Annotated in this window: 42 protein-coding genes and 1 pseudogene (1 of these 43 running past the window's edge); 37 read left to right on the plus strand and 6 right to left on the minus strand. The window is 43.0% G+C overall.

Going from position 1 to position 57,671, the window contains the following annotated elements; genetic code table 11:
- Window positions 1-346 precede the first annotated feature (346 nt).
- Window positions 347-1,885 (minus strand): FAD synthase, encoded by a 1,539-nt coding sequence (locus tag L3V43_RS21880; RefSeq protein ID WP_237117422.1) that lies wholly within the window; start codon window positions 1,883-1,885, stop codon window positions 347-349.
- Window positions 1,886-2,074: 189 nt separating this feature from the next.
- On the opposite strand from L3V43_RS21880, the gene L3V43_RS21885 reads away from it, so the two are divergent.
- On the plus strand, window positions 2,075-3,094 hold the full coding sequence (locus L3V43_RS21885) for a tetratricopeptide repeat protein (protein ID WP_235367573.1): 1,020 nt from the start codon (window positions 2,075-2,077) through the stop codon (window positions 3,092-3,094).
- Window positions 3,095-3,232: 138 nt separating this feature from the next.
- Here L3V43_RS21885 and L3V43_RS21890 read toward each other — a convergent pair whose 3' ends face one another.
- A complete protein-coding gene (locus L3V43_RS21890) occupies window positions 3,233-4,012 on the minus strand; it encodes a nucleoside-binding protein (RefSeq protein WP_235367572.1) in 780 nt (259 codons plus the stop codon).
- A 73-nt stretch (window positions 4,013-4,085) separates the two neighbouring features.
- Window positions 4,086-5,399, minus strand: a complete 1,314-nt coding sequence (locus L3V43_RS21895; RefSeq protein WP_237117421.1) for a Na+/H+ antiporter NhaC family protein — start codon at window positions 5,397-5,399, stop codon at window positions 4,086-4,088.
- A 434-nt stretch (window positions 5,400-5,833) separates the two neighbouring features.
- On the opposite strand from L3V43_RS21895, the gene dapB reads away from it, so the two are divergent.
- The 8 genes from dapB (at window position 5,834) to L3V43_RS21935 (ending at window position 17,166) form a co-directional block, all read left to right on the plus strand.
- Entirely contained in the window at window positions 5,834-6,637 is an 804-nt protein-coding gene (gene dapB, locus L3V43_RS21900) for a 4-hydroxy-tetrahydrodipicolinate reductase (protein WP_237117420.1), read from the plus strand.
- A 206-nt stretch (window positions 6,638-6,843) separates the two neighbouring features.
- Complete coding sequence (gene carA / locus L3V43_RS21905) at window positions 6,844-7,980, plus strand: glutamine-hydrolyzing carbamoyl-phosphate synthase small subunit (protein WP_010377970.1); 1,137 nt, start codon at window positions 6,844-6,846, stop codon at window positions 7,978-7,980.
- A gap of 16 nt (window positions 7,981-7,996) precedes the next feature.
- Window positions 7,997-11,215, plus strand: coding sequence for a carbamoyl-phosphate synthase large subunit (gene carB, locus L3V43_RS21910; protein ID WP_039495519.1), 3,219 nt, complete (start codon window positions 7,997-7,999; stop codon window positions 11,213-11,215).
- Between the two features lie 46 nt (window positions 11,216-11,261).
- Window positions 11,262-11,738 carry a transcription elongation factor GreA gene (gene greA / locus L3V43_RS21915; RefSeq protein WP_010377973.1) on the plus strand — a complete coding sequence of 159 codons (477 nt, stop codon included), beginning with the start codon at window positions 11,262-11,264 and terminating at the stop codon, window positions 11,736-11,738.
- A 168-nt stretch (window positions 11,739-11,906) separates the two neighbouring features.
- Entirely contained in the window at window positions 11,907-12,503 is a 597-nt protein-coding gene (locus L3V43_RS21920; protein WP_237117419.1) for a hypothetical protein, read from the plus strand.
- A 358-nt stretch (window positions 12,504-12,861) separates the two neighbouring features.
- Window positions 12,862-13,137: a hypothetical protein gene (locus tag L3V43_RS21925; RefSeq protein ID WP_010604031.1), complete on the plus strand. Its 276-nt coding sequence runs from the start codon at window positions 12,862-12,864 to the stop codon at window positions 13,135-13,137.
- A gap of 251 nt (window positions 13,138-13,388) precedes the next feature.
- Window positions 13,389-16,187, plus strand: a complete 2,799-nt coding sequence (locus L3V43_RS21930) for a collagenase (protein ID WP_237117418.1) — start codon at window positions 13,389-13,391, stop codon at window positions 16,185-16,187.
- A 226-nt stretch (window positions 16,188-16,413) separates the two neighbouring features.
- Window positions 16,414-17,166, plus strand: coding sequence for a transporter substrate-binding domain-containing protein (locus L3V43_RS21935; RefSeq protein WP_102056593.1), 753 nt, complete (start codon window positions 16,414-16,416; stop codon window positions 17,164-17,166).
- Window positions 17,167-17,246: 80 nt separating this feature from the next.
- On the opposite strand, the gene L3V43_RS21940 is transcribed toward L3V43_RS21935, so the two are convergent.
- Window positions 17,247-17,687, minus strand: a complete 441-nt coding sequence (locus L3V43_RS21940) for a VOC family protein (protein ID WP_010604034.1) — start codon at window positions 17,685-17,687, stop codon at window positions 17,247-17,249.
- Window positions 17,688-17,869: 182 nt separating this feature from the next.
- Here L3V43_RS21940 and L3V43_RS21945 point away from each other — a divergent pair, with 182 nt between their 5' ends.
- The 7 genes from L3V43_RS21945 to L3V43_RS21975 all read left to right on the plus strand — a co-directional run bounded on the left by L3V43_RS21945 (window position 17,870) and on the right by L3V43_RS21975 (window position 26,418).
- Entirely contained in the window at window positions 17,870-19,039 is a 1,170-nt protein-coding gene (locus L3V43_RS21945; protein ID WP_174169057.1) for a sensor domain-containing diguanylate cyclase, read from the plus strand.
- A 123-nt stretch (window positions 19,040-19,162) separates the two neighbouring features.
- Window positions 19,163-20,224 (plus strand): DUF2066 domain-containing protein, encoded by a 1,062-nt coding sequence (locus tag L3V43_RS21950; protein ID WP_237117417.1) that lies wholly within the window; start codon window positions 19,163-19,165, stop codon window positions 20,222-20,224.
- 1 nt (window position 20,225) lies between these two features.
- Window positions 20,226-20,930, plus strand: a complete 705-nt coding sequence (hda, locus tag L3V43_RS21955; protein WP_010604037.1) for a DnaA inactivator Hda — start codon at window positions 20,226-20,228, stop codon at window positions 20,928-20,930.
- Between the two features lie 83 nt (window positions 20,931-21,013).
- On the plus strand, window positions 21,014-21,994 hold the full coding sequence (gene pheS, locus L3V43_RS21960) for a phenylalanine--tRNA ligase subunit alpha (RefSeq protein ID WP_010604038.1): 981 nt from the start codon (window positions 21,014-21,016) through the stop codon (window positions 21,992-21,994).
- Between the two features lie 13 nt (window positions 21,995-22,007).
- Window positions 22,008-24,395 (plus strand): phenylalanine--tRNA ligase subunit beta, encoded by a 2,388-nt coding sequence (gene pheT, locus L3V43_RS21965; protein WP_237117416.1) that lies wholly within the window; start codon window positions 22,008-22,010, stop codon window positions 24,393-24,395.
- Window positions 24,396-24,397: 2 nt separating this feature from the next.
- A complete protein-coding gene (gene ihfA / locus L3V43_RS21970) occupies window positions 24,398-24,697 on the plus strand; it encodes an integration host factor subunit alpha (RefSeq protein WP_010377997.1) in 300 nt (99 codons plus the stop codon).
- Between the two features lie 110 nt (window positions 24,698-24,807).
- A complete protein-coding gene (locus L3V43_RS21975; protein WP_010604040.1) occupies window positions 24,808-26,418 on the plus strand; it encodes an EAL domain-containing protein in 1,611 nt (536 codons plus the stop codon).
- A gap of 40 nt (window positions 26,419-26,458) precedes the next feature.
- Here the strand turns inward: L3V43_RS21975 and L3V43_RS21980 are convergent, their stop codons facing one another.
- Window positions 26,459-28,078: an alpha-glucosidase family protein gene (locus tag L3V43_RS21980; protein WP_237117415.1), complete on the minus strand. Its 1,620-nt coding sequence runs from the start codon at window positions 28,076-28,078 to the stop codon at window positions 26,459-26,461.
- A 635-nt stretch (window positions 28,079-28,713) separates the two neighbouring features.
- On the opposite strand from L3V43_RS21980, the gene L3V43_RS21985 reads away from it, so the two are divergent.
- From L3V43_RS21985 to L3V43_RS22005, 5 genes are all read left to right on the plus strand, one after another.
- Window positions 28,714-31,572: a TonB-dependent receptor gene (locus tag L3V43_RS21985; protein ID WP_010604042.1), complete on the plus strand. Its 2,859-nt coding sequence runs from the start codon at window positions 28,714-28,716 to the stop codon at window positions 31,570-31,572.
- Between the two features lie 158 nt (window positions 31,573-31,730).
- Complete coding sequence (locus L3V43_RS21990) at window positions 31,731-33,245, plus strand: tryptophan halogenase family protein (RefSeq protein ID WP_102056598.1); 1,515 nt, start codon at window positions 31,731-31,733, stop codon at window positions 33,243-33,245.
- A gap of 119 nt (window positions 33,246-33,364) precedes the next feature.
- Window positions 33,365-35,239, plus strand: coding sequence for an alpha-amylase family glycosyl hydrolase (locus L3V43_RS21995; RefSeq protein WP_102056599.1), 1,875 nt, complete (start codon window positions 33,365-33,367; stop codon window positions 35,237-35,239).
- A 3-nt stretch (window positions 35,240-35,242) separates the two neighbouring features.
- Window positions 35,243-36,742, plus strand: a complete 1,500-nt coding sequence (locus L3V43_RS22000; protein ID WP_237117414.1) for an MFS transporter — start codon at window positions 35,243-35,245, stop codon at window positions 36,740-36,742.
- Between the two features lie 10 nt (window positions 36,743-36,752).
- Entirely contained in the window at window positions 36,753-39,149 is a 2,397-nt protein-coding gene (locus tag L3V43_RS22005) for a glycoside hydrolase family 15 protein (RefSeq protein WP_237117413.1), read from the plus strand.
- A 75-nt stretch (window positions 39,150-39,224) separates the two neighbouring features.
- On the opposite strand, the gene L3V43_RS22010 is transcribed toward L3V43_RS22005, so the two are convergent.
- Window positions 39,225-40,244, minus strand: a complete 1,020-nt coding sequence (locus L3V43_RS22010; RefSeq protein WP_010378014.1) for a LacI family DNA-binding transcriptional regulator — start codon at window positions 40,242-40,244, stop codon at window positions 39,225-39,227.
- Between the two features lie 317 nt (window positions 40,245-40,561).
- On the opposite strand from L3V43_RS22010, the gene glk reads away from it, so the two are divergent.
- From glk to L3V43_RS22090, 16 genes and pseudogenes are all read left to right on the plus strand, one after another.
- Entirely contained in the window at window positions 40,562-41,563 is a 1,002-nt protein-coding gene (gene glk / locus L3V43_RS22015) for a glucokinase (protein ID WP_102056602.1), read from the plus strand.
- Window positions 41,564-41,573: 10 nt separating this feature from the next.
- Complete coding sequence (locus L3V43_RS22020; protein WP_010604049.1) at window positions 41,574-42,593, plus strand: LacI family DNA-binding transcriptional regulator; 1,020 nt, start codon at window positions 41,574-41,576, stop codon at window positions 42,591-42,593.
- Window positions 42,594-43,116: 523 nt separating this feature from the next.
- Window positions 43,117-44,970, plus strand: a complete 1,854-nt coding sequence (edd, locus tag L3V43_RS22025) for a phosphogluconate dehydratase (RefSeq protein WP_010604050.1) — start codon at window positions 43,117-43,119, stop codon at window positions 44,968-44,970.
- Between the two features lie 23 nt (window positions 44,971-44,993).
- Entirely contained in the window at window positions 44,994-45,614 is a 621-nt protein-coding gene (locus L3V43_RS22030) for a bifunctional 4-hydroxy-2-oxoglutarate aldolase/2-dehydro-3-deoxy-phosphogluconate aldolase (protein ID WP_010378022.1), read from the plus strand.
- Between the two features lie 17 nt (window positions 45,615-45,631).
- Complete coding sequence (gene gap / locus L3V43_RS22035; protein WP_237117412.1) at window positions 45,632-46,636, plus strand: type I glyceraldehyde-3-phosphate dehydrogenase; 1,005 nt, start codon at window positions 45,632-45,634, stop codon at window positions 46,634-46,636.
- Window positions 46,637-46,804: 168 nt separating this feature from the next.
- Window positions 46,805-47,449 (plus strand): adenylate kinase, encoded by a 645-nt coding sequence (gene adk / locus L3V43_RS22040; RefSeq protein ID WP_010378026.1) that lies wholly within the window; start codon window positions 46,805-46,807, stop codon window positions 47,447-47,449.
- A 326-nt stretch (window positions 47,450-47,775) separates the two neighbouring features.
- A complete protein-coding gene (locus L3V43_RS22045) occupies window positions 47,776-50,292 on the plus strand; it encodes a hypothetical protein (RefSeq protein WP_237117411.1) in 2,517 nt (838 codons plus the stop codon).
- 53 nt (window positions 50,293-50,345) lie between these two features.
- Complete coding sequence (locus tag L3V43_RS22050; protein ID WP_237117410.1) at window positions 50,346-52,145, plus strand: hypothetical protein; 1,800 nt, start codon at window positions 50,346-50,348, stop codon at window positions 52,143-52,145.
- Entirely contained in the window at window positions 52,117-52,416 is a 300-nt protein-coding gene (locus L3V43_RS22055; protein ID WP_237117409.1) for a hypothetical protein, read from the plus strand. The genes L3V43_RS22050 and L3V43_RS22055 overlap by 29 nt, the downstream gene beginning before the upstream one ends.
- 155 nt (window positions 52,417-52,571) lie before the next feature.
- Entirely contained in the window at window positions 52,572-55,181 is a 2,610-nt protein-coding gene (locus L3V43_RS23855) for an RHS repeat-associated core domain-containing protein (protein ID WP_237123946.1), read from the plus strand.
- Window positions 55,165-55,392 carry a hypothetical protein gene (locus L3V43_RS22065; RefSeq protein WP_237117529.1) on the plus strand — a complete coding sequence of 76 codons (228 nt, stop codon included), beginning with the start codon at window positions 55,165-55,167 and terminating at the stop codon, window positions 55,390-55,392. The genes L3V43_RS23855 and L3V43_RS22065 overlap by 17 nt, the downstream gene beginning before the upstream one ends.
- 223 nt (window positions 55,393-55,615) lie before the next feature.
- On the plus strand, window positions 55,616-55,840 hold the full coding sequence (locus tag L3V43_RS22070) for a tyrosine-type recombinase/integrase (protein WP_237117530.1): 225 nt from the start codon (window positions 55,616-55,618) through the stop codon (window positions 55,838-55,840).
- Window positions 55,841-56,045: 205 nt separating this feature from the next.
- Window positions 56,046-56,633, plus strand: a complete 588-nt coding sequence (locus tag L3V43_RS22075) for a Fic family protein (RefSeq protein WP_237117531.1) — start codon at window positions 56,046-56,048, stop codon at window positions 56,631-56,633.
- 47 nt (window positions 56,634-56,680) lie between these two features.
- Window positions 56,681-56,806 (plus strand): annotated as a pseudogene (locus L3V43_RS23760) (RHS repeat-associated core domain-containing protein); the annotation flags it as partial.
- A gap of 102 nt (window positions 56,807-56,908) precedes the next feature.
- A complete protein-coding gene (locus tag L3V43_RS22085; RefSeq protein ID WP_237117533.1) occupies window positions 56,909-57,364 on the plus strand; it encodes a hypothetical protein in 456 nt (151 codons plus the stop codon).
- A 10-nt stretch (window positions 57,365-57,374) separates the two neighbouring features.
- A protein-coding gene (locus L3V43_RS22090) for a hypothetical protein (protein ID WP_237117532.1) crosses the window boundary here: on the plus strand, window positions 57,375-57,671 show its 5' portion. Its footprint extends 33 nt past the window's final position; only the first 297 of its 330 coding nucleotides appear in the window; the start codon lies at window positions 57,375-57,377; the stop codon falls past the right edge of the window.

The following is a 57,671-nucleotide window of genomic DNA, read 5'->3' on the forward strand; positions in this document are numbered from 1 at the left end:
TTAAAAAATGAGAACATCCTACTTCGTAGCGAGCCAGGGCCAAATAAGAGGTTGATGAAAAGCGTTCATCCATGAACTTCATCGACATTCGAACATCCATGTACATCAAAACCCGTTGCAGAGATGCGACGGGTTTTTTGCTATGTGTGATTTAAAAACCTCACAAGCCAATCAACACATCGCGAGGTGAACTCGCTCCCACCACAGTATTTGCACAGTAAAACATATAAGCACAGTGCAACATGGTGGAAGGCGGTTTACCCGCCGATGGGTTGTAATGAAGTTCCAGTAAAAAACATGTACATTAAAACCCGTTTCAACACTCGCTCCCAGCAGATACACAGCGTTAACTCCCATTGAAGTTTTGTATTCTTTCTTTAATTTTAGAGCTAGAAATTCCTTGGGTATAAGGGATATAAACAACCTGAATATTTTGTGGTGCTAAAGCTGCTTCCAATGCCTGCCAGCGGGGCGTGTGTTGCCATTCATCACCGCAGATCACAAGGTTTACTCTTTGTTGTGCGATCCAGTACGCTGCTCGCTCAGTATCAGCCATTGGTGCACCGACTAAAACCGCTTTATCTACGCATGCCAATGCCTTAATAATACTTAAGCGCTCGTCTTGATCCATTATTGGCGGTCGTCCCTTACTTTTTAACGCAAAAGCATCCGGTGCGACCCCAACAACTAAGTAGTCTCCGTGTGATTTCGCTAACGACAAATACGTTAGGTGACCAGGGTGAAGCAGATCAAAAAAACCAAGTGCTAAAACACGGCACGGTTGTTGTGATTTCATCTGCTTTTGTACGAACTGCATAAGATTTTTTAAAAGACCGTCATGAGGTTTGAACGTTAATAGCACCTTAATCATGGCATGCATTTTTTTGAAGTTGCCTTTTTTCCACTCAGTGTAGAGGTGAGAGTAGGCATAACAGTAATATAAGTAGGAATCTTGCGTAATATTCGGGGCGCAGACGATGGTATCAAAATTTGTGTCAGGTATTTTCCAATCCAGCCCATATAATGCTTGTAAGATTTGCTCTGGATACTGGGGATAACAAATTTCTCCAGCAGGTGAGCTGATGCTCACAACTTGAATAGCAGAGAAACGCGTCACTCTATTCCAAGTAAAAGGTACGTCTTGCATCCATAAACCTGATATTGTGTCTCCAGTGCTTTGCTCTGTGGCATAACCGCAAAGGTCAAGCACTAAGCCTGATTGGTGGCGAAAACATCGAGGGTTTATAAGTCCATAGGATTGCGCTTCTTCCTGCCAGCCAAGATGCTGTAAATGTTCGATTACGCTTTCCATGTGAGACCAGTCGATACCAATATCAACATCTTTATCATTTTCTAAGAGTTGACCTTCACGCTCTAACCCAAGCAAAGTACCAGCCGTAGGAAAAGCATAAAATCCCGCCTTTTTTAAGGATGACAATGTTTGTAGTAATAGGTGTAATGCGTTTTCAGGAGCTAGTTTAGTTGAGCTCGCGCTTTCATGTATTGGTACTTCGGATGATTGAACTGCTGCAATGTTTGTCAGTGCGTCATGCTGCAAGCGCCACCCTAGCGCTTGATAGAAGGTTTGAGCTGCGAGTGGTAGTTGTCTGTTTTGTTGATAACTGCGAGCGAGAATATAATAGCTATCTGGTACATCTGGGTGTTTATGCAGCAGTGCTTCAAGCTGTTCAATCCATTCACTCCCGGCTTGTCTACGCTGTGCCAATTGTGCGAGATATAAAATAACCTGCTGAGTAGGCTGTTGTTGATATAGTTGCTGAAATGCTTGCTCTGCTGCTTGGTCTTGGCCCGAAATAAAATACTCGATAGCCTGTGTCATCTTTTTATTAAGCTGTGACTGTGTAATTACTGTGTCTTTCTGCATCGATTAAATACCTTGTTGTGCTGCTTTTAGTTTTTGTAGTCACAGAGTCCATGTTTTGATAACCCAAATGGATTTGATGTGTTTAATGTGAAGTCGCTAGCAATTTTATACTGCTGCACGCTCAGGCATTTTGCCAACCAGCGGAAGCTTCACTATGATTACTTTAAATCAGGAAATCGGAGAGCGAAAGTGCTACCAATTTTAATTATAGTTTCTTCTCTGACAGTACTCGCCCCTGATGAATTGTTTAAGACATTGCAGGTTATTCAAGATTTAAACATCTCTAACCCAACACAAGCAACTCGAGTATATGAAGCAGCGTTACCCAAACTTCCAGAACAGCCTTCTAAAGGTATCTATGAGTTACATCGCGCCGGTTTAGAAGCTGCAATTAAAACAAACGATACGGTCAGAATTCGTGAAATAGTAGCGCTATTTTCCGACAATACTGAGTGGCTTGCGTATTTGCAGTCAGAAAAGGGGCAAATTGCAAATTACCTCGCGATTTATTATCGCCGGATCGGTAAGCCTGCGCTTGCGCAAAAAAACTATGAATGTGCACTTAAGTACTCAACTCACGAGCAAAGGCCACTTATCGTTAATAATCTTGCCGTTTTATATCGAACAACAGGGCAGTTAGAAGAAGCAATCAATATTTTAGCGCCGACATTGTCTGAGGTGAAGGATGAACAACTGGAAGCGGCACTTAACAATAACTTAGCTAATGTTTATTTTGACATGAGTAAGTATCAGCATGCTGCAAGACTATATAGGCAAGCTTTCCTCTATCATCAAAAAGCAGAGCAAGCATACGAAGCGAGTTATACTGGGTTAAATTTATTAAATGTTTACCTGCTTGCCAATCAGTGGAAAAACTATAGGCGCTATATAAATACAGTGAAAACTCAGCTAAGTGCGGTAGAGGATAAAGAATTATCTATTGTGTTTACTTGGCAGGAGCTAATTTTTCAAAAAAGTAGAAATGGCATACAGCCAAAAGCAGATCAAGTTGAGTTTCTTATTTCGACTTTACCCATATTGCTCCAAAGTGATTACGGCAGCAATATGGAGAAATATGTTTATACATTACAGCTCCCAGAGTTGATTGCATCTTATAATGCGCTGTTATCTGAGCAGCAAAAAGTGGCCGCCAGTGTATCGACGGATACTTCGCTATTGGAAGTTGCGCTATCTTGGTGTGAACACTAATCCATCACAAAAAACTATTACCACAGCACTACTCTTTATACTTTGAATAGTAGATGTATCAGGTGAGGCTGATAAATAATGAGTACCTTTGACTCAACCATCACAGAGTAAAATCAAAGGTCAAAAGCGAGTTCAGAGTTAGAAAGTCCACGCTAGGTGTAGCTGGGGAACAGATTCATTGGTATCTGTGCCAAGTTTGTTACGCCAATATTGCCATTCAACACCTAACATTAATTGATTGTCAGGCATGCCCATTGCATAGCCGAGATCCCATTGTAGAATTGGCTGCGCGAGCAACCAGCCTTTTACGTCATTACCCAACTCGTTTTCTCGCTCGTCAATATATTCTACGTGACCTGTGAGATAGAACTTTTGCTCGCCAATTGTAAAGGGGTAACCCCAAGCGAGATCTATCATCCAACTATCACTTTCTTTAGGCGCACCGCCATGACTAATACCTTGGCTGTCGTCTTGATAAAGTGTGAATGTAGAAGAGAAAAAATTGAACCCGTCAAAATTCCAATTTACTTTGACACCAGGCAAGTATTTCATCACCTTAGCGTCTCCGGCTGCGTTGAAACCCATCGTTAAGCTAACGTCAGCTATGGCGTCGAAAGAAGACTTAAAGCCAGCAACCTTTGACATCGACAAGCTTGAATACCACTCTCCATAAAAGTCACCATCTTGGTAACCATCACGAAGGTTATCTTTGCTGTAATCGATAAAGAAGAAATTATCGCCGTAGCGATATCCAGACGCATGTTGTAATGAGTAAACCGTTGCCGTTGCTTCGTTTCTGCTAAACGGGTTTTTGAAATCACCATGGTTTATATGTAGTTGCGTTGTACTCCAATCAGCAGCATAACTAAATGTGCTAAAAGCGAGTGAGGAGGAAATGATGAGCGTGTTGATTTTCATTTATTAATTCGGATAGCGTTAAAAATGAAAGTATAACAAAAGCGCCCAAAGTTGGGCGCGTAAACCGAATAAATTATGCTTTATTTCTTCTTATGCAGATAACGGTAATGGCGGTGAAAGCCAAAATGAAACAGTAATAAGAAGAGCTAGATACGTCCCAAGGGCTGATTTTAAAAGTGGCCCCGAGTAACAGTGCTTGTGCACCATAGGGTAAAGAGCCTTGCATAACACAAGCAAAAATATCTAATAAGCTTGCCGAACGCTTAGCTGAGATCTTTCCATCTTCAGCCAGTTTTTTAGCAACAGGGCCTGCAACTATGATACTTACCGTGTTATTTGCGATACACAAGTTACTTGTTAGCACGAGTGCAGCAATGCCGAGTTGATCAGCAACTTGACGGTGCCATTTCGCGATAATGCTGGTAATTTTTTGGATCTGTTTGGCTAAAAAATCTAGGCCGCCATTGATACGAATAAATTCAGATAAACCACCAATGAACATCGACAGCAAGAAAATCTCCTGCATATCACTAAAGCCTTTATAGATATCGTTTAAGAACGCAGCGCCTTGATAGTCACCGGCAAAACCCATACAGCCAGCAAAAACGATACCACTAAAGAGCACAACAAAAACATTGATACCAATCACCGCCAAGACCAAAATAAATGCGTATGGTAAAACTAATAACCAATCAAACGGCTTGGTTTCTACAATCTGCGGCTCTGGTGTTAAAAACACCAAGAGTAAAACAGTCAGCAGTGCAGCTGGTAGGGCTATTTTTAGATTCTCTCTAAATTTATCTTTCATTTCACAGCCTTGCGTTCGCGTTGCTGCAATTGTGGTATCAGAAATAATGGATAAGTTATCGCCAAACATTGCGCCCGAAACGATGGTACCAGCCATAAGTGCTGGATCAATTCCGGTTTTCATCGCGACGGCAACAGCAATAGGTCCAATTGCACCAATTGTGCCCATGGAGGTTCCCATTGCGGTAGAGACGACAGCAGAAATAAGGAACAAGCCGGGTAATAAAAATGCCGGAGGAATAAGTGATAAACCGGCGTTAACCACAGCGTCAACACCGCCAGTGGCACTTGCAACCGCAGAAAAAGCACCTGCTAATAAATAGATGAGGCACATGGTGATAATATTGCTGTGTCCTGCGCCTTGAATAAAAGTTTCGACGCTGCGGTTGATAGTATCTTTATTAAGTAAAAAAGCGAGAACGATGGCTGGTAAAATCGCAACAGGAGCCTTTAATTGATAAAACGCATAGTCAACGCCTTGCGATTGCAAATACAATCCTGCGCCAAGAAAAATTCCTACAAAGGTCAACAGCGGCAATAATGATAGTTTTGCCTTTGTTTGATTGTAATTTGGTTGCATAGCACTCCCCAACAATAAAGCACAGCCAATAGCCAGCTGTAAAACCGCACAACACACCTAATACCAATTGTATTAATTCTCCAACCAATTTGAAGGGTGAGTTAGCATATTAGCGTCGTTAAAAATTTCTCATTTAGAACAACTAAATAGCAAAATTTTTGCCTAGCTACTAAAGCTATTTCTCCGCTTCAAAATAGCCCATTTACTTAATGTAATTGGTATAAGATGAAAATCTCTCAACTTCAATAGGTGAGCGAGCGCGGCAGTTTATATGTTTAGACGTCTAAAGTCTAATGTTTTATTATTTTCAACTTAACTGACTATGACACACAGATACGGTAAACTCTACTCCCGCAAAAACACATTTCTATTATCCGGTTAGCCATCGTTGCTGCCTTGTGGATAATCAACATCGCAAATAAAAAGGGTAACGTATGACAAGAATAGGTATTTACGGTGCGAATGGCAGAATGGGGTTAGCATTGATTGAAGCCTGTTATTTGTCGAAACAAGTAGAGCTGGCCAACGCTTTTGTACGAGATAATTCACAATATCTTGATAAAGCAGTTAATCAATTGCAGCCTCAAGCAGACGCAAATATCTGTTTTAGCTCCGAGCAAAGTAAGCTTGAAAATGTTGACGTATTAATAGACTTCACTTTGCCAGAGGGCATGAAGCAGCATTTATCAGCTGCAATTGCCGCTAAAAAACCGATGGTGATCGGTACGACTGGACTGACAGCAAGTGAAATGGCGCTGTTGGTGGAGGCCGCAAAAGATATCCCAATTGTGTTTTCTCGCAACTATAGCGTTGGTATTAACCTGCTACTTAACTTAGTACAAACAGCCGCACAAAAGCTGGCTGACGACATGGATATTGAAATTTTCGAAGCACACCATCGCAACAAAATCGACGCGCCCTCAGGTACTGCGCTCGCTATCGGAGAGGCGATTGCAGAAGCAAAAGGCTGGCAACATGATGAGGTTGCGGTTTACGACCGAAGTCAGAGCCATGAAGCGAAATCTCAACAAGAAATCGGTTATTCGGTCCTTAGAGCGGGAGATATAGTAGGTGAACATACAGCTTACTTCTCGACAATGGGGGAAAGGCTTGAATTAACACATAAAGCAGCGTCGAGATTGACCTTTGCATCAGGTGCTGTAAGGGCTGCGCAGTGGCTAAAAGATAAACCAGCAGGCCTTTATGATATGCAAGATGTGCTAGATTTAAAGAAGTAAGTATAACATTTTGAGGCTTTAAAGCAAAAAAAGAGTTTAATGGCTTATTTTTATAATTTTTGTGATTTGTATTAGACGAAAAGGCATTCATGCTGTAGACTATAACGAATTTGCCAAAATTTTAATAACTGCGTGTTACCAAGCGCTTTGTAGACGGGATGTTGAGCGTTTTGCTTTCGCCCGTTTTTTACTATTAGGAGGTTAACTTGACTAAATCCGCTCTGTTAGTCCTTGAAGACGGCACGGTGTTTCGCGGTACTGCTATCGGTGCTGACGGTATGTCAGTCGGTGAGGTGGTATTCAATACGTCAATGACGGGGTATCAAGAGATCTTAACGGATCCTTCATACGCGGAACAAATCGTTACGCTTACTTACCCACATATCGGCAACACCGGTACTAACAGCGAAGATGAGGAAGCGGACAAGATCTGGGCAAAAGGCCTAGTGATCCGTGACTTACCACTGCTTGCGAGTAATTTCCGTAACGAACAATCATTGAGTGATTACTTGAAAGAACGCAATATCTTAGGGATCGCAGATATTGATACTCGTAAACTAACTCGCATTTTACGTGATAAAGGCGCTCAAAACGGCTGTATCATCGCAGGCGACGAAGTAGACGAGCAAAAAGCGCTAGAAGCGGCGCAAGCATTCCCTGGCTTGAAAGGGATGGATTTAGCAAAAGTAGTAACAACAGAATCTCAGTTTGAATGGCGTGAATCGAGCTGGACTCTAGGCGAGGGCTTTAAAACGCTTTCTGCTGAAGAAGAAAAATTCCATGTTGTTGCATACGATTTTGGTGTGAAAAAGAACATTCTTAGAATGTTAGTTGATAGAGGCTGTAAGTTAACCGTTGTTCCAGCAGAAACCTCCGCTGCTGACGTACTTGCATTAAACCCTGATGGTATCTTCCTATCAAATGGCCCTGGCGACCCTGAGCCATGTACTTATGCCATTGAAGCAATCAAAGCATTTTTAGAAACAGATACACCTATTTTTGGTATTTGTTTAGGCCATCAGTTATTAGCACTCGCTTCTGGTGCGAAAACAGTAAAAATGAAGTTTGGTCACCATGGTGGTAACCACCCGGTTAAAGACTTAGATCGTGATGTCGTGATGATCACTGCACAAAACCACGGTTTTGCTGCTGATGAAGCAACGCTTCCTGATACGCTACGTGCAACGCACAAGTCACTGTTCGATGGCACACTGCAAGGTATTCACCGTACTGATAAGCCAGCGTTTAGCTTCCAAGGTCACCCTGAAGCAAGTCCTGGTCCACATGATGCGGCACCGCTATTCGACCATTTCATTGAATTAATGCAATCTCGCAACGCTTAATTAGACCGGAGTAATAATGCCAAAACGTACCGACATAAAAAGCATTCTGATTTTGGGCGCAGGCCCAATCGTTATCGGCCAAGCATGTGAATTCGATTACTCTGGTGCTCAGGCCTGTAAAGCGCTTAGAGAAGAAGGCTATAGAGTTATTCTTGTAAACTCTAACCCTGCGACTATCATGACTGATCCTGAAATGGCGGATGCAACTTACATCGAGCCTATTCACTGGGAAGTGGTAGAAAAGATCATCGAAAAAGAAAAGCCTGATGCGGTGCTGCCTACTATGGGTGGCCAAACAGCTCTTAACTGTGCGCTAGACCTAGATAAGCACGGTGTGCTTGCTAAACATGGCGTTGAGCTAATTGGTGCGACTGCAGATGCAATCGATAAAGCGGAAAACCGCGAGCGTTTTGACGCGGCGATGAAAAATATTGGCTTAGAATGTCCTCGTGCTGAAATTGCACACTCAATGGATGAAGCGCACGATATCTTAACTCGTATCGGGTTCCCATGTATTATTCGTCCTTCATTCACGATGGGCGGCACCGGTGGTGGTGTTGCGTATAACATGGAAGAGTTTGACGAGATTTGTACTCGTGGTCTTGACCTATCACCAACAAATGAGCTGCTTATCGATGAAAGCCTATTAGGCTGGAAAGAATATGAGATGGAAGTGGTTCGTGATAAAAACGACAACTGTATCATCGTATGTTCAATCGAAAACTTCGACCCAATGGGCGTACACACTGGTGACTCAATCACAGTTGCACCAGCACAAACGCTAACTGATAAAGAATATCAAATCATGCGTAACGCCTCGATGGCGGTACTTCGTGAAATTGGTGTTGAAACTGGTGGTTCAAACGTTCAGTTTGGTGTAAATCCTGTTGATGGCCGTATGGTTATCATCGAGATGAACCCGCGTGTATCGCGTTCTTCTGCACTTGCGTCAAAAGCAACGGGATTCCCGATCGCTAAAATCGCTGCCAAGCTTGCCGTAGGTTATACGCTTGATGAGCTTCAAAACGACATCACAGGTGGTGCAACTCCAGCATCATTTGAGCCGTCAATCGACTACGTAGTGACTAAGATCCCTCGTTTTAACTTCGAAAAATTCGCAGGTTCAAACGACCGTCTAACTACGCAAATGAAGTCGGTTGGTGAGGTAATGGCAATTGGTCGTAACCAACAAGAATCATTACAAAAAGCACTACGAGGCCTAGAAGTGGGTGCAACGGGTCTGAACCCAATCGTTGCACTAGACGCGCCAAACGCAAAAGAAACGATCATCCGTGAATTACGCGAGCCAGGTGCTGAGCGTATTTGGTACATTGCTGATGCGATGCGTCACGGTATGTCTGTTGAAGAGGTATTTGAACTCACTAAAGTTGACCCTTGGTACCTAGTTCAAATCGAAGACATCTTAAAAGATGAAGCGACAATCGCTGAAGTGGGCATGGCAGGTCTAAACAAAGACTTCCTGCGCCGCTTGAAGCGTAAAGGTTTCTCAGATGCTCGCATTGCCGAAATCGCAGGCGTATCAGAAAAAGAAATTCGCAAGAAGCGTCACCAGCTTGAAATTCTGCCAGTTTACAAGCGCGTAGACACATGTGCTGCAGAGTTTAGCTCAGACACCGCTTACATGTACTCAACGTATGATGAAGAATGTGAAGCGAATCCTTCTGACAAAGACAAAATCATGGTTATCGGTGGCGGTCCTAACCGTATCGGTCAAGGTATCGAATTCGATTACTGCTGTGTACACGCAGCCCTTGCGATGCGTGAAGATGGCTATGAAACTATCATGGTTAACTGTAACCCAGAGACGGTTTCAACAGACTACGATACGTCTGACCGCTTATTCTTCGAGCCAATTACACTTGAAGACGTGTTAGAAATTGTCCGTGTTGAAAAGCCAAAAGGCGTGATCGTTCAGTACGGTGGTCAAACTCCACTTAAATTGGCCCGAGATCTTGAAGCGAATGGTGTACCAGTAATTGGTACTTCCCCTGACGCTATCGACCGCGCAGAAGACCGTGAGCGCTTCCAACAGCTTGTAGAGCGTCTAAACCTACTACAACCAGAAAACGCAACAGTAACGTCACTAGAAGAAGCGGTTGCTAAATCACAAGAAATTGGCTTCCCACTGGTTGTTCGTCCATCATACGTACTTGGTGGTCGTGCAATGGAAATCGTGTACGATGAAGACGACTTACGTCGCTACATGACAGAAGCGGTGTCTGTTTCTAATGAAGCCCCAGTACTACTTGACCGTTTCTTAGATGATGCAATTGAAGTAGACGTAGATGCTATCTGTGACGGTGAGAACGTTATCATCGGCGGTATTATGGAACACATCGAGCAGGCGGGTGTTCACTCGGGTGACTCGGCTTGTTCATTACCAGCACACACGCTGCCGCAAGATATTCAAGACGTGATGCGTAAGCAAGTCCGTGACATGGCGCTGGAGCTAGGTGTTGTTGGCCTGATGAATACCCAGTTCGCAGTGAAAGATGGTCAAGTTTACTTGATTGAAGTTAACCCGCGTGCTGCTCGTACAGTACCATTTGTTTCAAAAGCAACAGGCGTGGCACTTGCAAAGGTTGCTGCACGTTGTATGGTTGGCCAGTCTCTTGAAAGCCAAGGAGTAACGAAGGAAGTTATCCCTCCATATTACAGTGTAAAAGAAGTGGTATTGCCATTCGCTAAGTTCCCAGGTGTTGACCCAATGCGTGGTCCAGAGATGCGCTCGACGGGTGAAGTGATGGGGGTTGGTGAAAACTTCGCCGAAGCATTCGCAAAAGCCCAATTAGGTGCATCAAACACTTTACCACGTGGCGGCCGCGCGCTACTATCTGTGCGTAATGGTGATAAGGCACGCGTAGTTGAACTAGCTAAGACAATGAAAGCAATTGGTTTTGAGTTAGATGCAACGAATGGTACGGCGAAAGCGCTTGAAGAAGCGGGTATTGAAGTACGTCGCGTAAACAAAGTATTCGAAGGCCGTCCTCATATTCTTGACCGTATCAAGAATGGTGAGTACAGCTATATCGTTAATACTACCGAAGGTCGCCAAGCTATTGAGGACTCGAAGGTGTTACGTCGTGGTGCACTTCAGCATAAGACTAACTACACCACTACGCTAAATGCAGCGTTTGCAAACTGTACAGCGAATGAAGCTGACGACAGAAGTTCTGTAAACTCTGTTCAAGAACTACACCAGCGTTTGAACTAAAAAGAACAAGGCCAGAGCGTCAGCTCTGGCAATGAGTGAGATACTTATGCAATCAATTCCGATGACAGTACGAGGCGAAGAATTGCTTCGTGATGAACTGAATCATTTAAAAAAAGTTGTTCGCCCGAAAATCGTTGCAGATATTGCAGAAGCGCGTGAACACGGTGATTTGAAAGAAAATGCTGAATATCATGCTGCACGTGAGCAGCAAGGTTTTTGTGAAGGCCGAATTCAAGAAATTGAAGCTAAACTGTCAACAGCGCAAATCATCGACGTGACCAAAATGCAGAACAACGGCAAGGTTATTTTTGGTAGTACTGTGACTATTGTGAATGTAGATACAGACAAAGAAGTAACTTATCGTATCGTTGGTGACGACGAGGCCGATCTTAAGAACAACTTGATTTCTGTTAATTCACCGATTGCGCGTGGATTAATCGGTAAAGAACTAGATGATACAGTGAATATTCAAACACCGAATGGTGCTGTTGAATATGAAATCATTGAAGTTGAATACAAGTAATCCTTTCTTTTAAAGCCCGCATCCGCGGGCTTTTTACTATAACAGTCTTAACTGCTTTTTATTTTTACTTTTTCTGCTGTAATGCAGTGTAATTGCCATTTTTCTAAATTCTTATAGCTTTGTTTGATGCCTATGTATTTTTGGAACAAACATTTTTAGGAGAAATGGATGTCATTTGAAGTCGATCAATTCAAAACAGAAGGGTTTGAATTGTTTATATCGAGTTGGAAATCTAAGTTGGCAGGCGCTGGTGCGCGGAACCTCTCCCTGAATCAACATTGTTTTTGGCGTACCATGCGTAGTCGCTGTGCGATTGACCTTAGTAAGCAGAGTGAGCTTTTGCAAGGTGTGAGCTTAGCGAGATACGATACCTATCTTATTCTTACAGCTTTGTTGTATACCAACAGCTTATACGCAAGCTCTGATTTAATCATTGGTTATAACCTGCCAGGCCACTTTTTTACCAGTGAAAGCTCAGAAGCTCGACACAGTTTTTCTCGTGAGTTACTTGATTCGCTCAAGCTCACTCAGCCCTTGTTTTTGGTTGATGAATATTTTGAAAATTTTGAGTTCAATACGATTGCTTATGACAAGCTCAATGAGGCTAATCCCGTTTGGCACGATATAAGCAGCGAATTAGGCACTTTACCCAGCTTAGTAAATACCACCCGCTCAGAGCACCAGCTTTCCTTAAACCTATTACACTTTGTACCGAAGCTTTTCTCTGGTAAGCAGCTTGCCGAGCAAATAAATTATTTAACCTGAGCTTCGAATAATTAATGCCTTTCTAGCAGCTAGTTTTAGCGCTAACTGCGTTGAATTCACTGCCAATAGCCAGCTATTGGTGCGTAAATTCGCCTGGTTATCCCTAAAACTCTCTGGCTAGATTAGGAAATAATTTGATGTAGTTAAAAAACAATGAGTTGGCTCATTCCTTATCCAAACCTCAGGTTATTTAGCTGAGATAGCGTAGGGGTCATACACATCTGACATAGTTTGAAACGAATTTGATTTAGACTTTTAGTGCGAGCTTGTTACACTCGGATTGTTCCCAAAACCAATCAGGCACCGGTTCATAAATGATATGTGCGTATGAGCCGGTATCTTTATCAGGAGAATAACCATGAGTTTATTAAAAAGCGCATTGTTTAAGACGTTGAAAAATAAGTCTACTCAGCAAGTCGCTTCAGTGGTATTGGATAAGGCCATGAAGCAGGGAAAAGAATACCTAGATTCAAGAAACACCAGCTGTGGTAACGATACAGATGAGTTGCTGTTAGGGTTACAGCATTTATTAGCACAAAAACCAAATGACGGTGTTTATTCAATCACGCTATCCACTTATCGAGTGAGAGTAAAAATCACTTCTGGCGCTATTTCCCATATTGATAAGATCTAATTTATTCCACTCACTATAAATTTTTATTCCTTCTTTTCGTCAATTGGTTGGACTTTTAATCATAAAGATCAACCAATTGGGTGTATGTATAAGCTACGACCTTCCCTTTGGATATCCGTTTTTAAGATTATGATGGCTTTTCCGTCGAGCCACTATTCCATAAAGTTATATAAAATATATTGTATACATTGTAATTTTAGTGTTAAAAACCTATAACCCAATCGGGTTTGGATACACAACAGGAAAGGTAAATGATGAAAATTACAAAACTCACTTTGGCGTTATCAGCGCTTACAGCGATAAATTCAGCCAACGCACATCAAGAATCACAGCGACTCTTTAAGCCGCTCGATGCATCGGTTCAAGTGGAAACGAACATTTCCCATGGCCATGAGCACAAAGATTTGCATGATAGAGCACCCGTTGCACATACACCAACAAGGAGTATGCCGCTATTATCTGCTAAACACACGCCATTATTGCAAGCGCTGGCAGTGGGCCAAAGTGAAGCGATTGCTGCATGTGATTTAAATAGCTTAGCAAGTGCGAGCAGTAGCCAAATTGTTACTGAAATAAAGCAACAGGGTACGAGCTGTATCAATGCTTTGTTCTCCGCTGACAGCAGCATCCAAACACAAGTATTCACTTCAGATAAAATGTACGCTGCGGCGCAAAATGCCAAGTCGCTTTCGCAAAGCTATTCAGGCAACGGCAGTGCCGACCTCGAAGCGCTTTATTTATTTATTCGCGCTGGCTTTTATGTTGAGTTTTACAATGATCAGGTGACTTTCGCTACTTGGGTTAAGCCTGCGGTGAAAGATGCATTGGATGCTTTTGTTAGTAATAGCCATTTCTACGACGACAATGATGCTCATGGTAAAGTACTCGGTGAGGCTATTACTACAATGGATTCATCGGAACTACAAGGGCACTATCTGCCAGTTGTAAAAGCATGGCTATCTAAATGGAATGAAAGCTACGCTCAAAAGTGGAATATGCGCAGTGCGGTAAACGGCATTTTCACTATCTTATATCGTGGTCAGTGGAATGATAACTTTGTCGCTTTGATTAAAAACGATCAACAATTGGTGAGTTTACTAGGGAGTTTTACCGCACAAACTTGGATGGTAAATTCAGACTCTGAATATCTAATCATCAATGCTGCTAGCGAATTGGCTCGACTTAAATTATACAGTGGTGCAGCTATTCAAGAGTCAGTCGACACGCAATTAACCGCTTTATTCTCGCGTTATAATAGTTATGGTTTTGGCGATGGTGTCTGGTTAGCTGCGGCTGATGTCGCGACCTATTATGCTGATTGTGGCCAGTTTGGTATTTGTAATTTTGATAAAGAACTTGAGACCAAAGTACTTTCTCAACAACATAGTTGTAGCGATACAATAAAGATTAGAGCACAAGCGCTCACCGCTCAGCAATTGACTTCAGCGTGTCAAACCATGGAAGCGGAAGAAGGACGATTCCACACCATGCTGGAAACTGGCCGCTTACCGGTTGCCGATGATAACAATGATTTTCTACAAGTGAATATCTTTAATAGCAGTGCAGACTATAAAAAATATGCCAAAGCCATTTTTAAAATCAGCACCGACAACGGTGGTATGTATTTAGAGGGTAATCCTAGCGATGTGAATAACGTTGCTAATTTTGTTGCATACGAGGCCAGTTATGCAAAGCCGGATCATTACATCTGGAACTTAGAGCATGAATACGTACATTATCTTGATGGGCGTTTTGATCTTTATGGTGACTTTAATGCTCCGACTAAGCCTATCGTCTGGTGGAGTGAAGGGGTGGCTGAGTACATTGCAAACCTCAATGATAATCAAGCCGCAATAGATACAATCAAAGATGGCTCAGTATATACGCTAGCCGAAATATTCAGCACGACGTATGACGGTTTTGATCAAGATAGAATTTACCGTTGGGGTTATTTAGGGGTGAGATTCCTGTATGAAAAACACTTTGATGAAGTGCTCGCAATGCGACAGGAAACGCGACAAGCAAATTGGAATGCGTACCAAGCCCGTATGGACCGCCTCGCATCACAGTATCAATCAGAGTTTGTTCAATGGTGCAACGAGCTTGCCGCTGGTGGTCAGAATAACGCACCAACTTCAGTGATTAATGGCCCATACTCTGGTGACGTTAATCAAGCGATACTATTTTCAAGCCAAGGTAGTATCGACCCTGATGGTGATGCACTCACTTACCTGTGGCGTTTTGGTGATGGCAGTCAAAGTAATGAAGCCAATCCTACGCACAGTTATGTGCAAGCAGGCGAGTATCAAATTAGCTTAACGGTGAGCGATTCTAGCGGTTTGAATCACACTAGTAATACAGTGGCTACTGTAAACGCAACGACTTCAAACAAACTACAGTCTGGCGTACCTGTCACGGTTGCGGGCGAGCAAGATGAACAAGTTGCATTTTCAATCGATGTCGCTGCTGGCACTGATAAATTAGTCATCAGCACGTCTGGAGGTACAGGTGATGCCGATCTTTACGTTAAGTTAGGCTCGACGCCAACGTTCAGCGAGTATGATTGCAGACCATACCAATCCGGTAACGAAGAGGTATGTGAAATCACTACACCTACCGCTGGCACCTATTACATTATGCTACATGGTTATAATCGCTTTGAAAGTGTGCAGTTGTTAGGGGAAATCGTAACAAATTCAACAATAGAGGACGTATGTCAGTCGCAGGGTAGTGTCTCTAATGGTAAATTAGCAGCGGATGAAACAATTTGCCTTGGAAGCCAAGAGCCGATGTGGTTTAGCCTTGAGAATGTAAGTGGTCAACAATCGGTGGTGATCAAAACAGCCCATGGTAGTGGTGATCTTGGGCTTGAATACAGCAATGCAGGATGGCCAAACGGCACTAATGTGGACGCAAGCTCGTTCAATCAAGGTAACCAAGAGTGCATTGAGATAAGTGCGCAATCTGAATATTGGGGATACTTGAAAGTGTCAGGCGCACCAACGGGGGCAGCGCTGAAGGTGTCTTATAATAAAGATGGTTGTCAGTAATTGCCTAATACTAAGGCAGAAATAATGGAAAGTAATTAAACGGGTGATACAGATCACAGTTATTACTTGTTCATAATTTGTTTTTGTTATATTTTTGTAAAATAAGGGGCCTTTGGTCCCTTTGCTCATTTAAAAACATGCAAAAGGAATTAACTGATGTGCCGAGAAGGAGCTAGGCTGTAGTTTTAGACTGTATTAAAAGTTTAGGTTAGACACGAGGCACTCAGTGTTAAAAAAGTACTTTATTGCCATTTCCACTTGGTTAATGGTAGCCTTTTCAGTGACAGCCGCTGAAACCCAAATTCTTTACGTATATCATCATAAGCCGCCCTATATTATTGATCTAGAAGCGCAAAAAGGTCTTTATTTTGATTTAGCCAAACTGATTAATGCCGTGCAAAAAGAGCTGCAGGTAGAAGTACGTTTTGTACCACGTAAACGCTTAGATAAGCAGCTCGAACAGCAAACGCTCAAAGGTTTTATTTTAGGGGTAAACCCAGCTTGGTTTGATGACCGCAAAAAACAAAAGTATTTGTGGAGCGGCCCGTTAATGTATGACACGGACGAATTCGTCTCGCATGTAGAGCAACCGTTTGAATATTATCACCCAAGCTCATTGTACGGTAATCAAGTTGGCGCTATTGCTGGGTACTACTACCGCCACTTAGATCAAGGAGTAGAGCAAGCCAATATCCAGCGAGTGAACGTAAATTCCGAAGAAGCTCTATTGGAGATGATCCTCAAAAGGCGGGTGAGTATTGCGATCGTCAGTCGCTCTACGACAGAATATCTTGTTGCTAAAAATGGTTGGAAGCGAGTGTTTCACTTTTCTCAAAATCCTCATGAAACTTATTTTAGAGCAATATTGGCGCCTAAAAATTCAGCATCGGATTTTGAGGCGCTACAACAGGTGTTAGATTCCAAGCCTTTCAAAAAGCAACTGGTGAAATTGCTTAAAAGCTACCATCTTGCTTATTGAAGTAAGGGGGAAGGAGCGGTAGTTATTCTGATTTCAGGTTAGATACATCGCTCCGGTGCTTTAGCGATTACCAGCAATTATTACCAACTACCCGTGTTTTCCATTGACTGCCAAGGCTCGGCTGGAGGCAATGCATCACCTTGTTGGAGTAATTCGATCGAAATGCCATCTGGAGATTTAACAAATGCCATGTGACCACAGCGCGGTGGTCGGTTGATCACCACACCGGCATCTTGCAGCTTTTGGCAAAGTGCATAAATGTTTTCTACGGCAAAGGCCAAGTGGCCAAAATTACGACCACCAGTGTATTCTTCCGGATCCCAGTTATAGGTAAGTTCGATAGTAGGAGAAAAGCTTTGCTGCGCCTGCTCAACTTGATCAGGGGCGGCGAGATAAATTAAACTAAAACGGCCTTGTTCACTGTCATAACGTTTCACTTCAACGAGACCCAAGAGGTCGCAATAAAACTTCATGGATTCATCAAGATCGCGTACACGTACCATAGTATGTAAGTATTTCATTATGTATTCCGTTTAGACTCTAGTCAGCAAATTTTAAAGTGTTACACATCAGATTGAAAGGTCAACAGACCTCAGGCATCCTGATGAGCGGATAAAAAAGTAATTGATTTCTGGTAATTTTTAGCACTGCTAGTTAAGCTTTTGTGAGATTGAGAATTAACGATTCAAAAGGGCGCTCAACGATGGCAGAACTTCCTGAAGTAATAGATAGCATGACAGATATCGTTTCGTGCTTAAACACCAGCGAATCTTTGGAGCACTTCTTGTTGAATGTGCACTGTATTGTGCAAAAAATTACTTACGCGGACAATTTCTATGTGGTTTTGCAAAGACAAGATGGCGAGTTTGAGTTTCCCTATTTCCATGATGTCAAAGACAGTATTTCGCTCGAGGAATTAAATAGCCTAACTAGCACAGAAATAGACAAAACGCTTACTAGTTATGCGCTGCGCTCTGACAGTGTAAAGAACTATTCTGAGCATGCTTTGATGGCACTGACCGAGAAAGGGGTTATTGAAATGTTAGGCAGTTTCCCCAAGCAATGGCTGTGCTTTCCGCTAATCAATCGCGACAAGCATTTAGGCGCGTTTGTGATCCAATCCTACCGTCGTAGCGATGAATATTCAGAAGCCATGGTGGATTTGTTGTATACCGTCAGTCATGTTATTGCCTCTGCGATGGATGCATTTGCAAACCAGCAAGCACTCATTGAAGCGAATACAGCGCTTAAAACACATGAGCTTGAATTGGAAGCAATGGTAGAAAAACGCACCCATGAACTTAGTGCGAGTTTAGAAGAATTAAGAACAGAGGTCGAAAAGCGCAAATCACTTCAAGAAAAGCTAGAGTTTGATGCCTACCACGATAACCTTACGCAATTGGCGAACCGAAAATACCTATTTAACGAGCTAAATAAAATGTCTGCTCGCTCGATGCGACAGCCAGTAAATGTGTATTTAGGGTATCTCGATTTAGATAACTTCAAGCCGATTAATGATAATCACGGCCATCATAGTGGTGATGAGGTTTTGGTTCATGTAGCAAGACGTCTACAAGAAGCGTTACGAGAGTATGACTTTGTTTGTCGTATTGGTGGAGATGAGTTTGTCTTTGTGATTAATGAAAAAATTGCCAGAGACTTGCTTGAAAGCTTAGCAAATCGCCTTTTGAGCGTGATAAATGAAGATATCTTGCTTACCAATGGTGAGTTGGTAAATGTCGGATGCAGCATCGGCATGGCGGTTTCTGAGGGCGTGGAATTCAGTGCGGAATCGTTATTAAAAGTTGCTGATCAAGCGCTTTATGAGTCGAAAGGAAAGGGTAAGAATCGGGTCTCATTTAGCTTTAAATAACACTGAATATAAGATTAATATTTTGTTATTTATCATGTTTTTATAAAATTTCATGATATTGTTCGTTGTCCTTTGCTTTAAGCAGATGATTGATTTAGGATCAGGCTTTATAGTCAGAAAAACATGGACATTATGATCATCAGGCTGATCCTTATTGCACTGTTTTGTTTTGCCATGACGGCAAAAGCAGTAGAAGTTCAAAATTTATATGAAGCCTCGCTGAGTGTTAGCGACAAATCTCGCGCAACGCGAGCGCAAGCGAGCCAACAGGCATTATTAAAAGTGTTGCAAAAGCTCACAGGTAAAGCCGATGATTTTTCTCACCCTTCTATCCAAGCGAGCCTTAAGCGCATCTCAGATTACATGCTGAGATATGAATATTATGATCGACAAGGCGTAACCAAAATAAAGGTGGAGTTTGAGCCTGGTAAGGTCGAAGATCTAGTCAGAGAAGCTGGCTTACCGCTTTGGGGCAACCGCCGTCCTATGGTCGCGATTTGGATGGTGATCGAAGATAACTTCCGCCGAGAGTTTGTTACGCAAGAAAGTTACCCTCAGCTCGAACGCTTGATTTATGACACTGCGGACGAGTGGGGCGTGCCGGTCGTTGTTCCTCTGATGGATCTTGAAGATCGCAGTAATGTGAGTATCGCAGAGGTGTGGGGAAACTTTTCTAACGAAGTAGAAGATGCGTCATTGCGTTATGAGGCGGAGCGCGTTATCACCGCCCGTTTGTTTCAGCCGCCCCATACAAATTCTTGGCAGCTAGACTGGCGCTACACTGACGCTGAATATTTTGAGCCTGAGCAATATGTCGGTGACAAACAGCAAGTTATTATTGATATGGTGAATCAGCTATCTAGCACTTTAGCTCAGAAATATGTTATTGACCCTAATCTCACTTTTGAAGCCCATCGAACTGAAATTGTGGTTGAGCAATTACAGTCATTTAGGGATGTAGAAATGGCGAAGCGTCGTTTGCTATCTATGAGTACCGTGGTGGATGTTGATGTGATCTACCGTGCGAAAACAGCTGTGAAGTTTGCGATTGAACATACCTCTAGCGTATCAGACTTGCGTAAAACGATTGCATTGGAGCAAAGCTTTAAGGCGTACGAAGACCCAAGAGCCTATTATCAAATCGCAGACGATAACAACCTTAAATACAATTGGGTGGATAAATAGGATGGAATCGCCACGTCAAATGGCGTTGCCAGTGACGCTGCCTGATGACGAAACCTTTGCCTCTTATTTTGGCGGTGAAGCGTCATTGGAAGTAAGCCACTTAAAAAATGGCCTTGCCCGTCGTTTAATCGGTTTTCAGTACACTTACTTGTGTGGGTTGGCAGATTCTGGCAAGTCGCACTTGCTTTATGCCACGTGCATTGAAGCGCAAGAACTTGGACTCTCGACTATTTTATTGTCAATGCGAGAAGTGTTGGATTTTGGCCCGTTAGTGTTAGATGGGCTCGATGCACTGGATGTAGTTTGTATAGACGATGTGCATTTGGTTGCAGGAGATGAAGCGTGGGAAAAAGCCTTATTTAACTTTTTCAATCGCTTTAATGAAAAAGGCAAATGCCTTGTGGTTACTGCCGATCTGTTGCCCAACATGCTGAATTTGTCACTACCAGACTTAGAATCGCGTCTAACCTGGGGAACGACCTTTCAGATCCGCTCGATGAGTGATGATGATAAAGCCGAAGCCTTAGTAAAAAGAGCACACATGCGTGGCCTTGAGCTCTCCGATGAATGTGCGCGATTTTTGCTCACGAGATTGAGTCGTGATATGCGTGCGTTACTTGATGTATTGGATAAACTCGATCACGCATCCATGGCTGCGCAAAGAAAGTTAACAATTCCTTTTATAAAAGCCACTTTAAAGCTGTAACAGGGCTAGAATATCGCCTTGCAATTCAGTTATCATAAGAGATTAAATAACAGCAAATTACCTCAGCAAAGATCAGGTAGACAATGAATTTAGAAAATATTTTAGCGCAAGCGCTTGAAGCCGTTGAGCAGGCAAGCGAAATTGCGCACCTTGAGGAAGTTAGAGTTAACTACCTTGGTAAAAAAGGTGAGATCACAGGTCTTCTTAAAACGCTAGGCAAACTAGCACCAGAAGAGCGTAAAGACGCAGGTCAGGTGATTAACCAAGCGAAGACCCAAGTACAAGATGCGATTACGGTAAAACGTGAAGCGTTAGCCAATGCAGCACTTGAGCAGAAGCTAGCAGCTGAGACGATTGATGTGACGTTGCCGGGTCGTACAATGCCAGCTGGTGGCCTTCACCCAGTTACTCGCACCATTGAGCGTATTGAGCAGTTTTTTGGTGAGCTAGGATTTGCTGTTAAATCTGGCCCAGAGGTTGAAGATGACTTTCATAACTTTGACGCGCTAAATATTCCAGAGCACCACCCAGCGCGTGCCGATCATGATACTTTCTATTTCAATCCTAAATTGGTACTACGTACACAAACCAGTGGCGTTCAGATCCGTACTATGGAAGCTGAGCAGCCGCCTTTGCGAATTATCTCGCCAGGTCGTGTATACCGTAACGATTACGATCAAACACATACGCCAATGTTCCACCAAGTTGAAGGCTTGATGGTCGACACTAACGTGAGCTTTACAGAACTTAAAGGAATTTTGCACGATTTCCTACGCAACTTCTTTGAAGAAGATATGGAAATTCGCTTCCGTCCTTCATACTTCCCGTTTACAGAACCTTCAGCTGAGGTGGACGTAAAAGGTAAAAATGGTAAATGGCTTGAAGTACTAGGCTGCGGCATGGTGCACCCGAACGTACTGCGCTCGGTAGGCATTGACCCTGAAAAATACACTGGTTTCGCCTTTGGTATGGGGGTTGAGCGTTTGACGATGTTACGTTATGGCGTAACTGACTTAAGAGCTTTCTTCGAAAACGACTTAAAATTCCTAAACCAATTCAGATAAGAGCGACAAAAGTATGAAATTCAGTGAAAAGTGGTTACGCGAGTGGGTCAATCCAGCAATTGATACTGATGCGCTATCTGAGCAATTATCAATGGCGGGTTTAGAAGTTGATGGTGTAGACCCAGTTGCCGGTGACTTCCAAGGTGTGGTTATCGGTGAAGTGGTTGAATGTGGTCAACACCCAGATGCTGACAAACTTAGAGTAACAAAAGTAAATGTAGGCGAAGACGAACTACTAGATATTGTCTGTGGTGCCGCTAACTGCCGTGCCGGTTTAAAAGTGGCGGTTGCTAAAGTGGGCGCAACGCTTCCAGGCGATTTCAAAATTAAGAAAGCTAAACTTCGCGGTCAACCGTCTCATGGTATGCTGTGTGCGTTTGAAGAGCTTGGCATGGCGGAAAGTTCAGACGGTATTTTAGAACTCCCTATGGATGCGCCAATCGGTCAAGATATTCGTGAATACTTCGGCTTGAACGATGTAACTATTGATGTCGATTTAACGGCTAACCGTAGCGATTGTTTAGGGATCAAAGGTCTTGCTCGTGAAGTTGGGGTACTAAACAGCATCGACGTAACAGAAGTTGATATCACGCCAGTTACGCCAACGATTGATGATAAAATCTCTATTGAATTGGTAAACAGTGAAGCATGTCCACGCTACTTAGGTCGTGTGATCAAGGGTGTTAATGTTAAAGCAGAAACCCCGTTTTGGATGGTAGAGAAACTACGCCGCTGCGGTGTACGCTCAATTGACCCAGTAGTTGATGTTACGAACTACGTATTACTTGAGCTAGGTCACCCTATGCACGCGTTCGATTTAAGCCAAATCGAAGGTGGAATTAAAGTACGTAATGCCTTTGAGAATGAAGAGCTAGTATTGTTAGACGGCAACACGGCGAAGCTTAATCCATCAACACTTCTGATTGCTGATGATAATAAAGCACTTGCGATGGCAGGTATCTTCGGTGGTGAACAGTCAGGTGTTAGTGACGAGACAAAAGACATCTTGTTAGAAAGCGCGTTCTTTGCACCGCTTGCGATTGCAGGTCAGGCACGTAGCTACGGTTTGCATACCGATGCATCGCACCGTTATGAGCGTGGTGTAGACCCGGTACTGCAGCGTGATGCGATGGAAAGAGCGACAGGCTTGCTACTTGAAATCGTTGGCGGTGAAGCCGGACCGATTGTTGAAGCTGTGTCAGAAGCGGATTTACCAAAAGAGCGTCAAGTGACTTTACGCCGTGAGCGTTTAGACCGCGTGATCGGTTATCATATCGAAGATGCTAAAGTATCAGACATCTTGGCGCGTCTGGGCTTAGCAGTAACATTTGCAGGCAGCCAGTGGCAAGCTCAAGTACCAAGCTATCGCTTTGACATTAGTATCGAAGAAGACTTAATTGAAGAAGTTGCGCGCGTATTCGGTTACAACAATATTCCAAATGTGGCACCAACTGCTGCGTTAAAGATGACAGATCATCAAGAAGCACGTTTGCCTGTAGCGCGCTTTAGAGATGAGTTAGTAAGCCGTGGTTATCAAGAAGCCATCACATATAGCTTCGTTGATCCAAAAGCACAACAGCAGCTACACCCAGAAGCAGATGCATTAATTCTTCCACACCCAATTTCGGTTGAAATGTCTGCAATGCGTGTAAGCCTGATGACAGGCTTGATCAATGCGGTTTCTTATAATCAAAATCGTCAACAATCGCGTATTCGCTTATTCGAAACGGGCCTTAAGTTCATCAAAGACGACAACGCGGAAAACGGCGTACGTCAAACCGCTGTGATCGGTGGTATCGCGTATGGTAATACGCATAACGAACATTGGTCAGTGCCTTCACGTAAAGTGGATTTCTTTGATGTGAAAGGCGATGTAGAAGCATTACTAGCGCTTTGTAACGATAAAGCACGCTTTAGCTTTAAAGCGGAAGTGAGCGATGGTTTGCACCCTGGTCAATCTGCTGCAATTTATGCAGACGGTAAAAAGGTTGGTTTCATCGGTGCAGTACACCCTCAGTTATTAAAGCCGTTAGAGCTTAAAGATACGCCATATGTATTTGAAATCGACATGGCTGCTTTAGAAAATCGCCTGCTTCCAGAAGCGGTTAGTATCTCGAAATTCCCATCAAATAGAAGAGATATTGCTATTTTAGTTGCAGATGACGTAAAAATAGGCGATATTTTAGAGTGCATTGAGAAAGTTGGCGGAAATCAATTAGTTGACCTAAACTTATTCGATGTGTACAAAGGGCAAGGGGTTGAACCTGATCATAAGAGTTTAGCCATTGCTCTAACATTACAAGCGGTTGATAGAACGCTCGAAGAGAAAGACATCAACGCGGTTGTAGAAAACGTGGTGGCCGAACTGGCCAAACAATTCAATGCATCGTTGAGGGACTAGATATGGCGCTTACTAAAGCCGACATAGCTGAACACCTATTTGAAAAACTGGGGATCAATAAGAAAGATGCCAAAGACTTAGTTGAAGCGTTTTTTGAAGAAATCCGCTCAGCGCTAGAAAACGGCGAGCAAGTAAAGCTCTCTGGGTTTGGTAACTTTGACCTTCGCGACAAGAAGGAACGCCCAGGTAGGAACCCAAAAACTGGGGAAGATATTCCTATCTCTGCGCGACGCGTGGTAACTTTTAGGCCTGGCCAAAAGTTAAAAACTCGTGTTGAGGTCGGCACAAGCAAAAACTTGTAATATAAGAAAGCCTTGGTGGTGATACCAAGGCTTTTTTTATATTGAAATAGTTTTGTCACATATTCAAGCTACACTCTGCGCCTGTTTGCGTTCCGTGGAGTGAGGAGCTTATGCGAGGAGCACACTCCTTAAGCAAGTTGTTTAAGAATATCTTTATTGCTTGGTTGTCTTGCACCTTTGTATTTTCAATTGTGGCCGCTTTCACTTATGTGCATCAGAAAGAGACCGCTAAATCCAATCTTGTCACCGTAGCGAGTCGAATCGTATCTGACATCAACAAAGAGTTTGTCGTTGTAGACGATACCTTAAAACATGCTATCCATCTTTCTCCAAATTGCGACCCTGAGGGTCTACACTACATGCGTAGATTGGTTTTTGAAAACCCAGGCATGAGCGAGATAGGGATCGTAGATAGTAAAGGGAAATTGGTCTGCAATTCTTTTGGGCAACTCACTCCACCTGTGAATACCAGCGCCCCAATAAAAAAGCCCGGGCTTAGATACTATGGCCCAATCATTACCGACTATTTAGAACTTCCTGCTTTTGTTTTAGCGCGCACGAGAGACGATGGTTATGAGGTAAATGTGTTGATGCCGGATCATTGGCTAAAGAGTATGCTTGATATCTCAGCTCATCATAATACCGATTTTGCCGCTTTGGTCGACAATAGCACGGGTGTGCCGGTTTTTTTAAATGGTAAATACGCTTTGCCAATCCGCCAAAAACTATTTCCAGTGGCTAATAGCCGCGCAGTAGAGGGGCTCTTTGATGATGCAAAGGTAAAGTTTGCGTATGTTGCAGCTATTCCAAGTTTGCCGCAGATGAGCTTAATTATTGCAAAAAATGATGAGCAACTAGTGAGTCTAGGGTGGTTGTGGCTAGTACTTTGGAGTGTGTTGTATTGTGCCTCTTGGGTTGGCCTCACGTTGTTATTAATCAGTTATGACAAGCGCCAGCTAAGCAGTAAAACACAAATATTAAGAGCATTGGCAAATGATGAGTTATTTAATGTGTATCAACCTCTCGTTAATGCACAGATACCATCGATAGTGGGCGTGGAAGTACTCATTCGTTGGCGTCACCCACTTGAAGGAGTGCTCGGCCCCGCTTACTTTGTGCCTGAAGCTGAGCGTGATGGTACTATTTTAGATATCTCGATAGCACAAGTCGAAAACGCTGTGCGTGATTTGACGGACATCTTAGTCGCTCAGCCAGACTTTAAGGTGTCTTTTAACGTTAATGGTTTACTTTTGGGCTCTAAACGCTATATCGATGCCTTACTTGCTGCAAAAAACCAAATATCTTCATTAACTATTGAATTAACTGAACGTGATGTGCTGACGCAGGCTCAAACGAAAACGGTACTAACCGAGCTCAAACGTGCTGGAATAGAAATCGCGATTGATGATTTTGGTACGGGGTATAGTGGTTTACAGTACTTGCAAAGTTTTCCGATCGACCTGTTGAAAATAGATCAGAGCTTTGTAGCATCAATTGGCCTAGATACTTTGCAATCCCCGGTTTTATCGGCAGTGATTGATATGGCGGAAAAGCTGGATAAGAAACTGATTGCTGAAGGGGTAGAGACTCAAGCTCAAGCTAGTTATCTCAAAAGTAGAGGGGTGAATATTCATCAAGGTTGGCTTTATTTCAAAGCACTAGAGCTGCCGCAACTACAGCGTGAGATAGATAAAGTGTTAGATAACAAAAGAGCGGCTTAACCGCTCTTATTTAACCAAAGCTCAGAAAAAGACCTAACTATTATAAAACCTCAGCGAAGTAGCAACCAAATGCATCAAGTATTAGTGCATTTGCGCTCGCCGTGCCGCTTAGGTGCTTCAGGTCGCACTGCGTTAATGCAACTTCAGGAAGTGTCACGCTTTGTTGAGTAGCTGCTAAGTTGAATGCGCACAGCAATGTTTGGGTTTGGGTTCTACGGTAAAAAGCTAATACTGGCTCTGGAGTGTCAATAAACTCAATGTCACCTGTTTTTAGTGCAGGTTGCGCATTTCGCCACTGTAAAAATGCTTGATAGTAGCTGAGCGTTGAATTGCTATCTACTGCTTGTTTGTCTACAGCTCGTAGGGCATGCGCTTCAGAAACTGGTAACCAAGGCTTAGACTCTGAGAAGCCAGCATTAGTTTTTGCCTGTGTCCACGGGATCGGCGTTCTACAGCCATCACGGCCTTTAAAGTTTGGCCAAAAGGTAATGCCATATGGGTCCTGCAGCTCTTCGAAGGCAACGGCGGCTTCGCCAAGCCCTAGTTCTTCGCCTTGGTACATACAGACGCTACCACGCAATGAACCGAGAAGGGCTGTGAGCATTTTGACCTGTGCATCGTTTACCTTGCCATCTATACTCCAGCGACTTGCTACCCGTTCTACATCGTGATTTGCAAACGCCCAACATGGCCAACCTTCGGTCATGACTGACTCTAGCCGAGAAACCGTTTCTCTGATGTACTTTGCACTATAGTCGTTAGTAAGGAGCTCAAAGCTATAACCCATATGAAGTTTATTACCATCGGCTGTGTACTCTGCCATTGTTTGCAAAGAGTCTTCTGAACTGATCTCACCTAAGCTAACGGTACCTGGATATCTATTTAATAAGGCACGGATCTCTTCCATAAACGCTAAGTTTTCTGGTTGCGTATTATTATAATAATGGTATTGGAAAGCGTAAGGGTTGTCTTCGCTAAAGCCACGACCTTGACGAAGTTCAATGGGTTTAGCTGGATTATCCCTAAGCTGCTTATCGTGAAAACAGAAGTTGATGGCATCTAGTCTAAAGCCATCAACGCCTTTTTTAAGCCAAAATTCGACGTTATCTAGTACGGCTTTACGTACTTCAGGGTGATGAAAGTTGAGATCCGGCTGCTCAGTTAGAAAGTTGTGCAGGTAATATTGGCAACGTCTAGGCTCCCACTGCCAGGCAACACCACCAAAAATGGATAGCCAATTGTTTGGTGGACTGCCGTCTGGATTGGCATCGGCCCATACATACCAATCTGCTTTATCATTTGTGTTGTCTTCACGACTTTCGACAAACCACGGATGTTGATTTGAGGTATGACTAAGTACCTGATCAATAATGATCTTAATATCACGTTTATGTGCTTCACTAATAAGCGTATCAAAATCGTCGAGTGTACCAAACATAGGATCGATATCGCGATAGTCGCTAATATCATAGCCAAAGTCTTTCATTGGCGACTTAAAAAATGGTGAAATCCATACTGCATCAACACCAAGCGATTTAATGTAGTCTAGTCGCTGAATAATACCCTGTAAGTCGCCAATACCGTCTGCATTACTGTCTTGAAAGCTACGCGGATATATTTGATAGATAACCGCGCCTTTCCACCATTCATTATTTGCCATGCACTTTCTCCAGACTATGTGCGTGTTTATTCTGTGGCAGTGCTGAGTATCAAGTAAATACTATGCTGGGCACTTTCACCACTAATTTTGCCAAAGAATACGTCATGCTCGGTGGGGTGTAAAAAACCTGCATACGTATGCAGGTTTTGTGAGGTGAATTTATGATAACTCATTCACATAATTTTATTTTATAAAATAAATTTACCAATATTGACCTTTAAAAGGGAATAACCAGACAAATAAAGCTTTGTAAGAGTGAATTTTTGGTAAGACCAATTTAACTTAAGTATAGCTATAGATTACATGTTGAGGATATTTTGGTGTTCAGTCGACAATAATAGCCCGTGAAAGTTAAGATTTAGTGAAATTAAAGCTGGTAAATAAATGTGGTCGGCCTTTTGACCTTACCCAATAAAACTATTTATATATCATTGAGTTGAGTTTTATTCCTGTAAAAAACCTGTAAATTTCGTTGAAATGCACTAGCTTTGAATACGTATGCATAAAGTTGTTTACAAATTTAATCAGCCGCTAGTATTTGACTGACAACAACTGTGCTCGTTTGTTTTTTCATTAGTTTGCACGCCAGATGAACAAATCGCACAATATAATATGGTTAATTGGGATAAAACATTATGTCTAAGTTCAAACCGAGTATGCTAACGCTTGCGCTGATTGCTGCAGGTGTGAGCCATGCTGCTCCTGTTGAAGATAACACTGCTAATAATGAAGAAAAAAACGTTGAGGTGATCGAAGTTCGAGGTATCTCGCGCAGTATCATCGCCTCAATCGATAAAAAAAGATTTAGCGACACCATTGCAGAAGTAGTTGATGCTGGAGACTTAGCTTCCTTACCTGATGTGTCAATCGCTGACTCGTTGAGCCGTCTACCTGGGATCACCGCGGTAAGAGCAAGTGGGCAATCTTCGCAACTTAATATTCGCGGGATGAACGGCGACTTTATTCAAACCACATTAAACGGACGTGAGCAGGCGAGTACCAGTGGATATACTGCAGGTAGTCGCTGGATTTCATTCGACCAATATCCGTCAGAATTAATTAATCAAGCCGCAGTGTATAAATCACCAAAAGCGTCGCTGATTGAAGGCGGTGTTGCGGCTACGGTTGAACTTAAAACGGCAAACCCTCTCGATGCTGAAAAAGAACATAATTTTAATTCTTCGGTAAGATATTCCTACAATGATGCTGCATCAGATGTGGGCGCGGATTCAACAGGCGAACGTATTAGTTTTTCATACCGAGGTAAATTCCTAAATGAGACACTTGGTTTTGCTATTGGTGGGGCGTATCTAAACCAACCAAATAACGCAATTGATATCTCAGCGCATGCTCCTACACGCTCTCAAGATTTTGATGGTGATGGTACAGAAGAGCGTTCGGTCAATGGCTTTCAATATCGTTCAGCCAAAGGCAGCGATGAAAGACTTGGCCTGTTAAGCACTTTGGTGTATCAGCCAACAGACGCATTCAAAGTCCAATTTGATTATTTCCATTCTAAGTTTGAATCGGAAGATAAAAAGAGCGGCTTAAATATTGAAGGATTCTCAAAAGATATTAACTCGTTGTATTCGGTTGATAATGCAGTTGTTAAAGACGGTTTTCTAGTTGCTGGGGATGTGACTATTACTGATCCCAATGGCCCATGGGTTGAGATGCGCTCTGAAGACCAATCAACGGATTCAACCACCGACAGCTTTGGCTTAAACTTGCAATACACGACAGATTCGTGGGAATTAAAGTTCGACTGGGCTCATAGTGAAGGGGAAAAAACGCGTAGAGATATGATTGCTTCAATGCATGCATATGAATACGGTACTTCTACACTGGAAGATGGAACGTTAGTTAACACTTGGCAAGAATTAAGAAATCAAACCTTTTCTTTCGAACAAAGAGAGAAAGACTCACCACTGTTAACACTTGGCAATGGGTATACCGACCTATCTAATATGCGACTGGGTGATTGGGAACAATTTCCTCACAAGTACACAGACGAGTTAGATAGCGTTAAGGTTGATTTTAAGTATTTTATTGAGAACAGCTTTATTTCTTCGATTGAAGTTGGTGCGCGTTGGTCTGACCGTGAATTTACGGATCAACGCTCGACATTTAGATGGGGCGCACGCGAAGGCCAAAATGGTTACCAGTTACCGGATGGCACCATCGTCACGAACAAAGGCTGTGAATTTAATGATCAGAACCACCCGTGTATTCCTCACGATTTGACGGGATATGTTTCGGTTAGAGATACTCGAGGTTTCCAATACTTGGAACTAGACCTTGAAGGTATCGCTAACGAAGTATTTGGTCCGGGCAATTATGAGGCACAGCAAACTTGGGGTCACAATTGGACGCTCATTGAAAGTGGCGCTGTTCGAGAAGAAGTATTAGCCGGTTATATTATGGCAAATATAGATACCGAAATTGCCGACATACCAGTGACGGGTAATTTTGGCGTTCGAGTAGTAAAAACTGATACGAAATCAATAGGTATTCAACAGATCCAAGGCGATGAAGTTGGTGACTCAATCATCGATGATAATGGCGTTGAAAGAACCGATTATCGCCATGTTAATTACGGCCCTGAGTATACGGACACATTGCCTTCACTAAACCTCAATTTCAGAGTGAGTGACACGGACCAAATTAGGTTTGCAGCTGCAGAAGTTATTGGCCGTCCACCTGTCTACCAGCTTAGAGGTGGTGCAGGGTCTTGGGCTGACACCGCAAATGATGGTACTAGTCCTCGTTATAATGTGTGGTCAAAAGGTAACCCAAATTTAGACCCGTTTAGAGCGACTCAAATTGATTTATCTTATGAGCGTTACTTTGAAGATGGTGGTGCTTTTGTTGCCGCGATATTCTGGAAAGATATTGAATCTTTGATTGAAAGTATTACTTATCAAGAAGGTGAGGTTGACTGGGCTGATATTGGCCTAGAGGTACCAGATGGGTTTGTTGCAGGTCAATACCAAACGACTCAGAACAATGATCAAGGTGGATACATAAGAGGTATTGAGCTGGCTTATACCACGATGTTTGATAATTTACCGGGTGTCTTTTCGGGCTTAGGTTTTAACGCTAACTATTCATATACCGAGAGCGAAACAACGGTAGATGGCGGTGGTAACTTCCCTGATCAGCAACTGCCACTCCCTGGTCTATCAAAAAATGTATGGAGTGCTACGGTATTTTGGAACATAGATTCGTTCACAACGCACCTGAATATCCGTTACCGTGATGAGTATGTATATGAAGGGGCTTCACCAGGAGGCTCTTCTCTAGCTTGGGCTGATGAATATACTGTTGTTGATTGGCAGGCATCGTACAACTTTGAGAATGGTTTGGAAGCCGTCTTACAGGTTAATAACCTAACTGATGAGCCAAATACTACTAATTATGGTACTGCACTTGCCACTGGTGAGTACAAAGAGTTTGGTCGCCAGTATTATTTAGGGTTCAACTATAGCTTCTAATTATTAGCAAGCATTCATGGCCACCAAAGTAACGCCTGCTTTGGTGGCTTTTTTATAGTCGCTCACTGTGTAATGAGTGGTTATCATCAATTATCTAAATTGATATGTTTGGTTCACTTTCAATACGTGGTTTTTAATAGGTTTAAGGTGCGAAGGCGATGAAAAATCAGAAAATAGTGATTTTAGGTGGTGGAACTGCAGGTTGGATGGCCGCGAATATGATGGCAAAAAGCTGGGCAGATAAAGCGATAGAAATCACTGTGGTTGAATCTTCTAGCATCGGAACTATTGGTGTTGGTGAAGGGTCTACTCCGCAGTTCAAAGGATTTATGGACTATTTAGGTATCTCGGAAGCCGAGTGGATGCCGGCTTGTAATGCGACCTATAAAAATGGCATTCGGTTTATAGATTGGTCGACAAAACCTGGGTTTTCTAGCTATTTTCACCCATTTCCTGCACAACCTGACGACTACAGTGCACCGGCTTTTTTTCATAACAGCTTTGTTCGGCGTAAGGCGATTGACGTAGAGGGCCACCCAGACCACTTTTTTTTAGCAACTCACTTGGCTGATTTAAATAAATCCCCAATTGCTGCAGAAAGCTTCCCATTCGAAATTAATTATGGTTATCACTTTGACTCAGCTTTGCTTGGCCAGTTGTTGGCTCGCAAAGCGGCTGAGTTTAATGTAAAACACATTGATGCCACAATTACTGACGTTCGAAAACACGTTGATGGTGATATTGCGGCACTGATAACGTCTGATGGTACGGAAATCGCTGGTGATATTTTTATTGACTGCTCGGGCTTCAAAAGTTTACTGCTACAACACACTTTAGGCGTGGGGTTCGAGTCATTCGAGTCCAATTTATTTAACGACGCTGCGGTCGTTATACCTACCAAGCAACTTGACACTATCCGCTCCGAAACACAATCTGTTGCGCGTCAATTTGGGTGGTCTTGGCACATTCCATTAACGAATCGTATCGGTAACGGTTATGTTTATAGTCAGCGTTACTGTAATGCGGATCAAGCCGAAACCGAGCTAAGAGCTGCTTTGGGTTTGTTGGACTCAGAAGTAGAAGCTCGACATATAAAAATGAAAGTCGGGCAAGTTAAAGCACACTGGAGTAAAAACTGCATAGCGATTGGTTTATCTCAGGGCTTCATAGAGCCATTAGAAGCAACCGCTTTGCATATAGTCCAAGAAACCGTTCAAAGTTTCATTGAATGCTACCAAGATGCGGATTTTACCGATGGTAACAGAGATAAACACAACCGCGCTTTGAGCGAACGGTATCAGGCTATTCGAGACTATATCGTCGCTCATTATCGTGTGAATAGTCGTACTGACACCAACTACTGGCTTGATAATGCCAACAATAACCACTTATCGCGGTCACTCTATCAAATTTTACAGACTTGGGTTTCTGGTAACAACTTATCGGATGAATTAGTTCGCCAAAACGTTGACCAATATTACCCTTCAGTCAGCTGGCATTGTTTATTGGCAGGTTATGGTATCTACCCAGAACAAGCTCAGCTTAAGTCAGGCAATGCCCTAGCAAACCAACATAGCATCGAAAAAGTGAATGACTTCATCAGACGATGTGGATTGAATTTTAAAGATCACCGAATGGAGCTAGAAAGCTTTGCGGCAAATGTTCACAAGTAACTTGGTATTAATCGTTATAAATAAAATCTAATTAAGGGTCTCTCTGAATACATATGTGATGGGTTCAGTACGTTCGTTTACGCAAGTAGACTCTTTTAAAACAGCATTATGACAACACTATGAAAAATAAATCTCTACTATTGGCTGTGTCAGCGCTTTTGGGTGGTGCAGTGAGTTTAAGCGGCTGTGGCCCCAAGCCAGTTGATAAAAAAACCGAACAAATGACATTGCAATCGGAAGTGGCGCCAGTGAGCAAACCTGTTGTTTATCAAGTATTCACAAGGCTCTTTGGCAACACCAAAGCGGTGAACAAACCTTGGGGAACAATAGAGGAAAACGGCGTAGGCAAGTTTTCTGATTTTACTCCTACCGCATTACAACAAATTAAGGCTATGGGTGTGACCCATGTTTGGTATACCGGCGTGCTCCATCACGCAGTAGTGACGGATTATAGTAAGTATGGGATCAGCCAAGATGATCCTGATGTTGTAAAAGGCAGAGCGGGTTCACCTTATGCAATAAAAGATTACTATAACGTTAACCCTGATCTTGCGAACGATCCTTCTGCGCGACTGGCTGAATTTGAAGCCTTAATTGAACGTACACATGACGCCGGCTTGAAAGTGATCATCGATATTGTGCCAAACCATGTCGCTCGTAACTATGAGTCACTCGGTGCGCCTAAAGGAACTGTCGATTTTGGCGCGAATGACGACACGCAAGTTGCATATGCTAGGGACAATAACTTTTATTACGTGGTTGGTGAGGAATTTACAGTACCAACGAGTGAAGGCTATCAGGTGTTAGGTGGTGGATCTCATCCATTGGCGGATGGCAAATTTGCAGAAAATCCAGCAAAGTGGACCGGTAACGGTGCTCGTGCGGCAAAGCCTGATATTAATGATTGGTATGAAACCGTCAAAGTGAATTACGGGGTGAAGCCTGACGGTAGCTACGATTTCGAGCGCCTGCCTGACGATTATGCTCAGCAGGATTACCGTGCACATTTTGAATTTTGGCAACACAAGCAATTGCCAGATAGTTGGTACAAATTTCAAGCCATTACGCACTTTTGGTTAGAAAAGGGCGTAGACGGTTTCCGTTACGATATGGCGGAAATGGTGCCAGTGGAGTTTTGGAGCTTCCTGAACTCTTCGATTAAAACAAAAAATCCTGAAGCTTTCTTGCTTGCAGAAGTCTATAACCCCACTTTATATCGCCCGTATATCAAGCAAGGGAAGATGGATTACCTCTACGACAAAGTGGGTTTCTACGACACGTTAAAGGTGTTAATGCAAGGCAAAGGTAGTGCCCAAGCCGTATTGGATAGTCATCTATCGGTAGCCGATATTGCCCCACATATGTTGCACTTTTTAGAAAACCATGATGAGCAGCGTATCGCAAGCCCTGAATTTGTAGGCGATCCGCTAAAAGGTAAACCCGCTATGGTGGTTAGTCACCTGATAAGCACAGCGCCATCGATGATCTATTTTGGACAAACATTAGGGGAGGATGGCTCTGAGCAGGCGGGGTTCGGCAGCCCAAGCAGAACCAGTATCTTTGACTATATTGGTGTACCCGAACATCAGAAATGGATGAATGACGGGAAGTTTGATGGCGCGCTTCTTTCAAATGAGCAGAAGGCGCTTCGTAATTACTACGTCAAATTACTCAATCTTGCAAAACAGCCGGCGATTGCGGCTGGTGAATACCAGCAAGTCACCCTGAGTGCTGAGATGCCAAGCAATGCTGAAACAGTTATGGCATTTGGCCGTAAATTAGGTCAACAAAAGTTGTTGGTCGTGAGCAACTTTAATGCGGAACAAGAACAAATAGTCACCGTAAATCTGCCTAAAGACTGGCATGGTGCTTATAACGATATTTTAGAGTCACACCCGACTTTACAATTACAACCAACGACTGATGGCGAGCACGTCAACGCAACGATTGCGCTAGCGCCGCTTGCCAGCGCGGTTTATCAAGTAGAGAAGTAAGCTATGCAACAAGAACAACAAAAACCACAACTCAGTTTTTGGCAGATATGGAATATGTGCTTTGGGTTTCTTGGGATCCAATTTGGTTTTGCACTGCAAAACGGCAATGTGAGTCGTATTTTTCAAACCCTCGGTGCCAAGGTCGATGACATCCCTATATTGTGGGTTGCAGCGCCCTTAACGGGTTTAATCGTGCAGCCAATTATCGGCTACTGGAGTGATAGAACATGGGGAAAACTTGGGCGTAGAAGACCATTTTTCTTGTGGGGGGCTATTCTCACCACGCTATCGCTTTTCATTATGCCCAATTCTCCAACGCTTTGGATTGCGGCGGGTATGCTGTGGATCATGGATGCGTCGATCAACGTCACGATGGAGCCGTTTAGAGCATTAGTAGGTGATAATCTGAATGAAAAGCAACGTGCTACAGGTTATGCGATGCAGAGCTTTTTCATTGGTGTCGGTGCCGTGGTCGCGTCTGCGCTGCCTTGGATGATGACAAATTGGTTTGAGGTGAGTAACACAGCTCCTGCAGGACAAATCCCTGACTCGGTAAAATACGCATTTTACTGGGGGGGAGCTATCTTGTTCATCTCCGTATTGTGGACGATTCTAAAAACGAAAGAATATAGCCCTGAGCAACTCGCAGCCTTTGAACAAGCGCAAACGAATACGCAGAGCGCAACTCAATCAGACTTACCTGTGAACTTTTTAAAAGGCAGTGCGGTGAGCGGTTTCATTGGCGTTATTGTACTGCTTGCCGTTGCACTTCTTGGCCTTGAAAAAGAGCTTTATTTGCTTAGCGGGCTGCTCATCGCTTTTGCAATTGTATTTGTCATTGCGCATGTGATGCAGCAAAAGCAGCGCGTAAGTAATGGTTTTTATCATGTTATTTTTGACTTATTTACGATGCCAAAGACCATGCAGCAGCTTGCTGTGGTGCAGTTTTTTAGCTGGTTTTCGCTATTTGCCATGTGGATCTACACCACCTCAGCGGTGACGAGCCATCACTATGGTACGTCAGATGTAACGAGCAAGCTTTATAACGACGGTGCTGATTGGGTCGGGGTGTTATTTGCAGCCTACAATGGTTTTGCTGCTATTGCTGCGATGGTGATCCCATTCATGGTTAAGCGCATCGGTCTCAAAGGGGCACATGCAGCTAACTTGTTTTTTGGCGCAGTGTCTTTAATTAGCTTCAAATTTATCGCTGACCCCACATTACTTTGGTTGCCAATGGTGGGCATTGGCTTTGCTTGGGCATCTATTTTGTCATTACCTTACGCGATGTTAAGTAACGCTTTGCCAAGCAACAAAATGGGTGTATTTATGGGGATCTTTAACTTTTTTATCGTGATCCCACAATTACTCGCCGCCAGTATTCTAGGTCTAATTCTGCGTCATGGTTTTGATAACCAACCGATATTCGCACTCGTCATCGGAGGCGTGTCATTTTTACTCGCTGCATTAGCTGTTTCAAGAGTCACGATAAAGGCTCAATAAGGAGAACGAGATGATTAAACTATCAACAATCGCACTTGCCTTGGTAAGTGCTGGCCTCATGGGTTGCGGATCACAGCAATCTGGCAATGAAACCCTGACGGCACCAGGTGCACCTGGCGTTAAACCTTATTGGTCATACTCTGGAAAAACGGGGATTGGTACGTCGTACGAAGCGTACCAAGACGGCAAGTACAGCGATTCTACGGCTACTAAAGCAGTTTCAAAGGTATGGTTTTCTGTTGCAAAAGGGATGATCACAGAGACCATGTTTGGACTTATTCACCAAGCGCAGATCAAAGACATGCAATTTATCATCGTGGGTGACGGCTTTGCAGTGAAAGAATCTGATACTGACGCTCTAGATGTCACGATTGACTACCTTTATAAAGATGCCAGTGGGCGCCCGTTATCGCTGGCTTACAAAATATTAAGCAAGGATAAGCAAGGCCGTTTTACTCTTGAAAAGCATATTTTTACCGACCCTGATGGACAAACCTTGTTTGTTCGAGCAAAAGTAGATACTGAATTCAAAAATGTACAGGCTTTTGTGAACGTTAATCCATACGTGAATAACAATGGCTTAAACGATTTTGCAAAAGTGACAGAGCAAGGTTTGTTAGCATGGGAAGGTAAGAACTATCTCTCATTGCAGAGCAAAACCGGCTTTGTTGAAGCATCTGTCGGTTTTACTGGCACCAGCGATAATTTAGCGGCACTTGAGACTACAGGACATATAGCTCTGGCTTATGCATCTACAGGCAAAGAGAGTGGCAACGTTAACTGGTTGGCAAACTTAGGAGAAGTAAAGGGCAGCAGCACCTTTGACCTTACCTTGAGTTTTGGTCATTCTCAGCAGCAAAGCTTTGCTGAGGGGGCAGCCACATTAGCCAAAGGTTACGATAAAGTACTGGCTGATTATAATGGTCAAGGCACTGCGGTGGGCTGGCAAGATTATCTCGAAAGTTTAGCGCCACTAGAGTCCATGACGGCAAATACCGCAGACAACGGCAAGTTACTTTACACCAGTGCGCTAGTGCTTAAGGCGCAAGAAGATAAAACCCATGCCGGTGCGCTGATAGCATCGTTGTCGAATCCGTGGGGTGACACAGTACCAGCAGAGCAAGGCCATACCGGTTATAAAGCAGTATGGGTGCGTGATTTTTATCAAGTAGCGATGGCATTTTTGGCGATGGGAGATACACAAACAGCACTCACTGCTTTTGAGTATCTAGAAAAAGTGCAAGTTACGGATAAAACACCGGGTAACCATGGTGATACCGGCTGGTTCTTACAAAAAACGCATGTAGATGGCGAGCTTGAGTGGGTTGGAGTACAGCTTGACCAAACAGCAATGCCGATTATGCTGGCATGGAAATTGTGGCAAGCGGGTGTGCTAAGCGATGATAGACTGGTTTATTGGTACAATAAGATGTTAAAGCCCGCGGCTAACTTTTTAGTTGAAGGAGGGCTGGCTAAAATATTGTGGAATGACACGCAAATCATACCGCCTGCGACGCAACAAGAGCGTTGGGAAGAGCAAAATGGCTATTCACCATCGACTACCGCGGCAATCATTGCAGGCCTTGTGACGGCGAGCGACATTGCTAAATTGGCCGGTGATAAAGCGGGACAAGAGAAATTCCTTGCGACGGCGCAGCAGTACAATCGTGATGTTGAGTCATTCATGTTCACAACCAAAGGTAATCTGCAAAGCAAACACAGTGACGGTCAATATTTCTTCCGTATTGGACAAGACGAAAACCCTAATTCCAGTACGACCTTAAATGCCAATAATGGCCGCAGCGGAATGGATAAGAAGCAAATCATCGACGGTGGCTTCTTAGAACTTGTGCGTTACGGGGTTAGAGGGGCTGACGCTCCGAGCATCGTGGCTACCATGCCTGAATACGATGATGAGTCGATAGCTGAAAACTTAAGAGTAAAATATAGCTTTAAATTTGATGGCGATGTTAATAGTTATCCGGGGTACCGCCGTTACGGTAACGACGGTTATGGTGAAGACGAGAAGCGTGGTATCAATTATGCCGAAAATGGTCAGAATACCGATGGCCAACGCGGTCGAGTGTGGCCTTTCTTTACCGGAGAGCGTGGTCACTATGATATTGCGCTGGCGCTGCTCGATGGTGAGTTGAGTGCGGATGAACAGAGCAAAATACAAAATACTTATGTGAAGGGGATGGAGCACTTTGCTAATGAAGGCATGATGTTACCTGAGCAAGTATGGGATGGTGTGGGTAAAAATACCTTTGGCTATCAACTTGGAGAAGGAACGAACTCGGCGACGCCTTTGGCTTGGACACATGCTGAATACGTAAAGTTAGTACGCTCTCTTAATGAAAAGCAAGTATGGGATCACTACCCAATCGTAGAAAATAAACTGAAATAACATACAGTAAGTAAACACATAAAAAATGCCGAAGATGAGTTCGGCATTTTTTATTCGATTCCGCTGAAGATCTAGCTATCGCGAAGATTGTCTAATAATAAGTTTGGGCGGTAAGAGGGTAGAGGCTACCGCTTCACCTCGGATAAGCGTAAGTAAGTTATCGACCAGCATTTGTCCTGCCAATGTGGTGTTTTGCTGCACAGTAGTTAAAGAGGGAGAAACATAACCCGCTGCGGCAATGTTATCGAAGCCAACGACATGTACATCATGAGGGACGCGAACACCTGCTTCTTGAAGCGCCTTAATCGCGCCAATAGCAATGAGATCGCTAGCTGCGAAAAGCGCGTTAAATTTAACATTGTTGGCGATTAAGGAGCGAGTTGCATGATACCCAGAGTCTTCTGTGGAAATAGCATTTGCCATCTTACGGTCGCTCACCTCAATACCTTTTGCTTTAAGGGTGTCTCTAAAGCCTTTAAAGCGCGCAAAAAATTCTGGGCTGTGATCCGAAGCATCGCCAATAAACGCACAATCTGTTCTGACCATATCGATTAAATGCTTTGCAGCCAATACACCACCACCGTAATTGTCGCAGCTCACAGTTAGGTCTGGACGGTTATCAACCGTTGCCCCCCAACAAACAAACTTTGTGTGGTTGTCGAGTAGAGTTTGTAACTTTGACTGGTAATCGATGTAATCACCATAGCCTAGTAAAATTAACCCGTCAGCACGGTGACTATCCTCGTAATCGGCATGCCAATCACTGCTCGTCGATTGGAACGATACTAAAAGGTCATAGCCTTCTTTTGCACACGCTCGGGTAATACTGCCAAGCATACTTAAAAAGAAAGGATTAATTTGCGACTCATCTTCTGTGGGATCTTCAAATAACAGCAAAGCTAATGTACTGCTTTGCTGAGTGCGCAGATTACTCGCGTTTTTATCGACCTTATAGTTAAGCTTTTTAGCAATCTCATGAACGCGACGACGAGTTTCTTCGTTAACCAAAGGGCTATTTCTTAGGGCGCGCGACACCGTAGATTGCGAAACGCCAGCATAATGGGCGATATCAAATGAAGTTGCTTTACCTTTCATGTTCTTCTCAACGCTTAAGACAGTGACATTGTCAGCCATTCAATTTTTTTTTCAACCAATTTCACCGAATTTGCAAATTTTTATTGATACAGTCTGACACCGGTGTCATAATGTCGATGTTTTATCATTTTGTTGTCAAAACGTATTTGGCTGCCCTATGCCAAGGGCAGCATTTTTTACCAAATTAACAGAATAACAGGTAAGAACAAAAGCCAAGGCGTGCAAATTTTGGCTAGTTGAGACAATAAATTGCAGGACGTGTGCTGGCAGCTCTGATGTTAGCCCAAGCATAATCGCAGTGATAAAGAGATAATAATATGAGCCAGACAACAAGCCATTCATCCGTGCCGTTTGAGCCGATTGTCGTTGCCGACATCGGGGGAACAAACGCCAGATTTGCAATCGTGTCAGATTTTGATACGCGAACTAACCATTTTGTAATTACGCATCAAGCCACTTTTCCTAGTGCTGAATTCCAGTCTTTTGAATCCGCTATCCAAAAATATTTAACTGAGCTACCTGTAGCGCAGCCAAGCCGAGCCTGTCTCGCGGTTGCCGGTCCTATCAAATCTCAGCAAGTTCATTTAACTAATTTAGGTTGGCATTTTAATTCCGAAGACATCAAAGCCCAGTTCGATTTTACCGAACTTGCCGTGATCAACGACTTTGCCGCTTTTGCCTATGCGGCGCCCTACTTAGCACTAGAGAAAAACCTAGTGATTAAGCAAGGCCAGCCTGAGCTAGGTGCAAATATCGGTGTAATGGGTCCTGGCACTGGATTTGGTGCGGCTTGTCTTGCTAGAGATATTAATGGCAGCGCGGTGATGAGTTGTGAAGCGGGACATATCTCACTTGCACCGGTTACCGCCTTAGACAAAGAGCTGTTAACGGTACTGCGCGCGAGTATTCAACATGTCTCAGTCGAGACGGTGTTTTCGGGCCCAGGTATTGCGAGACTCTACAAAGCCATGGCAGAAGTGCGTGGTGAGCGAGCTAAAGATCTTAATGCGGCGCAGATCAGTGCACTTGCGAAAGAGTGCAAAGTGTGCGATGCGACATTGAGTCATTTCTGTGACTGGATGGGGAGTGTGGCCGGCGATTTAGCGCTGACTTTTGGTGCCTTAGGTGGTGTTTATATAGGTGGTGGGATCTTGCCGCGGATGAAAGCGCGATTACAAGCAAGTAGCTTTGTTGAACGCTTTACCGAAAAAGGCATGATGTCACAGTACACGAGCCAAATTCCAGTTACTTTGGTGGTACAAGATAATATCCCACTGATTGGCGCAGCAGCATGCATTCATGAGCGACGCCGGGCTTAAGGGAAAATCGATGAAAAAAGTAACTATTAATAGCGTCGCCGAATATGCCGGAGTGTCTAAAAAGACAGTATCTCGGGTATTAAATAACGAGCCAAATGTTAGTCCAGCAACGCGGGAAAAAGTCCTGAAGGTCTTTGAAGAGCTGAATTATAAGCCTAATCCTATTGCACGCGGTTTGGCACAAAATCGTAGCTTTATCATCGGTTGTTTATACGACAACCCATCAAAAAGCTATATCACGCGAGTGCAAAGTGGTGCGCTGGAAGCGTGTCAGAAGCATAGTTACAATTTATTGATACACCCTTGTGAGCTGCGCGGCCAAGACCTTATCGACAATGTTGATCAATTGCTTACCACATCGAGACTTGACGGTATTGTGCTAACTCCGCCGTTTTCAGACTCCAACGAGCTTATTGCTTTTTTAAAGCAGCGTAATATTCCCTATGCACGCGTTGCTTCAGCCATTGAAGGCGATGATTCGATTTCAATTCGCAGTAACGACGAGCAGGGCGCTTTTGAGTTAACTGAGCATCTGATCAATTTAGGTCATATCGAAATTGCCTTTATTAAAGGTCACCCTGATCACAGTGCCACGGAAAATCGTTTCTCTGGTTACCAAAAAGCACTAGCGAAGCATGGTATTGAATATCGAGAGCGGTTAGTTGCAGAAGGTAACTTTAGTTATCACTCAGGTGCAGACAGTGCAAAAGCCATATTGGACTTAGAGCCAAGGCCAACGGCTGTATTTGCATCAAACGACTATATGGCTGCGGCCGTGTTAAAACTTGCTACGCAGCGAGAAATCAAAGTGCCCGAGCAGTTATCTATTGCTGGGTTTGATAACGCACCTATCGCAAGGCATATTTGGCCGGGTCTGACGACGATAGCACAACCTGTGGAAGAAATGACTCGGATAGCGGTAGAAGAGCTGATTAAGCATATATCTCAGCCGCAAGAAGCACCGTTTCAGCAAGTTTTAGAAGCTAAACTCATCACTCGAGAGTCGACGAAAGCGCGCTCGAATTCATAACTTTTTCAATTTTTATACTTGCCCCAAAGCCCAACGCTTAGCCGTTGGGCTTTTTATTTTCGCAGCTACTAGGGAAAATGTTGCGGACTAAATAAATGCGCAGATTTATGTCACGATAATCAGGCTCGCTGACCCATAGATTAAAGGTCATGTTGCCAAGTTAAGGCTCATTGATAACTTCGCTATCAAATAATGATTTCGCTCAATCATTAATATTATTCTTTTTGTCATAATAATTACTAATAAAATCAGCTAGGTAATGATTTTAAGACTACAGATATCGGCAAAGTTTTAAGTGGTTATAATTTGGTCATTTTAAAAAGTTAGACTAAATTTATAAGAAGGGTTGACACCGGTGTCAGCTTTATGCGTAAATATAGTGACACCGGTGTCAGGTTGGGGTGAGAGACAACCTGATAGCGTACCTTTGAACGGGTAAATCAAAGCAGCTCTGTACAAGGATTACCACGAATGCTGGTAATCGTGCAGAGCCTTTTTCCTCTAACACTAGAGAGTCAGTAATATGTTGCATCCACGAATTCAGGAAGTCACCGAACGCGTCATTGAGCGAAGCAAAGCAACACGTCAAGCCTATTTAGCTCGAATCCAACAAGCAAAAAAACAAACGCGCGTACGAGCAGGACTGGGCTGTGGAAACCTAGCACACGTAATGGCTGCTTGCTCAAGCAGTGATAAGACTCGTCTAAAAGAAGACGAGCAACCGAATCTAGCAATTATCAATTCGTACAATGACATGTTGTCTGCGCACGAACCTTATAAAGAATATCCAGATTTAATTAAAGCAGTGGCAAACAAGTTTGACGCGACTGCACAAGTAGCGGGTGGTGTACCTGCTATGTGTGACGGGGTTACCCAAGGTCGCGATGGCATGGAACTGTCGTTGTTCTCTCGTGACGTAATTGCCATGTCAACAGCGGTGGCGTTATCACACGATGTCTTCGATGGGGTTTTCTGTCTTGGTGTATGTGACAAAATCGTCCCAGGACTATTAATCGGTGCTTTGTCTTTTGGTCATTTGCCCATTTTCTTTTTACCAGCAGGCCCAATGCAATCTGGGATCCCGAACAAAGAAAAGGCGCGCATTCGTCAAAAGTTTGCACAGGGCTTAGTCAGCCGCGAAGAGTTACTTGAAGCTGAGAGTGCTTCATATCACAGTGCAGGTACTTGCACTTTCTACGGTACGGCAAACTCGAATCAGATGCTAATGGAGATCATGGGTCTTCATTTACCTGGTAGCTCGTTTATCAATCCATACACAGAATTAAGAGATGGCTTAACGGCGAGTGCGGTTGAGACCATGCTAACTCAGCTACTTGACGGTAAAAGCGGCAATGCACTTGCGGATATCGTGAGTGAAAAAACCGTGATTAATGGCTTGGTCGGGCTGTTGTCTACTGGTGGCTCTACCAACCATGCCATTCACTTAGTCGCAATGGCAAAAGCGGCTGGTGTTCAAATCACTTGGAAAGACATGGCGGATTTGTCTGAAGTAGTGCCTTTGTTAACACGTATCTATCCAAATGGTCATGCCGACGTAAATCACTTCCAAGCGGCTGGTGGCATGGGTTTCTTAATGCGTGAATTAAGAGATGGCGGCTTCTTACACAATGACGTAAAGACGATTGTGGGTGAAGGACTTGATGCTTACACGATGGAGCCACTACTGGATATCAACAGCAATGTGATTATCAGCGACAATCAAGGCCCTGCCAAAGTGAAGTGGGTACCAGTACCTGAGAATTCACTGGATGAAGAAGTACTTCGCCCAGTAGCAAATCCATTTAACAAGCAAGGCGGCTTGCAACTACTTAATGGTAATTTGGGTAAAGCGGTGATTAAAGTGTCTGCGGTACAAGAGCAGCACCAAACGGTGACTGCACCGGCGAAAGTATTCAGCTCTCAAAGCGAATTACAAGAAGCCTTTAGTGCTGGCAAGCTTAACCAAGACTTTATTGCCGTGATCAAAGAGCAAGGCCCTAAAGCGAAAGGTATGCCTGAGTTACATAAACTGACACCTGTCATGGCTACATTACAAGACCAAGGTTTTAAAGTGGCGATTGTGACAGATGGTCGTATGTCTGGTGCTTCGGGTAAAGTACCTGCGGCGATCCACCTTGCGCCGGAAGCGGTTGAAGGTGGTGCAATTGCAAAAGTACACGAAGGTGATTTGATCACCTTAAATGCACCAAAAGGCGAATTAGTGCTACATGTTTCTGATGAAGAAATGGCACAGCGCGAATTACAGCTCTCACCGCAATCTCAAACATTTGGTACGGGTCGAGAGCTATTCTCAGGATTTAGACACGTAGTGAGCAGTGCAGATCAAGGTGCATGCTCATTTGGCATCGAAGAATAATAACAGTGGGAATGAGGGTGAGCATGAGTATTAAAGAGATATTGTCAGCAGCACCAGTGGTTCCGGTTATCGTTATTGATAACCTAGAAGACGCGGTGCCGCTTGCTACGGCATTGTTTAATGGTGGCTTAAAAGCACTTGAAGTGACACTTCGTACACCGGTGGCAGCGCAAGCGGTAAAAGACATTAAAGCGGCTTTACCAGACGCCTATGTTGGTACTGGTACGGTAGTGGATAAGGCAACCTTTAATGCCTCTGTAGAAGCCGGCGCTGACTTCATGGTAAGTCCTGGTGTTAATGACGAATTATTAGAATTGGCTAAGTCGTCAAGTATTCCATTTCTTCCAGGTGCTGCAACGCCAAGCGAAGTGATGAAGCTTGCAAGTCACGGTTTTGAATTCTTAAAGTTTTTCCCAGCAGAAGCAGCAGGTGGTGCACCAATGCTTAAATCCATTGGCGGACCAATTCCACAAGTAAAATTCTGTCCAACGGGTGGTATTTCGTTGGCAACTGCACCTAAGTATCTTGCACTCGACAATGTGGTATGTGTGGGCGGTACTTGGATGCTTGATAAAGCACTTATCGCAAACAAAGACTGGCAAGCCATTGAAGCGCTTGCGAAACAAGCAAGTGAAGTAAAATAGATTAGGGGACAGTTATCATGATTAATATCGCAATTAATGGCTATGGACGTATCGGTCGTAACGTACTTCGTGCACTGTACGAGTCAGGTCAGAATAAAGACATCAAAGTCGTTGCCATCAACGATCTCGCACCTGCAAACGTAAACGCGCATTTGACTCAATTTGACTCTGTACATGGTCGCTTTCAAGAGCAGGTTGTTCTTAACGACAACACACTCGTTATCGGTGGTGACGAAATCACGCTAACGCAAGAGCGTGACCCTGCAAATCTTCCTTGGCAAGCGCTAAACGTTGATATCGTGCTTGAATGTACAGGGTTGTTCACTTCTCGTGAAGCTGCGGCTAAACACATTGAAGCTGGTGCGAAAAAAGTGATTGTATCTGCGCCGGGCACAGATATGGATGCAACGGTTGTTCATGGCGTTAACAGCGAAGTACTAAATGCTGAATCAACCATTATCTCTAACGCATCTTGTACCACAAACTGTCTTGCGCCTATTGCAAAAGTATTGAATGATACTATTGGTATTGAGCAAGGTAGCATGACAACCATTCATGCCTACACCAACGATCAGAATCTATCAGACGTTTACCACCCGGATTTATATCGTGCGCGTAGTGCTACTCAGTCAATGATCCCGACGAAAACGGGCGCGGCAAAGGCGGTTGGCTTAGTGCTTCCTGAACTTGCTGGCAAACTAGACGGTATGGCGGTTCGTGTGCCAACCATCAACGTATCACTGGTTGATTTAACGTTTGTTGCTAAGCGTGACACTTCAAAAGAAGAAGTGAATGCAGCAATCAAAGCGGCTGCTGAGGGCGTGATGAGTGCAATCCTTGAGTACAATGAATTACCTTTGGTTTCTATCGATTTCAACCACAACCCAGCTTCTTCAGTGTTTGACTCTACACAAACCAAAGTAGATGGAAAGCTGGTAAAAGTGATGGCTTGGTATGATAACGAATGGGGCTTCTCTTGCCGCATGCTAGACCAAGTTAAAGCACTAGGTGCATTTTTATAATCAGGATTAATTTCTGACCAAAAGCTCTGCAGATCGCGGAGCTTTTTTGTTTTTGACGGAAAAATTGCCATTCTTCCTTATCAATTAGTATAAGTTCCTTGAGGATCGGCACCGTATATGGAAAAATTCACCACACAAACACCAATAACTCCAAACGAGGATTCAATTATGCGCATCATCTTGCTAGGCGCGCCGGGTGCAGGTAAAGGTACTCAAGCTCAATTTCTAATGGACAAATATGGGATCCCTCAGATCTCTACAGGCGACATGTTACGTGCTGCTATCAAAGAAGGGACTCCGTTGGGTCTTGAAGCGAAAAAAGTCATGGATGCAGGTCAACTAGTATCTGACGAAATCATTATCGGCTTGGTAAAAGAGCGCATCGCTAAAGAAGATTGTGCAAATGGCTTCTTGCTTGATGGCTTCCCTCGCACAATTCCACAAGCAGATGCAATGAAAGAAAATGGCATTAAAGTTGACCATGTTATCGAATTTGACGTGGCCGATGAGATCATCGTGGAGCGTATGAGCGGTCGTCGTGTACACCCAGGTTCTGGTCGTGTTTACCACATCGTTTACAACCCGCCTAAAGTAGAAGGCAAAGATGACGTAACGGGTGAAGACCTAATCATTCGTGATGACGACACTGAAGAGACAGTACGTAAACGTCTGGCGATTTACCATGAGCAAACTAAACCTCTGGTAGACTACTACAGTGCGGAAGCGGATGCTGGTAACACGCAATATCACAAACTAGATGGTACACAAGCTGTTGATGCGGTAAGCAAACAGTTAGGTGAACTATTAGGTTAATATTCGCGATGATTAGGAGCCATATATGGCTCCTGTTCTATTAATGAGTTGAGCGTTGACTCATTATTACCTTTCTAGCTATCTGATTTAATACTCCCTACGTTAATCTCACATTATAGCCAGCTGCATAAATTCATTCTGTTCAGCGTTTGGTTAGGTATTCGCTGTCAATTCACGACACGTTTTTAAACGCTTTGATTTGGACTCCACGATCCCTAAATGGCTCCATTAGTTTTAACTTTTGTTATGTTTGTTATCATTGAAACTTTTATTTATTCCCTATTTTCTATACAATTCTTCGTTTTTAAAATTGTGGACAATTGAGAATGGACATTAAAAAGCTCTTGTTTGTACTGTTGCTCGGAAGCTTCCAAGTAAAAGCGCAAATGAGTGTAAAGCAGTTTAGCTGGTCGCCTTCAGTCATTGATGTTGGTGAAAGTACGACTTTCTATTGGAGTGTTGAAGGGGCAAAGTATTGTCAGGCATATCCGCATAGCAGTGGAAATACGAGTCCGAGGGCTACCTCTGGGCGTTCAGGACCGCACCGATACACGAGTGCAGGAGCGCACACGACGCATTGGTTTTGTGAGGACTACCAAGGGAATCGTGTAGATTTAAGAGCAACAAGGGTCGTTCGAGAGCCACTTCCTCCTAGGCCGTCATATTCACCAGTGGCGAGTCCTGCTGCGAGTTACCAACCGGTAAATCAATCTCTTACTATTAGTTGGGGGGCAGTATCTGGCGCTACTTCTTATCGATTATATCAAGACGGAACCTATATCTATGGTGGCAGTGGTAGAAGCACTGTCGTAAAACTGAGCAATTATGGGCATCGCTACTATAGCGTTGAAGCGTGCAATCAAGGAGGTTGTGCGTCTAGATCTCAGGCAATTCCAGTTTTTTTCTATACTACACCGGGCGCTGTAAGCAACTTAACAGGCTCAGTTAATACTGCAAAAGTCGGCGCAAAGGTACAGTTAAATTGGGGCCATGCAGGAGGGGAAGTTCCTGGAGTGGTTTACGCGGTAATTGCAAACGGAAGAGAAGTACAGCGAAGCTCTGCGATGAGTGCATCAGTTGATGTCACCTTAGTGGGTAACAATAACTTCGAGGTGGTAGCTTGTAATCCTCAAGGAACTGGGTGTGGTACATCCAAACGCCACACGGTAATAGGTACAATGGATCCACCTAGCTCTTCACCTCAAGTTAGCTTTAATGCCGGCTACCAGCCTGTTAATCAGCCAATAACGGTTCGATGGGGAACGATAACTGGAGCGGATAGATATCGACTCTACGAAGACGATGTTCTAGTGTACCAAGGTAGTGGTAGTAACAAGAGTATTAGTCATAATAACTATGGTCGTCGATTTTATAGTGTTGAAGCGTGTAACCAAGGAGGCTGCGCGCCTCGCTCACAAGCACTTCCTATATTCTTTTATACTACGCCAGGCGCTGTAAGCAACTTAACAGGCTCAGTTAATACTGCAAAAGTCGGAGCAAAGGTACAGTTAAATTGGGGCCATGCAGGAGGGGAAGTTCCTGGAGTGGTTTACGCGGTAATTGCAAATGGAAGAGAAGTGCAGCGAAGCTCAGCCATGACTGCATCAGTTGATGTCACCTTAGTGGGTAACAATAACTTCGAGGTGGTAGCTTGTAACCCACAAGGAACCGGGTGTGGTACATCCAAGCGCCACTCTGTAATAGGCACGATTGACCCTCCAAGCACTTCACCTCAAGTTACCTTCAATGTCGGTTATCAGCCTGTTAATCAGCCAATAGCGGTTCGCTGGAATGCGGTAACAGGAGCGGATAGATATCGACTCTACGAAGACGATGTTCTAGTGTACCAAGGTAGTGGTAGTAGCAAGAGTATTAGTCATAACAACTATGGTCGCCGATTTTATAGCGTAGAAGCATGTAATCAAGGAGGTTGCGCGCCTCGCTCACAAGCACTCCCTATATTCTTTTATACCACGCCCGGCTCTGTAAGTAACTTCGCTGGCTCTGCTAGCTCAGCAAGAGTTGGCTCACAGGTACAGCTCACCTGGGGTCCTGCGGGAGGAGAAGTTCCAGGAGTGGTTTATGTGGTATTTGCAGATGGAAAAGAGGTTCAACGAAGCTCTGCTAGGAGCGCGCTAGTAACTGTTTCTCGTGTAGGTAAAAATATCTATGAGGTAGTCGCTTGTAACCCTGAAGGTACAGGATGCGGTACAAGTCAACAATTTGTTGTGTATGGAATGGATGTAGTCCCGGTTGAAAAGCGCTTTGAATGGTCTAAAACACGCTTTGATTTAGGTGAAGTGGGTACATTCTATTGGGATATTGAAGGTGTACATTCCTGCAGAGCTATAAAAGAGGGTGTACCAGAAGAGAATTGGCGGGGCCCTAAAGGTGATAACGGCAGGCATCAGTTTGTTGAATCTAGAAGTTATCCAACACAATGGGAGTGCTTTGTTGACGAAGCCAAGACTCAACGCTTTCCTGCCAATCCTTCAGAGTATTTGACCGCTGATTTGGTTGTATCAAACAAGTTAGTTAATCCTGTAATACTTCAGGGCGAAACATCAATGACAATAAGTCATCTTATCACGGACGCCGAATTGAGTTATGCCATTGTTGAAAAAGCAACGAGTTGCAACGCGGCTAGCGTGACATGGAAGAAGTATATTGCGGCCATCGCCATTGATACCATTAGCACTAAACCAAAACTTTGTGCCAAGGCTGTTTTTAACCAACAGTATACTTCCTTTGCGGAAAAGGTATTTCTTCCAAGTGCCAAAAAACTCATCTTTATACATACAGATTTATTAGGGAGTCCGGTGGCAGAGAGTGAAAATCCATAGGCAATTATAGTGATTATATTATTCCTCTATGTAATTTTTCATTTGAGATATTTATGAAAAGAATTTTTTTAAATTTAATTTTATTTACATCATTTCTATCTTATTCATCGACCGAAGTCATTTTGGAAGTTGATAGTAAGGTAAGAGCTCAAAGTGTTTTTAATAGTTCAGCACTGGGAGATGTCTATGACCCCGTTACCGGGAGCCTAAGCTTTGCTGTATCAGATGTTTCTATATCTGGAAACTTTGCAATTCCTGTAGAAGTAAGGCGTACATATTCGCCATTAAATAATAAAGGCTTGAACTTAGGACGTGGGTGGAGAATTGAAGTACCCTACATTAGTGGTGAATACGTAGATCCTGATTCAGTTTCATCCCACGCTTTCTATCTAAGACACGTGGCTGGAGGCTGGCTAATTGGAAAAGAGTGTACACAAGATGTTGGTTGGTACACTTATGCATATGGTTCCGCCAGCCATCAGGATTTGTCTAACACCTCTTATTGGCAGGGAAAGTATCTTCATATACCAAATGAGGTCTCCGAAAACCTAGTACCAGGTAAAGGCATATACGCGAATAAGCAGGCAACTCAGACTAATCACTACATTTCTAAATGCTTTACCCGAGAAGATGGCAATGGTCAGGGAATAGAAGTGAAATCTCCAAGCGGTATTAAATACAAATTTGACTATGTAATAGAATCTAAAAATGGTTTGCCTTTTCCAATAGGAAATACAGGGTTTAGACGAATGCTGATGGCAACTTCAGTGGAAGATAAATTCGGTAATACCGTAAAATATAATTATGAAGGAAAATTACTTAAGTCGATTACCTCTTCTGACTTAAGGGAGTTGAAATTTGAATATAACGATGATAATACACTTAAAGAAGTTATACATGGTGATAGGAAGTGGAAGTATAATTATACCAATAATAGACTAAGCTCAGTTGAGTTGCCGAACAAAACTTTTTGGAAGTATCCTGCTGAATTCTACTCATCTCAGCTTCGGGGGCAAACAAAGTCAAAGCAAGTGACATCTGAGCAACTTGGTATGTGTGAAATAAATAAAAACAGCGCATCAAAACAACACGAGCTAAAAAAGTTTACCGTTGAAACACCTTATGGTGCAAGTATTTCCTACTCTGTTGAATATGCAATTCATGGGCGACATAATGTTAAGCCATATGATATAGGACCAGGGAATTTAATAGCTTATACATTGTTCAGAAACTTAAATTGTACTGTTAGACAAAGTCTTGTTGGAAAGTCAGTACAGTATGATGGTGGAAATAAATATAGTTGGCGTTACATTTACTCACAAAATAAAGGGTACTACCTTAATGAAACAAATCGTCACTGGGATGATTTCAAAAGTATAGTAGAAGCAATAAACAACAATGTTGAAAAACCTAAGCCAAGTTTCCCCTTTGGTAAGCCTGCGAGCGTAAAAGCTGAAATTGATGTAAAAACCACAACTGTAATTGGTGAAGGTTTAAAGAAGATATACTACATTGATCGTCGTGTTGATTCATATAGTGAAGGAAAAGTTTTAGCGATTGATTATGCTAATTTTAGTTCAAACTCCTTATTAAAAAGAGAGTTGTTTTATTATCGACAAGGCTCTGAGCTGTGGGACAACTGCAAGCGCCTGACTAAAGATTTCCATGGAATATCTGGGCAAGATGATTGTGAGATCTATGTAAATGAACAGCGTGATAACTTTCAAGTTTTTCTAAGTGAAAAGAAAACAATCGTCTACAGTGGCACAAGTGGACTCGAAGAAGCGACAACTTACACTGCAGAATATGATGAATTTGATGAATATGGATACGTTAAAAAAAACAATTTATAAGAATAGCATTAATAATAAGGTTAAGTATGAAAAGCATAGTTATAAGCATGCAACAGAGTTGTGGGAGTTGGGCAAGCTTCAGAAACATGAAGTCTCAAATGATGACAGTAAATATACTACTGTAAAAGAAATTTCTTACTATGATAATGATGGTGGGAATAATGCTTATACAGAAAAAAACCTACCTTACGAGATAAAGATTTTCGGGGAGTGGAGAGAGCGTTTTATAGAATATAATGATGTGGGGGGGGAGTTGTATATAAAGAGTTAAATAACAAGATTATATCTGAAAATGATTCTGTTAAGGATAATAGCTTTGTTAAATATGGAGATTATAAATGTGGTGTTCCTCAAAAAGTTATATACCCCAGCCGCTTATCAAATACAGAAATTTCACATAGCATTGAACTGGATGACAACTGTTTAGTGGAAAAAACAACAGACTTCAATGGTGTTACAACAACGTTTGACTACGACTCTATTGGCCGCATTACAGCAATTAACTTGACTGATGAAGTAAAAAACAATAACTGGTTAGACACAAAACTGGAATGGGATGATGCAACTAATACCCGTACCATCAAGCGTTGTACGTTAAATCAATATAGTAATTGCAGTGAAGCAGCACCTCTTATTGAAACGGTAGAAACCTACGATAATTTACTGAGACTCACTCAGATCAAAACCATAGATGACACTGCAAATGCAGATGCAACAACCAGTGTTCGATATCAAAACTTTGAGTATGACTATCAAAATCGTCAGACCTTAGCCTCATTTGTTAGTACTGATAGTGCTGATAGTGCTGAATTAAAGGGTACTAGGACGACTTATGATGCGTTAGGCCGCACAAAGACAGTGAGTGTGTCGGGCCTTGGTAAGACTAAGTATGAGTACCTCGCTGGCAATAAGATTAAAGTGACGGATCCACTCTCTAAAGTTACCACGACAACGTATCAAGCATTTGGGGCTCCAGAATATGAGATAGCCACCTTTATTGATTCACCGGAAAATGTAGATACAAGTATAGCAGTTAACCTATTTGGTCAAGTGGAGGCGATTACACAATCAGGTCCTAGTAGTGATGGAGCGGTGGTTTCAGCTGTAGAAAAGCGAGTTTATGATAGTAACCAAAACCTTTGTGTAATAACACGCCCGGATGTTGGTAACACAATATTTGGACATAATGCTCTTGGACAAATGATTTGGAAAAAAGAAGGGGTTACAGATACTGACTGTGTCGCAACAAAACCAGCTGATGCAATTGAGTATGTGTATGATAACGTTGGTGACCTATATAAGATTAACTACCCTGAAAACAGTAACACGCCTTCAGTTACCTATACTCTTGATAATAATGGTAATGTGACAGGGGTGACTGCGGGAGATGTCACCCATAGCTATGTGTATAACAACCAAAACCTACTAGAGGTAGAGCAGCTTCTAATCAACGGTCAACTGCCTTTAGAAATTGATTATGGTTATAACGCATTACAACAACATGAGTATTTGGCTTACCCTGACGGTACATCGGTACACTTTAATCCAAATGGGTATGGTGAGCCGACACGCGCAGTGACCTATAAAGCAGGCACTGTTGACATCGAGCTTAAATTTGCTACAGATGCCAGTTACTACGCGAATGGGATGTTGAAGGGCTTTACTTACGGCAATGGAGTTACACATAGTTTAATACTTGACGATAACCTACTGCCAGATGTGCTCCAAGACAGCCGAGATACTAAAAATATTGTTAAGCTAGACTATAGCTTTGATAAGGTGGGGAATGTCACCGCTATTTTGGACGAAGTGCAACCCACTTATAGCTTGACTAGCCTAGTTTACGATGATCTACATAGATTAACCTCGGTCACAGGCGATACGGCCATTGGTAACAGCAGTATTAAATATGATGCGCTAGGAAATATAGAGTCGTACAAAAGTAAAGATAGAAACCTGACCTACACATACAACAGAACGACAAACCGACTATCTAGCGTTAAAGGAGCAGGCACCAACGGCAAATATGCTAACTTAGGTTATGATACGCGCGGTAATATCATTAATAACGGTGCTTACCAGCTTAACTTTAACTTAGCAAACCAGCTTACTTCAGCGAAAAATAACACCTATCTATACGATGGACATAATCGCCGCGTTAAGCAAGTAGAGCAAAGCGGAACGAATTATAGCTTATACTCGCAAGATGGCACTTTGCTGTATCGCGAAAAGGGCGATACCATAACGGGTGATGGCGTTAACTATATTTACCTAGGCAAAAAGTTGATTGCCAAATATGGCGACGTAACACCAGCGTCGGAAGCAGATAGCCGTCAACACTACCGCCCGTTTGGTGAAACGCTGGGAACGCCAAAAGATGATGTAGGCTATACCGGTCATAAGTTTGATAAAGAGCTTGGTCTAAGTTATATGCAGGCACGATACTATGATCCAGTGATTGGGCGGTTTTACTCGAATGATCCTGTTGATGCGTTGGGGCATATGGGGCGTGGTAATCCTGTGCATGGGTTTAATAGATATACCTATGCAAATAATAATCCTTATAAATATACGGATCCTGACGGTAAGTTTGTAGCGTTATTGTTTACACCTCCAGCAGTGGCCGCCATGCAATACACCGCTACAGCATTGGTAGGGATTATGGGGGGAGTCGCCATAGCTGAAGCTGTAAATGATTCCTCTGAAAACGGCCCAGCAGCGCCTGATGTTGAAACTGGTAATGAACCAGATCCCGCAGATAAAAGTGGAGAGCTTTCAAGGTCGGGTCGTGCGTTACAAAAGCATGGCGGTAGGAAGGGATCTGCATTTCCCCCTGCGACGGGAAAAACTGCCGACAAAAATAAACAAGGTCAAGGTATACTTGAAGATATTGTGAACGACCCTGAAGCGACTACAAGCGAGGGAAATAGATTCGGTGGAACAGATGTAACTGCGTCAGATGGTAGAGGAGCAAGGTTTGATAATGAAGGTAAATTTAGAGGATTCTTGGAGCCAAAGCGTGAAGAAAAAGAATAAAATTGATGTCACAATCTCAAGTGATATAGATTATGAAAACCTAATTGCTGAAATTCATGTAGATGGGAACTTCATAGGTTTAGTTACAAATGAACCTCATCAAGGCGTCTGTTTTGAGTTGCCTGATGGACAAGCTGATTGGAATAAAATTGGTGTTAGTGTTTTAATACAAGCAATAGAAATAGCGAAAATAGAATTGCTTCAAGAGTAACGTTATTTGGAAAAAGCAAATTAACGTGTAATAAACAAGACATATATGGACGCTCAGCCGTTGTCAAACAATACCAACTAACCGAGGTGACTTTTAGTCGCCTCGTGCCGTTTTTACCTAATCTATCCTACTTAAATTTTAATTTTTGAATCAACCAGTTGTGCAATAAAAAGCTGCTCTGACATATATCCGGGCTTAACTGTGTCTATCAGCGCCCCAGTATGTGAAATTAGCAGGTTTCGACCGAACTGGCGCGTGTCACTTATACCGTCACAATACGGCAACAACGATGTTAGACAATGGTGCCGATCTTCGCCATATCCAAGGAATGCTGGGCCATGCCAGTATTCTCACCACACAACTCTATACACACGTTAGTCGTAAGAAGTTATCTGAAGTGTATGAAGCAACTCATCCATCTGCTGAAGGGGGCAGTGGGTTGTTTTGAACTATTGGCATAACTATGATCGCTAAGTTATACTTAAGTAGTCTGATAAGAGGTGTATTTATGGCTGTTACTTCGGTAAAAAAAACAGAGAATGCTCGAACATTCATACCTAAAATGAGCAACTTTGAAATAAGTTCTAAGTACGAAGGTTTGAGCTTTAAAAAAGAAAGCTTAAGCAAATCGATTGCTGATCTAAAAGCGAAGTATGCGAGATAAATATGGCGTTGCTCAGGATAGTTATTGTTATCCAAATTCTGACGTATTAGTTAATAAACTTAATATTACGAATGCAGACGAGTTAGCGAAAGCTGAACTAGAGTTTACCGCTTTTAGGTATAGTGAATACACATCTAACATCAAATCCCTCGACGAGTTTAATTTAAATCACTTACAACACCTCCACTGGTATTTATTTCAAGACGTGTATGCTTGGGCTGGCGAAATTAGAACTGTTGATATTTCCAAAGGTGATACTCGGTTTTGTACATGTTCACGCATTGATGTTGAAGTAAAAAAGCAATTCCAACAAATCGGATCATTGGATATAAACGCCGATAAAGCTGAACTCTTAGTTCAGCTTGCGGATATTTACTGTGAATTGAATATTATTCACCCCTTTAGAGAGGGAAATGGTAGAACTCAACGTTTTTTCTTTGAGGAACTACTATTTTTCTTAGGCATGATTGTTAATTGGCCTGACATATCAAAAGATGAATGGGTTCAAGCAAATATCGATGGCTATTACGGTAATTTAAACCCACTGTACAAAATCCTAACTCTAGCGACGCGATAACTTAACCTAAGCGGTTTATGCTTGTATCGTAGCCAGTACTAATTTATATGCAGGCACGATACTATGATCCAGTTATCGGGCGTTTTTATTCGAATGATCCCTTGGGATTCCGAGATGTGCATAGCTTTAATCGGTATGCTTATGCGAATAATAATCCGTATAAATATGTTGACCCTGATGGTATGGCTCCTAACCGAGCAGGTGTCACAACCATAGCTAGTTTGAGAGCTGAGATTAGAGGATATGAAAAATCTGGCTTGAAAGGAGCTGCTGTTATGAGTGCTCTATCTAGAAATCATGGTGGGAACGCTAACCGCTATTTATTCACAGATAAACATGGCTGGGTAGATCTAAGGCATTTTGGCAAGGCTGCTGAAATGGCATCCTCAATTGGTAGCGTGACTACTAAAACTTTAGGTTTGGGTAATGAGGTGGCACAATGGGCAACAGAGTGGGGAGATGATTATCGTAGTGGTTTCTCACCTGAAGATATTTCTAGTAATGCGGCTGGAGCAGCATTTGGTGATGACTACATGGATGGCTCAAGCAGTGTTTCACAAAGCTTAGATAACTGGCTGAATGATGCTGGGGCAAGAGACCCAAGCGATCCTGCTGCTGGATCATCAAGTTTGCCAGCTACCGACCCTGCCGTGAAAGGCGGAGCTAATAGAGGCACGTCTAATATTAGTAACAGCAATCATTGCCCAGCAACTGCATCTAATTGCTCATAGGAAATTGATAATGAGAACGTTATTACTATTAATTTGTTTTATGTTTACTACAGCGTGTACTCAACAAACAAATTTTGACAGTGAAGAGCTTTCGCTCATTGAAAAAGAAGCATCTGAGTTACTAAGTAAGTATCCTGAGCCAAACTTTGATTTCGAATACTCTGCTCAAAATAACATTGCGAAGTTGAAACCGGAAAGTGTCCATGTCACAAAAAATGGTTTGTACATAGTGCTAAATTCTGGTTTTTCTTCAGAGTCAGGTATTTATGTACCAAGGGAAGGGATTGCTGTTAACACAGATGATGGG

Origin of the sequence: Pseudoalteromonas sp. L23, from assembly GCF_021728455.1 — a bacterium.
Classification (GTDB): Bacteria; Pseudomonadota; Gammaproteobacteria; order Enterobacterales; family Alteromonadaceae; genus Pseudoalteromonas.

Coding starts and splice junctions, on each gene's coding strand:
- L3V43_RS22030 (WP_010378022.1), top strand. CDS start 44,994: ATGAGTATTAAAGAGATATTGTCAGCAGCACCAGTGGTTCCGGTTATC.
- dapB (WP_237117420.1), top strand. CDS start 5,834: ATGACAAGAATAGGTATTTACGGTGCGAATGGCAGAATGGGGTTAGCA.
- edd (WP_010604050.1), top strand. CDS start 43,117: ATGTTGCATCCACGAATTCAGGAAGTCACCGAACGCGTCATTGAGCGA.
- L3V43_RS21940 (WP_010604034.1), bottom strand. CDS start 17,687: ATGAAATACTTACATACTATGGTACGTGTACGCGATCTTGATGAATCC.
- L3V43_RS21930 (WP_237117418.1), top strand. CDS start 13,389: ATGATGAAAATTACAAAACTCACTTTGGCGTTATCAGCGCTTACAGCG.
- L3V43_RS21945 (WP_174169057.1), top strand. CDS start 17,870: ATGGCAGAACTTCCTGAAGTAATAGATAGCATGACAGATATCGTTTCG.
- L3V43_RS22055 (WP_237117409.1), top strand. CDS start 52,117: ATGGATACGTTAAAAAAAACAATTTATAAGAATAGCATTAATAATAAG.
- L3V43_RS21985 (WP_010604042.1), top strand. CDS start 28,714: ATGTCTAAGTTCAAACCGAGTATGCTAACGCTTGCGCTGATTGCTGCA.
- L3V43_RS22050 (WP_237117410.1), top strand. CDS start 50,346: ATGAAAAGAATTTTTTTAAATTTAATTTTATTTACATCATTTCTATCT.
- L3V43_RS21990 (WP_102056598.1), top strand. CDS start 31,731: ATGAAAAATCAGAAAATAGTGATTTTAGGTGGTGGAACTGCAGGTTGG.
- adk (WP_010378026.1), top strand. CDS start 46,805: ATGCGCATCATCTTGCTAGGCGCGCCGGGTGCAGGTAAAGGTACTCAA.
- L3V43_RS22005 (WP_237117413.1), top strand. CDS start 36,753: ATGATTAAACTATCAACAATCGCACTTGCCTTGGTAAGTGCTGGCCTC.
- L3V43_RS21890 (WP_235367572.1), bottom strand. CDS start 4,012: ATGAAAATCAACACGCTCATCATTTCCTCCTCACTCGCTTTTAGCACA.
- L3V43_RS22075 (WP_237117531.1), top strand. CDS start 56,046: ATGCGAGATAAATATGGCGTTGCTCAGGATAGTTATTGTTATCCAAAT.
- L3V43_RS21880 (WP_237117422.1), bottom strand. CDS start 1,885: ATGCAGAAAGACACAGTAATTACACAGTCACAGCTTAATAAAAAGATG.
- L3V43_RS22085 (WP_237117533.1), top strand. CDS start 56,909: ATGAGTGCTCTATCTAGAAATCATGGTGGGAACGCTAACCGCTATTTA.
- L3V43_RS21920 (WP_237117419.1), top strand. CDS start 11,907: ATGTCATTTGAAGTCGATCAATTCAAAACAGAAGGGTTTGAATTGTTT.
- L3V43_RS21975 (WP_010604040.1), top strand. CDS start 24,808: ATGCGAGGAGCACACTCCTTAAGCAAGTTGTTTAAGAATATCTTTATT.
- pheS (WP_010604038.1), top strand. CDS start 21,014: ATGAATTTAGAAAATATTTTAGCGCAAGCGCTTGAAGCCGTTGAGCAG.
- L3V43_RS22000 (WP_237117414.1), top strand. CDS start 35,243: ATGCAACAAGAACAACAAAAACCACAACTCAGTTTTTGGCAGATATGG.
- pheT (WP_237117416.1), top strand. CDS start 22,008: ATGAAATTCAGTGAAAAGTGGTTACGCGAGTGGGTCAATCCAGCAATT.
- L3V43_RS21925 (WP_010604031.1), top strand. CDS start 12,862: ATGAGTTTATTAAAAAGCGCATTGTTTAAGACGTTGAAAAATAAGTCT.
- L3V43_RS21895 (WP_237117421.1), bottom strand. CDS start 5,399: ATGCAACCAAATTACAATCAAACAAAGGCAAAACTATCATTATTGCCG.
- L3V43_RS21950 (WP_237117417.1), top strand. CDS start 19,163: ATGGACATTATGATCATCAGGCTGATCCTTATTGCACTGTTTTGTTTT.
- glk (WP_102056602.1), top strand. CDS start 40,562: ATGAGCCAGACAACAAGCCATTCATCCGTGCCGTTTGAGCCGATTGTC.
- L3V43_RS22045 (WP_237117411.1), top strand. CDS start 47,776: ATGGACATTAAAAAGCTCTTGTTTGTACTGTTGCTCGGAAGCTTCCAA.
- L3V43_RS21980 (WP_237117415.1), bottom strand. CDS start 28,078: ATGGCAAATAATGAATGGTGGAAAGGCGCGGTTATCTATCAAATATAT.
- ihfA (WP_010377997.1), top strand. CDS start 24,398: ATGGCGCTTACTAAAGCCGACATAGCTGAACACCTATTTGAAAAACTG.
- gap (WP_237117412.1), top strand. CDS start 45,632: ATGATTAATATCGCAATTAATGGCTATGGACGTATCGGTCGTAACGTA.
- greA (WP_010377973.1), top strand. CDS start 11,262: ATGCAATCAATTCCGATGACAGTACGAGGCGAAGAATTGCTTCGTGAT.
- L3V43_RS22010 (WP_010378014.1), bottom strand. CDS start 40,244: ATGAAAGGTAAAGCAACTTCATTTGATATCGCCCATTATGCTGGCGTT.
- hda (WP_010604037.1), top strand. CDS start 20,226: ATGGAATCGCCACGTCAAATGGCGTTGCCAGTGACGCTGCCTGATGAC.
- carB (WP_039495519.1), top strand. CDS start 7,997: ATGCCAAAACGTACCGACATAAAAAGCATTCTGATTTTGGGCGCAGGC.
- L3V43_RS22020 (WP_010604049.1), top strand. CDS start 41,574: ATGAAAAAAGTAACTATTAATAGCGTCGCCGAATATGCCGGAGTGTCT.
- L3V43_RS21995 (WP_102056599.1), top strand. CDS start 33,365: ATGAAAAATAAATCTCTACTATTGGCTGTGTCAGCGCTTTTGGGTGGT.